Genomic DNA, 54,809 nt, shown 5'->3' with positions numbered 1-54,809 from the left:
GGTGAGCCGCAGCGCGAGCCGCTCGGCGGTCTCGGCATCGGATGCCACGACCGCCAGGCACATGTCGGGTCCGAGGAACTTGGACACGGAGCGGATGCGCGCCCATCGCTGCTGGGTGGCCCCGATGATCGACCGCAGGGGGACCCGGGACAGCAGCGAGAAGTGATCGTCCTCGATGACCAGGACGTACGGGTGATCGGCGAGCACCTCCCGGAGCTGCGCCGCGCGTCCCGCGGTCAAGCTGGCGCCGGTGGGGTTGTGCGCGCGCGGCGTGCAGATGACGGCGCGCACCCCGTCAGCGAGTGCGGCGCGGAGCCCGTCGACCGTCATCCCCTCGGCATCCACGGCCACCGGCACCGCGCGGTAGCCGCCCTGGCGCACGGTGTGCAGCGCGGAGAGGAAGCAGGGGTCCTCGAGGGCGACGGCGTCGTCGCGCTGCAGGGTCTGCGCGAGGAGTCGCTCGATCGCGTCGCTGGCGCCGCTCGTGACGGTGATCCGCGGCTGGTCGTCGGGGAGCCCCTCCGCCATCCACTCGCGCGCCCAGGTCTCCAGGCCCGGATCGACGACGGGCTCGCCGTACAACACGGGTCGTCCGGACCGCGCGAGCGCAGCGGCCGGATCGGGAATGAGCCCGGGGTCGGGATTGCCGGTGCCGACGTCGCGCAGCACGGTGCCCGGCGCGTACCCCTCCTGCGCCACGGGCGCCTGCTCGGCGACGCGGGTACCGCCGCGCCCGCGCGCGACGACGAGCCCGGCCTGCGCCAGCTGCCGGTACGCCGCGACGACCGTGTTGCGGTTGACTCCGAGTTCGGTCGCGAGAGTACGCACCGGCGGGAGTGCGTCGCCCGGGGGGAGGTGTCCGCGCTCGATCCGTTCGCGCAGTCCGGCTGCGATCTCGGATGCCGAGCGCCCGGTGATGTCGACCGACATTCGTCCCCTTTCGCCTCGGCCAGCCTATGTCCTGCGTCGTGCTACGGTTTGGCCTAAGCCAAAGCAGAGCGCACCCGAAAGCGCGAAGGGAATCGACAATGACCGACACCGGAACCTCCCGCGTCAAGCGCGGACTCGCCGAAATGCTCAAGGGCGGCGTCATCATGGACGTCGTCACCGCCGAGCAGGCTCGCATCGCCGAAGATGCCGGCGCCGTCGCGGTCATGGCCCTCGAGCGCGTTCCCGCCGACATCCGCGCCCAGGGAGGAGTCGCGCGCATGAGCGATCCCGACCTGATCGACGACATCGTGGCATCCGTCTCGATCCCGGTCATGGCGAAGGCCCGCATCGGGCACTTCGTCGAGGCGCAGATCCTGCAGGAGCTCGGCGTCGACTACATCGACGAGTCCGAGGTGCTCTCGCCCGCCGACTACGTGAACCACATCGACAAGTGGAACTTCACCGTGCCGTTCGTGTGCGGCGCGACGAACCTCGGCGAGGCGCTGCGCCGGATCACCGAGGGCGCGGCGATGATCCGCTCGAAGGGCGAGGCCGGCACCGGAGACGTGTCCGAGGCGACCAAGCACATCCGCACGATCCGCTCCGAGATCAATGCCCTCCGCGCCAAGACGAAGGACGAGCTCTACGTCGCGGCCAAGGAGCTCCAGGCCCCGTACGAGCTCGTCGCCGAGATCGCGGAGACCGGGAAGCTCCCCGTGGTGCTCTTCACCGCCGGTGGCGTGGCCACCCCGGCCGACGCCGCGATGATGATGCAGCTCGGGGCCGACGGCGTCTTCGTCGGATCGGGCATCTTCAAGTCGGGCAACCCCGCGCAGCGCGCCGCCGCCATCGTCAAGGCCACGACGTTCCACGACGACCCCAAGATCGTGGCCGAGGCCTCGCGCGGACTCGGTGAAGCCATGGTCGGCATCAACGTCGCCGACCTGCCCGCTCCGCACCGCCTGGCCGAGCGTGGGTGGTAACACCCCGCGCGTCGGCGTCCTCGCCCTGCAGGGCGACGTCCGCGAGCATCTGCGCGCGCTCGCGGACCTGGGCGCCGACGCCCGGCCCGTCCGGCGCGCGTCGGAGCTCGCCGACGTCGACGGGCTGGTCCTCCCCGGCGGCGAGTCCAGCGTCATCGACAAGCTCGCGCGCGCGTTCGATCTCTTCGATCCGGTCCGCGCGGCGATCGCCGAGGGGCTCCCCGTGCTCGGCACGTGCGCGGGCCTCATCCTGCTCGCCGACCGGATCGACGGCGCGATCGCGGGCCAGCGCACCTTCGGCGGACTCGACGTCCGGGTGCAGCGCAACGCCTTCGGCTCTCAGACGCAGTCGTTCGAGACCGACCTGGCGGTTCCGGCCCTGGGGGATCCGCCGGTGCACGCCGTGTTCATCCGCGCGCCCGTGGTGACCGAGACGGGCCCGGATGCCATCCCGCTGGCGACCCTGCCCGACGGGCGCGTCGTGGCGGTGGAGCAGGGCAACCTTCTCGGCCTGTCGTTCCATCCCGAATCCACCGGCGAGACGCGCTTCCACGCGCGGTTCCTCGACCGCGTGCACAGCCGCACCGGCGGACACGCGCCCGCGTTCTAGACTGGAACGCATGTCCGGACACTCCAAATGGGCCACGACCAAGCACAAGAAGGCGGTCGTCGACGCCCGCCGCGCCAAGTCGTGGGCCAAGCTCATCAAGAACATCGAGGTCGCCGCCAAGCTCGGTGGGGCGGACCTCCAGGGCAACCCGACGCTCTTCGACGCGGTACTCAAGGCCAAGAAGACCTCGGTCCCCAAAGACAACATCGATCGCGCGATCAAGCGCGGCGCCGGCATCGGCGGCGAGGCCGTCGAGTACGCCTCGATCATGTACGAGGGCTACGGCCCGAACGGCGTGGCGTTCCTCATCGAGTGTCTGACCGACAACAAGAACCGCGCCGCGGCCGAGGTCCGTACCGCGCTCAGCCGTAACGGTGGCACGCTCGCCGACCCCGGCAGCGTCGCCTACAACTTCAGCCGCAAGGGCGTCATCGTCGTCCCCTCCGAGGGGACGACCGAAGACGATGTCATGCTCGCGGTCCTCGAGGCCGGTGCGGAAGAGGTCGAGCCGCACGGCGACGGCTTCGGCGTCATCACCGAGGCGAGCGACCTGGTGACGGTTCGCTCGGCCCTGCAGGAGGCCGGGATCGACTACGACTCCGCCGACGTCGAGTTCGTCCCCTCGCTCAAGGTCGAGGTCGACGCCGACACCGCGCGCAAAGTGTTCCGCCTCATCGACGCGCTCGAAGACAGCGACGACGTGCAGAACGTCTACACGAACTTCGACATGAGCCCCGAGGTGCTGGCCGAGCTCGAGAACGACGAGTAAGGGCGCGCCCTGCTCGAGACCACGACCCCTGCGCCTAGCGTGGGGGTCGTGTCTCATTCCCTGCGCGTCCTCGGCGTCGACCCCGGGCTGACACGCTGCGGAATCGGCGTCGTCGACGTCTCACCCGACCGCACGGCATCCCTCGTCCATGTCGGCGTGGTGCGCTCGGCGGTCACCGATCCGATCGAGAAGCGCCTCGCCACGATCGCGGCCGGCATCCGCTCGGTCCTCGCCGCCCACGACCCTCACGTCGTCGCCGTCGAGCGCGTCTTCGCGCAGAACAACCGCCACTCCGTGATGGGCACCGCGCAGGCGAGCGGCATCGCGCTGCTGCTGGCCGCGGAGCACGGCATCCCGGCGGCCACCCACACGCCGAGCGAGGTGAAGGCCGCGATCACCGGCTACGGCTCGGCCGACAAGCTCCAGGTGCAGACGATGGTCGCCCGGGTACTCCGCCTCGATGCGCTGCCCCAACCCGCCGACGCGGCTGATGCGCTCGCGCTCGCCCTGTGCCACGCCTGGCGCGGGGGAGCGGCGACGGCCCCGACCGGCGGCGCCCTCACTCCCGCGCAGAAGGCATGGCGCGATGCCGAGAAGCGGCAGACGTCCGCGGGGGCGCGTGTCGATCGAACAAAGGTCCGAACCGGCGCGTAGGCTCGTCGCATGATCTCTTCGTTGCAGGGTGTCGCCGCGCACGTCGGTGACGACGCACTCGTCGTGGTCGTCGGGGGAGTGGGGCTCTCCGTGGCCGTGACCCCGCAGGTCGCGCGCAGCACCCACGTCGGCGACGAGGTTCACGTCCACACGCACCTCGTCGTCCGCGAAGACGCCCTGTCGCTCTTCGGTTTCGAGACGCGCGAGGAGCTCACGGTCTTCACCCAACTCATCGGTGTCACCGGAGTCGGGCCGAAATCGGCGATGGGCGTGCTGTCGTCCCTGACGGTCCCTCAGATCGCGCAGGCGGTCACCGACGACGACGACGCTCCGTTCAAGCGCGTCTCCGGCATCGGTCCGAAGACCGCCAAACTCATCGTCGTGCAGCTCGCGGGCAAGCTCGCCGTCCCCGCGGCCCAGGCTCCGGCCGCCGTGGCCCCGCATGGGCAGGTGCCCCTGCAGGTGACGCAGGCGCTGATCGGGCTCGGGTGGAGCGAGCGCATCGCGGCCGAGGCCGTGGCATCCGTCGCAGAGAACGCCGCCGAGGCCGACCGCGCCTCGGTGCAGTCGCTGCTGCGGCTCACGCTCGCGCTCCTCGGTCCCGCGCGGAAGGAGCCGGTCGGTGGATGACGTCGTCCGCGACGCCGGCACCCCCGACGACGAGACCGAACTCGCGATCGAGGGGGCGCTCCGCCCGACGTCGCTCAGCGAATTCGTCGGGCAGCAGAAGGTGCGCGGGCAGCTGCAGCTCCTGCTCGATGCGGCGAGGATCCAGCAGCGCTCGCCAGATCACATCCTCCTGTCCGGCCCTCCCGGCCTGGGCAAGACGACGCTCGCGATGATCGTGGCCCACGAGAGCGGGCGCCCGTTGCGCCTGTCGAGCGGACCCGCGATCCAGCACGCCGGCGATCTCGCCGCGCTGCTGTCGTCGCTGACTCCCGGCGAGGTCCTGTTCATCGACGAGATCCACCGCATGGCACGCTCCGCCGAAGAGATGCTGTACCTCGCGATGGAGGACTTCCGGATCGACATCATGGTCGGCAAGGGCGCCGGTGCCACCAGTATCCCCCTCGACCTCGCCCCGTTCACGCTGGTGGGGGCGACGACGCGCGCGGGGCTCCTGCCGAACCCGCTCCGGGACCGCTTCGGATTCACCGCGCACCTGGAGTACTACGAGCCCGAAGAGCTGGAGCGCGTCGTCTCGCGTTCGGCATCCATGCTCGACGTCGGCCTCCCCGGCGCCGCGCGCTCCGAGATCGCCCGCCGCTCCCGTGGCACGCCCCGCATCGCGAATCGACTCCTGCGTCGCGTCCGCGACTACCTCGTCGTCTACGGCCCCTCGAGCGGGACGGATGCCGGCGACGCCGACGTCCGCACCGTCGACGCCGCCCTCGACCTCTACGACGTGGATGCCATCGGCCTCGACCGCCTCGACCGGGCGGTGCTCGACGCCCTCGTGCGCCGCTTCCGCGGGGGGCCCGTGGGCCTCAGCACCCTCGCCGTCGCCGTGGGCGAAGAACCGGAGACGATCGAGTCGGTCGTCGAGCCGTATCTCGTGCGGATCGGCTTCATGGGGCGCACACCGCGCGGCCGCGTCGCGACGCCCGAGGCGTACGACCACCTCGGCGCTCCCCACCCCGACGGGCTGCTCCGATTCAGTCAAGGGGGATGACCTATACTCGGCGAGGGATTCCCCGACCCCCTTAGGCAGAGCCGCACGGCGCGCCTAACTCGAAAGGTGCACCGCCTCCATGGATTTCGCGAACTTCTTCGCCAATTACGGCCTGATCATTCTCCTGATCGGCCTGCTGATCTTCATGTTCTACAGCTCGCGTCGCCGCATGCAGAAGCAGAAGCTCGAGCAGGAGGAGAAGGCGCGCCAGACCGTTCCGGGTTCCGAGGTGCTGCTGCAGGGCGGCCTGTACGGCACGATCGTCGAGTACGACGGTGAAGACCTCGACAAGCCCGCCCATGTCGAGATCGCTCCGGGCGTCGTGATCAGGGTCCACAGCCAGGCCGTCCTCCGCGTGGTCAACCCCGCCGAGGGATACGTCACCGAAGACGAGTTCATTGAAGCCGAGGAGTCCGAGGCCGAGTACATCGCGGGCGTCGCCGACGGCGACATCACCTCGATCAGCGACGACCACCGCGCGGCCCGCCAGGCCGAGGTCGAGCGCGACGACAAGGACCGCCCTCAGGCCTGACCGCTTCTCGCCCGACCGTTCACCGCCGCATAGAAAGCCGACTCCGTGGCGCCCTCGACTCCCGTCCGCCACGCCTGGCGCGTACTGACCGGACTGCTCGCCATCACCGGCGTGCTGTTCGGGATCAACGCACTGGGTGTGTACGCCTTCCAGCAAAGCTCCTGGACCCCCGACCTCGCGCTCGACCTGCAGGGTGGAACCCAGATCATCCTGGCCGCCCAGACCACCGACGGCGCCGCGCCCGACGGTGACCAGCTCCAGCAGGCCGTGTCGATCATCCGGCAGCGAGTAGACGCCTCGGGTGTCGGCGAGGCCGATGTCGCCACCGAGGGCGGCCGCAACATCGTCGTCCAGATCCCGGGCCAGGCCGACGAGGCCACACGCCAGCGGATCCAGAGCTCCGCGCAGCTGCAACTGCGAGCCGTGCTGTTCACCGGCTCGCCCGCGACGTCGTTCGTCGGGGAGGACGGGCAGAACACGCCCTACCCCACACCCGACCCCGCACTGCCCTCGACGCCCACGGCCTCGCCGACGAACGGCAGCGATCTGGCGTGGGTGACGCCGGCCCTGCAGGCGGAGTTCCTCGCCTACGACTGCGCGAACCCCACGAACACCCCCGCGCAGGCACCCGCCGACCAGCCGCTGATCACCTGCAGTGACGACCGCGGCGTGAAGTACATCCTCGGACCGGTCGAGCTCGACGGCACCGACATCAGCAACGCCACGAACGGCCAGGAGCAGAACACCGGTCAGTGGGCGGTCAACCTCGCCTTCAACGACCAGGGCACCCAGAAGTTCGGCGAGATCAGCCAGCGCCTGTACGGCCAGCAGGCCCCGCTCAACCAGTTCGCGTTCGTCCTGGACGGGACGGTGCTCTCGGCGCCGTCGATGAACGGCATCATCCTCGACGGCCGCCCGAGCATCACCGGCAGCTTCACGCAGGAGACCTCGAAGGCCCTCGCCGACCAGCTGCGCTACGGCGCCCTGCCGTTGAGCTTCACGGTCGTCAGCTCCGACACGGTGTCGGCGACGCTGGGCTCGCAGCAGCTGCAGATCGGCTTCATCGCCGGACTCATCGGTCTCGGCCTCGTCGCGATCTACTCGCTGGTGGTCTACCGCGCACTCGGAACCGTGATCATCGCGTCGCTCGGCGTCATGGCGGTGCTGACCTACGTCACGCTCTGCATCCTCGCGTGGCGTATGGGCTTCCGCCTCTCGCTCGCGGGTGTCGCCGGACTCATCGTCACGATCGGCTTCACGGCGGACTCGTTCATCGTCTATTTCGAGCGCATCCGAGACGAACTCCGTGACGGCAAGTCGATCACGGCGGCCGTCGAAGACGGGTGGGCCCGCGCCAAGCGCACCATCTACATCTCGAAGTCGATCAACATCCTCGCCGCCGTCGTGCTATACATCCTCGCGGATGCCACAGTGAAGGGCTTCGCGTTCACGCTCGGCCTGACGACCGCGATCGACATCCTGATCTTCATCCTGTTCACGCACCCGGTGATGCAGCTGCTCGCGCGGACGCGCTTCTTCGGCTCCGGCCACCCGCTCTCGGGTATGGACCCGGAAGCGCTCGGGGCCGTCTACCGCGGACGCGCGCAGTTCCGCGCCCCGGCCGCAGCGGTCTCGGGCCGCGCGAGCCGTTCGCGCGGTGAGGCCCAGCGCCGACAGACGATCGCCGAGCGCAAGCGCGCCGAACTCGCCGCAGCCCAGAGCAATAGCCGCTCCACGAAGGAGGGAGACGACTGATGCGCTCCATGACGCAGCTCGGAAACGACCTCTATTCGGGAAAGACCTCTTTCCCGTTCGTCCAGCGCCGCCGCCTCTGGTTCATCATCGCCGCGGTGTTCGTGATCGCTGCGGCGCTCGTGCCGTTCATCCGCCCGATCCAGTTCTCGATCGAGTTCACCGGCGGGTCGCAGTTCACCGTCTCGAACCCCGCGTCGTTCGACCAGGCGATCGCGACCGAGGCCGTGGCATCCGTCGTGCCGGGCGCGGCGACGCGCGTCACCACGATCAGCGACCAGGCCGTCCGCGTCCAGACGGACCAGCTCGACGATCAGCAGACGCAGGACGTCTCGTCGGCCCTCGCCGACGGGTACGGAGTGCCCGCGACCGAGATCACGAACTCGTTCATCGGTCCGACCTGGGGCGAGGACGTCACGCGCCAGTCCCTCTGGGGCCTGTCGATCTTCCTGGCACTGACGTTCGTCATCCTGGCGCTGTACTTCCGCACCTGGAAGATGTCGGTCGCCGCGATTATCGGCCTGGTCGACGTGCTCGTGATCACCGTCGGCGTCTACGCGGTCTTCGGGTTCGAGATCTCACCCGCCGCCGTGATCGGGTTCCTCACGATCCTGTCGTACTCGCTGTACGACACGACGGTCGTCTTCGACAAAGTGAGAGAGAACACGAGGGAAGACGGCGAGATATCGGGCCGCACGTTCGCGGAATCGGTCAACCTCGCCGCGAACCAGACGCTGATCCGATCGATCAACACCACCGTGGTCGCGATCCTCCCGGTCGGCGCGATCCTGTTCATCGGCGTCCCGCTGGGTGCGCGTACCCTGAGCGACATCTCGCTGTCGATCTTCGTCGGCACGATCGTCGCGGCGTACTCCACTCTCTTCGTGGCCGTCCCGATGTACGCGCTGCTGCGCGAGAACGAGGCGCCCATGAAGGCGCGCGACGGTCGCATCCTCGCCGCTCGCGAGAAGGCCGGTGTCCCCGCCTGACGGCGGGCACCGGTCCCACGCGGCGTAGGATGGGAAGACTGATCGCAGCACCCGGGGGAGGGGATCGATGACCGAGACCACGTCCCCGGCGCCACCGCCCTCGTCACTGAGACGGCTCGTTCCGCGCATCTTCTCGCGCGCCGCCCGCCGCGATGACGTCGACAAGCTCCTGAGAACGGTGCGCACGCACCACCCCAAGGGCGATCTCGGCATCATCGAGCGCGCCTACGCCGTCGCCGACAAGGCGCACGACGGACAGAAGCGACAGAGCGGCGAGCCCTACATCACGCACCCGCTCGCGGTCGCGCAGATCCTGGCCGAGCTCGGGCTCGGGCCCAAGGCCATCGCCGCAGCCCTCCTGCACGACACGGTCGAGGACACCGGGTATCCCCTCGACGAGCTCGCCGCCGACTTCGGCGACGAGGTTGCGATGCTCGTCGACGGCGTGACCAAGCTCGATAAGGTCAAGTACGGCGAAAGCGCGCAGGCCGAGACGGTCCGCAAGATGATCGTGGCCATGTCGCGCGACATCCGCGTCTTGCTGATCAAGCTCGCCGATCGTCTGCACAACGCGCGCACGTGGGGTTTTGTGCCGCCGCACAAGGCCGCGAAGAAGGCCACCGAGACTCTGGAGATCTACGCTCCGCTCGCTCACCGTCTCGGCATTCAGGCGATCAAGAGCGAACTCGAAGACCTTTCGTTCGCGGTCCTCCACCCCAAGCTCTACGCCGAGATCGAGAGCCTCGTGCGTCAGCGCACGCCACAGCGCGAGCAGTACGTCCACACCGTCATCGAGAACATCGACGCCGACCTGCGCGAGTTGCGCGTGCGCGGGCGCGTCATGGGGCGGCCGAAGCAGCTGTACTCCGTGTATCAGAAGATGGTCGTGCGGGGCCGCGAGTTCGACGACATCTACGACCTCATCGGCATCCGGATCCTGGTGGGCACCGTACGCGACTGCTACGCGGTGCTCGGCGCGATCCACGCGCGGTGGACACCTCTTCCCGGGCGCTTCAAGGACTACATCGCCACGCCCAAATTCAACCTCTACCAGTCGCTGCACACGACCGTGATCGGGCCGAGCGGCCGCACGGTCGAGATCCAGATCCGCACGCACGAGATGCACCAGCAGGCGGAGTTCGGCGTCGCCGCGCACTGGAAGTACAAAGAGCGGATGGCGAGCGGGAAGACGGATGCCAAGGCCTCCGACACCGACATGGCCTGGATCGCGCGCATCTCGGACTGGCAGGCCGAGACCGCCGACCCGGGGGAGTTCCTCGATTCGCTGCGCTTCGAGATCGGCGCCAAAGAGGTCTACGTCTTCACGCCGAAGGGCCGTGTGATCGGGCTCCCCAAGGGCGCGACGCCGGTGGACTTCGCGTACGCCGTGCACACCGAGATCGGCCACCGCACGATGGGGGCCAAGGTGAACGGCCGCCTCGTGCCGTTGGAGACCGAGCTGCAGTCCGGTGACGTCGTCGAGGTCTTCACCTCCAAGAATCCCGACGCCGGCCCCAGCCAGGACTGGCTCGGCTTCGTCAAGAGCACCCGTGCGCGCAACAAGATCCGCGGGTGGTTCACGAAGGAACGACGCGAGGAAGCGATCGAGCAGGGCAAGGACTCGATCGCCCGAGCGATGCGCCGGCAGAACCTGCCGCTCCAGCGCCTGATGAACCAGGACTCGTTCACCGAGGTCGCGCGCGGTTTCCACTACGAGGACGTCTCCGCCCTCTACGCCGCGGTGGGCGAGGGGCATGTCTCGACGCAGTCGGTCATCGAGAAGGTCACGGCCCTCGTCAGCGCCGACGACACCTCCACCGGTCCCATCGATCTGCCGCAGGTCGGACGCAGTCGCGCCCCGCGCGGCGGCGACTCGGGGGTTCTGGTACGCGGTGCCCCCGACATCCTGGTCAAGCTCGCCAAGTGCTGCACGCCGGTCCCCGGCGACGAGATCGTCGGCTTCGTCACGCGCGGCAGCGGGGTGTCGGTTCACCGCGGTGACTGCACGAACGTGAAGTCGCTGCGCGAGGATCCCGAGCGCCTCATCGACGTCGAATGGGCCCCGACGACCAAGAGCGTGTTCCTCGTGCAGATCCAGGTCGAAGCACTCGACCGCTCGGGTCTGCTCAGTGATGTCACGCGGGTCCTGAGCGAGCACCACGTCAACATCCTCTCGGCCACGGTGTCGACCACCAACGACCGTCTCGCGCTCAGCAAGTTCGTGTTCGAGATGGGCGACACGGTCCACCTCGACCGCGTGCTCAACGCGGTCCGGCGTATCGACGCGGTCTACGACGTGTACCGCGTCACCTCGTCCTGACGCCCGCCAGGACGTCGTCCGCTCTCCGCCCGTAGGGAAAGCGGGGATGCCGAGCGAGCCAGGCCCGGGCGTCGTCGCGCACGTCGGGTGCGGCCCGCGCCCACCTGAGCGCGTCGGCGAGATCATCGGCATCCAGGGATCTCGCGAGGTCGACGAGCGTGCGCTCAGGCGTCGTGACGCGAATCCCGGCGATCGTGACGACGTCGCCCGGCGGTATTCGCACGTCGTGCACGACCACACCCGCGGCGCGCACGGGCCGCACTCGCACCGCCGACGCGCGTTGGAGGTGATGACGAACCGGCTCGGACGCGATGGCGCCGTGGACCCACGCCGCACTGACGCGGACCACCGCCCACCGATCGCTCGCGAGCGGTGCGAGGCTGCGAGCGCGCATCCAGGCCGTTTCGACGGCATCGGCGGGCATGAACCCCTCGCCGATCGGGGTGAGCAGGCCGTCGAGGCACGCAGCCGTCAACTCGCTCAGCGAGAGCCGTTCTCCGGGGAAGTAGAGGAAAGGGGAGACCATCCCGTCAGTGTGCCGGGATGGTCTCCCCTCGCGCGTCCGGGGGACGCCGATCTGTGGAGAACGCTCAGCCGCCGAGCGCGCGGAGCCACGTGCGCCGCGCCTCGAGGGCCTCGGACGCCTGGGCTGCCGCCCGCTTGTCGCCCTTCGCCTCGGCCGCCGCGAGCTCGGCCTCGAGCTTCTCGATCGCGTCGGTCAGCTGACGCGTCATGTCGTTCGCCCGCGCCTTCTGCTCGGGGTCGTTCTGCTTCCAGTCGGCGTCCTCACGGGCGCGCACGCTCTGCTCGATCTTGCGAAGGTCGTCGTCGAGCGCGCGCTCCTTGTCGCGAGGGAAGATGCGGCCGATCTCGTCCCACTGGCGCTGGATGGCGGTGAGCTTCTGGCGGGCCGTCGCGAGGTTCTTCTCGTCGACGATCGGGGCCGCTTCCACGAGGAGAGCGCGCTTCTGCTCGATCTTCTCCTGGGATGCCTCGGCGTCCGCGGTCTCACGCTCGATACGCGCGCCGTACAGCGCGTCGCCGGCGGCCTTGAAACGAGCCCACAGCGCATCGTCGACCTTGCGGCCCGCACGCCCGGATGCCTTCCACTCGTCGAGCAGATCGCGGTAGGCGGGGATGCCGTCCTCGCCGCGCGGCGCCAGGGCCTCGGCTCGCTCGACCAGGCGGGTCTTGGCGTCGCGCGCGGACTTGTGCGTCTCGTCGAGGGCGGAGAAGAACTCGCGGCGGTGACGATCGACGGTGGCTCGCGCGTCGCGGAAGCGGCGCCAGAGCGTCTGCGCCGTGGACTTCGGCAGCCGCGGACCGTTCTGCTGGTGGGCCTGCCACCGGTCGAAGAGCGCCGCCATGTCGGCCGTCATCTGCTTCCACTGCACCGACTGCGGATCGCGGGCGGCGAGGGCTTCGGCCTCCTCGACGATCTCGGTGCGCTCGCGCACGGCGTCGTCGACGGCCTCCCTTGCCGCGGCGGCCTCGGTCTCGGTGGCCTCGGCGAGCTCGGCCGTCAGGGCGTCGAGGCGCTCGAGGAGGGCGGCGAGATCACCGACGGCGGCGGCGCCGTCGACCTTCGCGCGCACGGTCGCCGCCGTGGAGCGCAGGTCGGAGGCCGAGGCCCCACCGCGACGGTGACGCACCTCGAGAAGGGTCACCTCGCCCGCGAGGTCGGCGAACTTGCGGGTGTAATAGGCCAGGGCTTCGTCTGCCGTGCCGTCGGGATACTGCCCGACGACCCGCCACTGGTCGCCCTCGCGCACCGATACGGTGCCGTCCTCTTCGACGCGACCCCACGGCTCGACCGGTGCCGCAACGCGCGCACCGGGACGCGGACCCGGGCGGGGACCCGGCGCGGGGGCGGCCTTCGGACGCTCGGCGGGCGTCTCCTCGTCGGCGGGCACCGTCTCCGGCGCATCAGCCTCGGGCGCGTCGGCCTGGGGCGCATCGGCCTCGGGCGCGTCGTCGGGCTCCGCGTCAGCCTCGGGCGCGTCGGCCTGGGGCGCGTCGTCGGGCACCGCGTCTGCCTCGGAGGCCGCGTCGACCTGGGTGTCGGTCGAAGCGGCATCCACTTCGGTCGTGGTCTCGTCGCCGGGAGTCACGTCGACCGCCGCGTCGTCGGCGACGGCGGGGGTGGTGTCGGGGGAGTCGGAGGAGGGAAGGGAAGTCACGAGAAGCACCTCATCGCGGCCGGGCCGCCTGGGGGAGAAGGACGGTCCGAGCCTAGTACGACGGATGCCGTGCGCGAGATGCCAGCATGTGTCGCCTCGCGTCCAGGCGAAGCGACGAATCCTGGCGACTCACGCGGTCGGCGCGGAGTCAGGGGGTGGGCTGGGGCGTGGGGGTCGGGTTATCGGTCACGGCCGGCTGGGGCGCGGGGGCACCGGGACCGTCGACGAAGTACAGGGTCTGCACCGCGATCGCGCCGGCGATCACCACGAGGCCGACGACGAGTCCGATGACGTTGTCGCGCGTGCGACGTGCCCCCTGGCGCCGATGCAACTCCTGACGCGCCTGATACACCCGTGCGCGCTCCCGCTGCTCGCGGCTCTGCCGATCCTTGCCACCCGTCGCCACATCGACCTCTCTTCACCACCCGCGGACCGCCCCGATCCTACGCACCGTTGCGAGGAGCCCACAAAGACGCGCGGTCGGGTGTCGGCGGGCGCGATTAGCCTGGATCAGTGACCAGTGCCTCCGCCCTCTTCCAGGGCCAGACCCCGCTCGCGGTGCGCATGCGCCCCACGAGCCTCGACGAGGTCGCCGGGCAGAGTCACCTGCTCCGCCCCGGTTCGCCGCTGGTCACCCTCGCCGGCACCGATTCCTCGGCATCCGTCTCCGCCGTCTCCGTCATCCTGTGGGGGCCGCCGGGGACGGGCAAGACAACCCTGGCGCAGGCGATCGCGCGCTCCTCCGGGCGCCGGTTCGTCGAACTCTCGGCCATCACCGCGGGAGTGAAGGACGTTCGGGAGGTCATGCAAGAGGCCCTCACCCAGCGCGACCTCTACGGGCAGTCGACGATCCTCTTCCTCGACGAGATCCACCGGTTCACCAAGGCACAGCAGGACGCGCTGCTGCCGGGCGTCGAGAACGGGTGGGTGGTGCTGATCGCCGCGACCACCGAGAACCCGTCGTTCTCGGTCATCTCACCGCTGCTTTCACGATCGCTCCTGCTCACCCTGCGACCGCTGGGCGACGACGACCTCGGCGCCCTCGTCGACCGAGCCGTGACCGATCCGCGCGGCCTCGCCGACGCCGTCGTCCTCGGCGACGAGGCGCGCGCCGCTCTCGTTCGCCTGGCCTCGGGCGACGCTCGCCGCGCACTGACCGCCCTCGAGGCTGCCGCCTCCGTCGCCGCCGACGACGCGTCCCGCGAGACGAGCGACGACGACGACACGGATGCCGGCGACCCGCGTCCCGTCATCACCGGGGACCACATCGCGCAGGCCGTCGACCGCGCGCTGCTGCGCTACGACCGGCAGGGCGACGAGCACTACGACGTCATCAGCGCCTTCATCAAGTCGATCCGCGGATCCGACGTGGACGCCGCGATCCACTACCTCGCCCGCATGATCGAGGCCGGCGAAGACCCGCGCTTCATCGCCCGGCGGCTCGTGATCTCGGCGGCCGAAGACATCGGCCTCGCCGACCCCCAGGCTCTGCAGATCGCGGTCGCCGCGGCCGACGCGGTCGCCTTCATCGGCATGCCCGAGGGACGCATTCCGCTGGCGGAGGCCACGGTGTACCTCGCGACCACAGCGAAGTCGAACGCCGCCTACAACGCCATCAACGCCGCGATCGCCGACGTCAGGGCGGGTGGGTTCGGGCGCGTCCCGCTGCACCTGCGCGACGCGCACTACCCGGGAGCCAAACGGCTGGGGCACGGGAAGGGCTACATCTACGCCCACGACAGCGACATCGGCATCGTCGCTCAGCAGTACCTCCCCGACGAACTGCGGGGCACCCAGTACTACCGACCGACCTCGCACGGGGCCGAGCGCGACGTCTCCGCCCGGCTCGAGAAGATCCGCCGCATCCTCGACGGCGGGTGAAAACCGCCGCGATCGCACGAGCGGGCCGGGGCGCGCGTGCGACGCTGTCGCCGTGACCGCCGTCCTCCTTGCCCCCGCCGCCGTCCTCGTGCTGGACCTGTATGCGGTCGTCCTGGTCGTGCTGCGAGCGAAGGTGTACCGGGTGGCGCTCTACCGCCCCATGCTGCTGAACACCGGCCTGTCGACGCTCCCCGTCGTGACGGCGATCGGCGTCATCGTCGGCCTCTTCGCGCTCTTCCCCCTGCTCGAGGGTCTCGTCGCGACCGCCCCGTGGGCGGGTGGCGTCGTGCTCCTTGCCTATCTCACGGTGGCCACGGGGGTGTGGGTGCTCCTGTTCCCCAACTCCGTCTACCTCATCACCGAGCTCAACTTCAGCCACCGGACGCCCGACTCCCCGGTCCCGCTCTGGTACGACATCATCCAGACCCTGGTGCTGACCCTCTCCGGTCTCGGAAACGCCGTCCTGAGTCTCGGCATCCTCCACGCGCTCCTCGTCGTCTACGAGGAGCCGACCGACAGGATGCCGCCGGCCACCAGCTGGGTCTTCGCCGCCGTCGTCATCGTGCTCGGCGCGGTGGGGGTGTACCTCGGCCGGTATCTCCGGGTGAACAGCTGGGATGTCCGGCATCCCGTCGCTCTGCTGCGACGGCTTTCCACCCACCTGCGTCAGCCGGGCACCGCGCTCGAGGCGGGCGCCTTCGTCGCGACCCACGCGATCCTCGTCGCAGTGCTGTATGTGCCGCTGTTCTGGCTCGCCTGGACGTCGTTCCTCGCCACCGCCGTCTGATAGTCTGAGTCGGTTCGAAACACAGTTTTCGGGCATCCCCTCTCTTCTTCACCGACCTTCCGGCATGCCCCGGCGTGCAGTCCGGACAGGGCGAAGAGAGCGTGATACGTCCGTGAGCCGCGAAACGCGCGGCCACGTCATCGGAAGGAGTACTTCGTGGCAACGAAGTCCCAGGACCGCCGCAAGGTCCGTCTCTCGCGCGCCCTCGGCGTCGCGCTCACCCCGAAGGCCGCCCGCTACCTCGAGAAGCGTCCCTACGCTCCCGGTGAGCACGGCCGCACCAAGCGCAAGGCCGACAGCGACTACGCCGTGCGTCTGCGCGAGAAGCAGCGTCTGCGCGAGCAGTACGGCATCCGCGAGAAGCAGCTGCGCATCGCGTTCAACGAGGCCCGTCGCACCGACGGCCTGACCGGTGAGAACCTGGTCGAGCTGCTCGAGATGCGTCTGGACGCCCTCGTCGTTCGTGCCGGCTTCGCCCGCACCACGGCCCAGGCCCGTCAGCTCGTCGTGCACCGCCACATCCTGGTCGACGGCCAGCTCGTGGACCGCCCGTCGTTCCGCGTCAAGCCGGGTCAGCAGATCCACGCCAAGCCCAAGAGCGAGGGTCTCGAGCCCTTCCAGGTCGCCGCCGCCGGCGGGCACGCCGAAGTGCTGCCCCCCGTTCCCGGTTACCTCGAGGTCGACCTCGCCACGCTGCAGGCGAAGCTCGTGCGTCGCCCCAAGCGTGCCGAGGTGCCCGTCACCTGTGACGTGCAGCTCGTCGTCGAGTACTACGCCGCTCGCTGAGTCCCCGACTCACGAGCCGAAGGGCGCCGGGTTCTCCCGGCGCCCTTCGTCGTTCCCGGGCGCGCTCTCGCGCGGCCGGGTGCCGTTTCGGTTGCGCTCTCGCGCGGCCCGGTGCCGTTTCGGTCGCGCTCTCGCGCGGCCCGGTGCTGTCTCGAGCCAGCACAACTCCGGCATCCTGACGCGCCTCAGACCGACGGCAGCCATCGACCACGTTCTTACCGGAGTTCTGCGCGTCGGCTATGGCGACGGATGCCGGGGGGCGTGGCATCCATCCCTCCGGGCGCGCGCTCGCGCGACCCCGTCGCCTACGATGAAGGGATGCCGCACCCGCGGCGCTCGCTCGAGGAAGAAGTGGTGAACGTGAGAAGCCTCGTCTGGTTCGTATTGGGCATCGCCGGAGGCTTCGTCGCCGCGCACCTGGTCAACAAAGACCCGCGCGGGCAGGAGCTGCTCGCACAGGTCGACGCCCGCATCGGCGAGTTCGCCGACCGCATGAGCGAGGCCTACCACGAGCAGGAGACGCGCCTGTCCGACATCCTGGACGACGCGAAGAGCGTTGCGGCCTCCGCCGTCGATGCGACCGCCGACGCCGCGGGCTCCGTCGCCGCCGCGGCGAAGAAGGCCGCCCCCACCGACTGACATCCCGGCATCCCGCCCCGCTGGCCGGGGCGGATCCGCACGCCCACGGAAAGACCCGACATGAAAACCGCCGAGATCGCTCAGCGCTTCCTCGACTACTTCGAGAAGAAGAACCACACCATCGTGCCGTCGGCCTCGCTCGTCACCGACGACCCGGCCCTGCTGTTCACGGTCGCCGGCATGGTGCCGTTCATCCCCTATCTGAGCGGGGTCGTCCCGCCCCCGTACCCCCGCGCAGCCGACGTGCAGAAGTGCATCCGCACCAATGACATCGAAGAGGTCGGCAAGACCCCCCGGCACGGCACGTTCTTCCAGATGCTGGGCAACTGGTCGTTCGGCGACTACTTCAAGGAAGATGCGATCCGCTACGCGTGGGAGCTTCTGACCTCCTCCGAGGCCGACGGCGGCCTGGGCTTCGACCCGAAGGACCTGTGGGTCACCGTGTACGAAGAGGACGACGAAGCCCACGACCTCTGGCGCAGCCTCACCGACCTGCCGGAGGAGCGGATCCAGCGCCTCGGCAAGGACACGAACTACTGGTCGACCGGACTTCCGGGCCCCGCCGGACCCTGCTCGGAGATCTTCTTCGACCGGGGCCCCGCGTACGGCATCGACGGGGGTCCCGCGACCGACGACGACCGCTACGTCGAGATCTGGAACCTCGTGTTCATGCAGTACGAGATCACCAACGTGCGGTCGAAGTACGACTTCGACATCGTCGGCGAACTGCCGGCGAAGAACATCGACACCGGCATGGGTCTGGAGCGCATCGCGTTCATCAAGCAGGGCGTCGACAACATGTACGAGACCGACCAGGTGCGTCCGGTGCTCGACCTGGCGGCGAAGCTCGCGGGGAGGGCCTACGGCGCCGAGTCGCACGAGGACGACGTGCGGCTGCGCATCGTCGCCGACCACGTCCGCTCATCGCTCATGCTGCTCGCCGACGGCGTCACCCCGTCGAACGAGGGCCGCGGCTACATCCTGCGCCGCATCATGCGCCGGGCCATCCGTTCGATGCGCCTGCTCGGCGTCGAGGGTGCGACGTTCCCCGAGCTGTTCGCCGCGTCGCGCGACGCGATGAAGGAGTCGTACCCCGAGGTCGAGGCCGACTACGCCCGACTCTCGGCTTACGCGATCGCCGAGGAGCAGACGTTCCTGCGCACGCTCGCGGCGGGCTCCGCCATCCTCGATCAGTCGGTGGCGGATGCCAAGCAGGGCGGTGCCACGACGCTCTCCGGCTCCGAGGCCTTCTTGCTGCACGACACGTACGGCTTCCCGATCGACCTCACGCTCGAGATCGCCGAGGAGGCGGGACTGAGCGTGGACCGCGGGGCGTTCGACACGCTCATGCAGGAGCAACGGTCGCGCGCGAAGGCCGACGCCCGGTCCCGCAAGGGTGCGATCGCCGACCAGAGCGTGTACCGCGAGTTCCGCGCGCTGGGCGAGACGGTGTTCACCGGGTACACCGACCTCGAGACGGAGTCGAAGGTCCTCGGCATCCTGGTCGACGGGCGCGCCATCGACCGCGCATCGCAGGGCCAGATCGCCGAGGTCGTCCTCGCCGAGACGGCCCTCTACGCCGAGTCGGGCGGCCAGGTCGCCGACAAAGGCGTCATCGTCGGTCCCGGCTACGAGCTCGAGGTCCTCGACGTGCAGCGTCCCGTGCCGGGCCTCATCAGCCACACCGTCGAGGTCACGAGCGGCGAGGTCTCGGTCGATGCCCCCGCGACGACGGTGGTCGACGCCCTCAACCGCCACTCGGCGCAGCAGGCGCACTCCGCGACGCACCTCGTGCACGCGGCGATCCGCGACACCCTCGGCAAGACCGCGACGCAGACCGGTTCGCTCAACCGCGCCGGCTACATGCGCTTCGACTTCAGCTGGGGCACGGCGCTCTCGCCCGAGACCCGCACCGAGATCGAGGACATCGCCAACAACGCCGTCCGCGACAACCTCGAGGTCACCACGCGCGTGATGTCGCTCGACGAAGCCAAGGCCGCGGGCGCGATGGCGTTGTTCGGCGAGAAGTACGGCGACACCGTGCGCATGGTCGACATCGGCGGCCCGTGGTCGCGCGAGCTCTGCGGTGGCACGCACGTCGCGCGCAGCGCCGAGATTGGCCTGGTGAACCTCGTCGGCGAGCAGTCGGTGGGCGCCTCCAACCGCCGCGTCGAAGCGCTCGTGGGCCTGGACGCGTTCCGCGATCTCGCCGCCGAACGCGCGATCGTGTCGCAGCTGACCACCTCGTTGAAGACCCCACGCGAGCAGCTCACGACCCGCATCGCCGAACTCGCTGCGAGCCTCAAGGCCGCCGAGAAGAAGATCGCCGCCTTCGAGGCGCGAGCGCTGTCCGACCGTCTGCCGCAGTTGGCGGAGTCCGCGGTCGTCGTGGGCGCGGTCCGCGTCGTCGCCCAGTCGCTCGGTGAGGGCGCGTCGGCCGACGACGTGCGCTCGCTCGCGCTGCAGGTGCGCGACCGACTCGGCTCCGACCCGGCCGTCGTCGCCCTCGGCAGCATCGCGGGCGGCCGCGCCACGGTCGTCGTCGTGACGAACGACGCCGCGCGCGACCGCGGTCTCGCTGCCGGAGCCCTGGCCAAGGCGGCTGCGGGCGTGCTCGGCGGTGGCGGCGGCGGGCGTCCCGACGTCGCACAGGGTGGCGGAACGGATGCCGCGGCCCTGCCGCAGGCGCTCGAGGGCATCGTCGCGGACGTGCGGGCGACGACCGCGTGACGGAATTCCGCCGCGGTATCCGGCTGGGCATCGACGTGGGACGCGCGCGCGTGGGCGTCGCCCGGTCGGATCCCGACGGCCTGCTCGCGGTGCCCGTCGAGACGGTGCCGCGCAAGGGCGAGGCGGTGCGCCGCATCGCCGCTCTCGCCGCCGAGTACGAGGCGTTCGAGGTTCTCGTGGGTCTACCGCTGAACCTCCGCGGTGAGGACACCGCCTCGACGACCGACGCGCGCCGCTTCGCCGGGGAGCTCGCCGGGGCCTTGACCGTTCCTGTCCGGCTCGTGGACGAGCGCCTCAGCACGGTGTCGGCGCACGGTGTCCTGCGTCAGGCAGGGCGCTCTCAGCGGGAGTCTCGTAGCATTGTGGACCAAGTCGCCGCTGTGGTGCTGCTGCAGCAGGCGCTCGACGTGGAGCGACAGTCCGGCGAGCCGGCCGGACCCGCCGTAGCACCGGGACAGGAGCCCGCCTGATATGCCCGATAAAGACCCCTCCGACCCGCTCGCAGAGCTGTACGGCCGCTTGCCCGACCCCCGCACGGCAGCGAAGGATGCCCCGGGGCGCGACGACGCGACCCCCGCTGCATCCGAGACGGACACCCCGGCGCCGCCGTCGCGCCGTGCCATGCGCGAAGCCCGTCGCGCGGAGACCGGCCCCACGCCCGCGGTCGACCCGACGCCCGCGGTCGACCCGGCCGGGCAGGAGGCCCCCGCTTCGGATCCCGCCCCGTCTCGCGCCGCGGTCGATTCCCGCCTCTTCGAGCAGCGGCGAACGGCACCCGGCCCTCAGCCTTCCGCGCAGCCGCGCCCCGAGCCCGAACCGGTCCGCGACCGCGACCGCGAACCCATGCTGGTAGGCGCCGGCGTCGCGGCGGCGGGCGGCTCGGGCGGCGGGCGACCGCCGGCAGCCGGATCGCTCGAGGACCTCTTCTCGGGGAGGGCGAGCACCGACGAGGTGCACGGGGCCGCACGTCCACCGAAGCGACGCCGCGGTTTCGGCGGATGGATCGCCCTCGCGACCGTTCTGGTGATCCTCGGCGGGCTCGTCGGCGGGGGCTTCGCGCTCTGGAACACCTACGGCGAACGCGTCCAGGCCTTCTTCGGCACGGGCGAGCCCACGGATTTCGAACCGGGCATCGCGACGGGGGAGACGCGCGTGACGATCGTCTCGGGCGACACCGGCGAGTCCGTCTCACCGAAGCTCTTCGAGGCCGGTGTCACCAAGGCATCCACTTCTCTCTACTCGTACATGGTCGACAACGGCATCGTGTTCACGTTCCAGCCGGGCGTGTACAAGCTGCAGCAGCAGATGACCTCGGCCGCTGTTCTCGAGGCACTGCGCGACCCCGCGAACCGCTTGAACAACTCCGTGCAGCTTCGCGAAGGGCTCACCCTGGAGCAATCGCTCGACGTCATGTCGGAGCAGTTGAGCATGCCGCGCGAGGACCTCGCCGCGGCCGTGGCCGATCCGTCGCAGTACGGTGTTCCCGCCACCTCGCTGGAAGGCTGGATCTTCCCCGCCACGTACGACTTCGACGAAGGCGTCACCGCGACCGAGGTGATCCAGCGGATGGTCGATCGGACCGTGCAGTCGCTCGATCAGGCGGGAGTGCCCGAGGCGGACCGCGAGCGGATCCTGATCATCGCGTCGATCATCGAACGCGAGGCGCGCAGCAGCGAAGACTTCTACAAGGTCTCGCGCGTCATCGAAAACCGTCTTCAGCCGACCAACCAGGAGACCTTCGGCAAGCTCGAGATGGACTCGACCGTCCAGTACGGCGCCGACGAACTCGGCAGCGGGACCGTCAGCACGTCGACCGAGGCGCGCAACAGCGACAACCCCTGGAACACGTACATGTACCCGGGTCTGCCGATCGGACCGATCTCCAACCCCGGCGACCTCGCGATCGACGCCGCGATGAAGCCGGTGGACGGCCCGTGGCTCTACTTCGTCACCGTCAACCTCGACACCGGCGAGACGGTGTTCACCTCGACGTACAGCGAACACCAGCAGGCCGTCGCCCAGTGGCAGGCCTGGTGCACGGACAACCCGAATAGCGGATGCTGAGCGGGCGCACGCGCCTCGCCGTCTGGGGCGACCCGATCGACCATTCGCGCTCGCCCGCGCTGCACTCGGCCGCGTACCGGGAACTCAGACTCGACTGGGATTACGGGCGCCGCCGGGTGAGCGAGGGCGAGTTCGCGCGAGCTCTGGACGGCCGGGATGCCACGTGGCGGGGTCTCTCACTCACCATGCCCCTCAAGCACGCCGCGGCGGCGGCATCCGTGTGGCTCGACCCCGACGCCCGGCTCACCGGCGCTGTGAACACGCTGCTCCTCGACGACGGCGCCCCTCGGGGCTTCAACACCGACGTGGGCGGCCTCGTGCGCGCTCTCAGCGAGATCGGCGTCGATGCGCCGGGGCGCGTGCGCGTGCTCGGCGCGGGTGCCACGGCCACGTCGGCGGTCGTCGCCGCGGCGCGCCTCGGCGCGCGGTCGATCGAGGTGCGTGCCCGCCGGCCGGAGGCCGCCGCCCCGCTCGTCGAGCTGGGCCAGGCGCTGTCGGCGCCGGTCGCGGCGGTCCCGCTCGACGCCCCCGCACCCTCGACGGTCGACGTGACGATCGCCACGCTCCCCGGCGGCACGGATCTCGGCCCGGTCGGGGGGGAGCTGGCATCCGTCGGTGGCCCGCTGGTCGACGTCGTGTACGGCGGGTGGCCGACGCCTCTCGCGCGCGCGTGGAAGCACGCGGGCCGCGCCGCGCACGACGGCCTCGGGATGCTGGTGCACCAGGCGCTGCTGCAGGTGCGCGTGTTCGTCGGCGGCGACCCCGCCGTGCCGCTCGACCGCGAGGACGCCGTGCTCGCCGCGATGCGCGGCGCGGTCGTGGGAGGATAGGGGAATGCTTCGCGTGCTCACGGCCGGGGAATCCCACGGCCCCGAACTGGTCGCCCTCATGGAGGGGATGCCGGCCGGTGTCCCGATCTCTCCCGCGCAGATCCGCGCCGACCTCGCCCGCCGCAAGCTCGGCTACGGCCGCGGCTCGCGCATGAAGTTCGAGGAAGACGAACTGACGCTGTCGACGGGAATCGTGCACGGCTTCACGATCGGCAGTCCGATCGCCCTTCGCATCGGCAACACGGAGTGGCCGAAGTGGATCGAGGTCATGAGCCCCGAACCGGTCGAGCTGTCCGACCGCTCCCGCGGCCGCGGTGCCGCCCTCACGCGCCCGCGCCCGGGTCACGCCGACCTCGTCGGGATGCAGAAGTACGGCTTCGACGAGGCCCGGCCGATCCTCGAGCGCGCGTCCGCGCGTGAGACCGCCGCCCGCGTTGCGCTCGGCGCCGTCGCCCGCGCGTTCCTCGGCGAACTCGGCATCCGTCTCGTCAGCCACACGCTGTCGATCGGTCCGGTCCGCGTGCCCGAGAACGCGGCGCTGCCGACGCCCGGCGACGTCGACCTGCTCGACACCGATCCGCTGCGCTGCTTCCACCCCGAGACCTCCGCCGCGATGGTCGCCGAGGTCGACGACGCGAAGAAGGCCGGAGACACGCTCGGCGGCATCGTCGAGGTGCTCGCGTACGGCCTCCCGCCGGGACTCGGATCGCACGTGCAGTGGGACCGTCGACTGGATGCCAAGCTCGCCCAGGCCCTCATGAGCATTCAGGCCATCAAGGGCGTCGAGGTCGGCGACGGCTTCCTCACCACGACCCGCCGCGGGTCGCAGGCGCACGACGAGCTGTTCGCCACCGACGGCGGCATCACCCGCTCGTCCGACCGGGCGGGTGGGACCGAGGGCGGCATGTCGACCGGCACGGTCCTGCGCGTGCGCGCGGGGATGAAGCCCATCGCCACCATCCCGCACGCGCTGCGGACGGTCGACGTCGCCACCGGCGACACGGCGGCGGCCCACCACCAGCGCTCCGACGTCTGCGCGGTGCCCGCGGCCGGCGTCGTCGCCGAAGCGATGGTCGCGATCACCCTCGCCGACGCGGTGCTGGACAAGTTCGGCGGAGACAACGTCGCCGAGACCCGCCGCAACCTCGAGACCTACCTCGCGCACCTGCCCGAGACGCTGCGCACCACCGACGCCTCCGACGCGGCGTTGCTCGCGCATGACCTCGGCTGACGCCAGCGGCGGCGCGCTCGTGCTCATCGGACCGATGGGCGCGGGGAAGACCAGCATCGGCCGGCGCGTGGCGCGCGCACTGGGGCAGTCCTTCAGCGATACCGACAAGATGGTGATCCGAGCCCACGGACCGATCCCCGAGATCTTCGCGACGCACGGCGAGGCGCACTTCCGTGCCCTCGAGCGCGAGGCCGTCGCCGAAGCACTCGCGGGCGGCGGCGTCGTGGCCCTCGGGGGAGGAGCCGTCATGGCCCCGGAGACCCGTGAGCGTCTGTCCGCACATCGCGTGGTGCTGCTGACGGTGTCACCGCAGGTCGTGGCATCCCGGATCCACGGTGACGACCGCCCCCTGCTCACCGGCGAAGATCCGGTGGAGCGCTGGCGACGGATCGCCGAAGAACGCCGACCCCTGTACGAATCCACGGCGGACATCGCCTTCGACACGTCGTCGGGCCCCCTCGCCCGCGTCGTCGACGACATCGTGGCCTGGGCGCGGAGCGTCCCGGCGGAGGAGACCCCATGACCGACACCACCACCATCAGCGTCGCGGGCGACCCCGGCTACGACATCACGATCGGGCGCGGCGTGCTCGCCTCCCTGGGCGACGCGCTCCCCGCGGCGGCGCAGAAAGTGCTCATCGTGCACCCGCCCACGCTCGCGGCGCAGGCCGAGGCCCTGCGCGCCTCACTCGTCGGCGACCGCCAGGTGCTGCTCGCCGAGATCCCCGATGCCGAGGCGGGGAAGCGCGTCGAGGTCGCGGCGTTCTGCTGGCAGGTCATGGGCCAGGCCGACTTCACACGCACGGATGCCGTGATCGGTTTCGGCGGGGGAGCGGTCACCGACCTCGCCGGCTTCGTCGCCGCCACCTGGTTGCGCGGCGTCGCGGTCGTGCAGGTGCCGACGACGGTGCTCGGCATGGTGGATGCCGCCGTGGGCGGCAAGACCGGGATCAACACCGCCGAGGGGAAGAACCTCGTCGGCGCGTTCTGGCCGCCCGTCGCCGTGGTGTGCGACCTCGACCTGCTCGACACGCTGTCGAAGAACGAGGCGACCGCTGGGTTCGCCGAGGTCGTGAAAGCCGGGTTCATCTGGCATCCGGAGATCCTCGATCTCATCGAGGCCGACCCGTCGGGCATCGTCGACCCGCGAGGCGACGCGTTCCGCCGCTGCATCGAACTCGCGATCGACATGAAGGCGCGCGTCGTCGGCGAGGACCTGCGCGAGGCGGGCCTGCGGGAGGTCCTGAACTACGGGCACACGCTGGGGCACGCGATCGAGCACGCCGAGCGCTACCGGTGGCGTCACGGCGCCGCGATCTCGGTCGGCATGGTGTTCGCCGCCGAGCTGTCCCGGCTGGCCGGCCGCCTGTCCGACGACGTCGCCCAGCGGCACCGGACGGTCCTCGAGTCGCTCGGGCTGCCCACGACCTACCGCGCCGGCGCGTTCCAGACGCTGAAGGCCACGATGCAACGCGACAAGAAGAGCCGCGGCGGCATGCTCCGCTTCATCGTGCTCGACGACCTCGCCCGCCCGACCGTGCTGCAGGCGCCCGACGAGTCGCTGCTGTTCGCGGCCTACCAGGAGGTCGGGGCGTGAGCACCCCACCGCGTCTGCTCCTCGTCAACGGCCCGAACCTCAACCTGCTCGGCACGCGCCAGCCCGAGATCTACGGCCACGACACCCTCGCCGACGTCGAGCGGGTGACGGCCGAGGCGGCCTCGCGACACGGCCTCGAGGTGCGGGCGATCCAGAGCAACCACGAGGGCGTGCTCATCGACGCGATCCACGCCGCCCGGCTCGACTGCGCCGGCATCGTGATCAACGCCGGAGGGCTGACGCACACCTCGGTCGCGCTGCGCGACGCGCTGGCATCCGTCGCTCTTCCCGTCGCCGAGGTGCACATCTCGAACATCCGCGAGCGCGAGAGCTTCCGGCACTTCTCGTACATCGAGGACGTCGCCGCGGTGCACGTGATCGGCGAGGGCGTCCCCGGGTACGCGCGCGCCGTCGGCCTCCTTGTCGAGGTCATCAGCGGCCGCGCCGACGGCTGAGCGCCCTATCGCGTAGACTCGACCGCTGGGCGAACGCCGACGCGACGCCCCACCGACTCACGAAACGGAACATCGAAGCTCATGGCATCCACCGCAGACATCAAGAACGGCGTCGTCCTGAACATCGACGGTCAGCTCTGGAGCATCGTGGAGTTCCAGCACGTCAAGCCCGGCAAGGGCGGCGCGTTCGTCCGCACGAAGATGAAGAACGTCATGTCGGGCAAGGTCGTCGACAAGACCTTCAACGCCGGCGCCAAGATCGACATCGAGAACGTCGACCGCCGCGACTTCACGTACCTGTACAACGACGGCGAAGGCTTCGTGTTCATGGACGTCGCCGACTACGACCAGATCACCGTCGGTGCGCCGACCGTGGGTGACGCCGCCAACTTCCTGCTCGAGAACCAGCAGGTGCAGATCGCGCTCAACAACGGCAACCCGCTCTACATCGAGCTCCCGCCGTCCGTCGTGCTCGAGGTCACGTACACCGAGCCGGGCCTGCAGGGCGACCGCTCGTCGGCCGGCACCAAGCCCGCCACCGTCGAGACCGGCTACGAGATGCAGGTTCCGCTGTTCCTCGAGACCGGCACGAAGATCAAGGTCGACACTCGCACCGGCGAGTACCTCGGCCGCATCAGCTGACGTTGAGCGCCCGTACCAAGGCGCGCAAGCGCGCCCTCGACATCCTGTTCCAGGCCGACGTCCGTGGTGAGGAACTGCCCGTGATGCTGGCCGTCGAAGCCAAGCGCGCCGCGTCCGAGCCCGACCGCCAGGCGTCGTGGCTGTACGCCCGCGACATCGTCGACGGCGTCATCGACAACCGCGACGCGATCGACGAGCAGATCACCACGTTCGCGAAGGACTGGTCGCTCAAGCGGATGCCCGCCGTCGACCGCGCCCTGCTGCGCATCGGCGCGTGGGAGATCCTCTACAACGACGACATTCCCACCGCGGTCGCGATCGACGAGGCGGTCGAGCTCGCGAAGGAGTTCTCGACCGACGACTCCGGTTCGTTCGTCCACGGCGTCCTTGCCCGGATCGCCCGCTCGTCCTGACGTGCCGGTGACGCGCGAGTCGCCAGGATTTGTCGCTTCCGCGGTCGCTGAGGCGACAAATCCTGGCGACTCACGCAGGAACGCTCCTGGCAGGATCGCCGCATGAGCGACTGGCGCACCCTGCTCGGCGGGGCCGGCCGCGCCGGCTTCGACGCGCTCGCGCTCGGGATCGAGCTGCGCCAGCGCGAGGCGTACGACCCGTCCCGGTGGGAGGCGCGGTCCGTCGACCCGGTCACGCCCCGTATGCTCGCGCGTCGGCAGGAGGATCTGCAGCTCGTCGCCCGGCCGCTCGTGCGCGGTGCGCGCGAGAGCTGGATCCGGGCGGATGCCACGTGGGACGCGGTCCGCCGGTCCACCGGCCGTTTCGACCCGGCGCACGTCGGCTGGTTCGCCGAGCTGCACGCGCTCGCGCAAGCGATGCGCACGACGGGTCCCTTCGTCGCGGCCAGCGACACCGTCGCCCTCGACACGATCGCCTCACCCCTGCTGTGGCCGCACCTGCGCGCGGCGGCGGGGCTCGGCATCCCGCTCGTCCCGATGCATGCGCAGCAGAGTGTGCGTCTCGCGGGGGAGGCGACGGCGCGCGTCTCGGTCGAGCCCGGCGGCGGCGGCGCGCTGCGCCTCGCGGCGGCGATCGAGATCGAGGGACGAGCCGTGGATGCCGCACACGTCCGGCCGCTCGGCACGGCGGGGATCTTCTCGTTCGAGGTCGACCGCGACCCGATCCCGTTGACCCTGAGCCCCGTTGCACTGCCCGACCCGCTGCCGACGCTGCTCACGGACGGCCCGATGCTCGTGCCGTCCGACGACGCGGGGGAGTTCCTCGCCGAGGCGTACCCGCGGCTGGCGAGGCGGGTGCCGCTCGCCGTGGCGCCGGGCGTCCCCGCCCCGCCACCGCCGCGCCCGACGCTCGAGGTGACCGTGTCGTACCGCGACGACGAGTCCGTCGAGTACGCGCTGGACTGGGTCTATCCGGGCGCCATCCGCACCGCCTGGGGCCTTCCCGCCGATGCGGAGCGCGACGCCCGGGCCGAGGCCGAGATCGCGGGGCGTGTCGAGGCGACCTGGGCCGAGCGGGCCGACCTGCCGGTGCGCGCCCGGGAGGTCCTGCGCGACGCCGACGCCGCCGCCTTCGCGACACGTGTGCTTCCCGCCCTCGACCTCCTCGACGACGTGCGCGTGGTCACGCGGGGAACCGTTCCGGCGTTCCGCGAACTGCGGGGCGACCCGTCGCTGACCATCACCGCGGTGCCATCGCCCGACCGTGACTGGTTCGACCTCGGGATCGTCGTCGTCATCGACGGGCGGACGATCCCGTTCGGGACGCTCTTCACCGCGCTCTCGCGCGGGCGCACGCGCATCAAGCTCTCCGACGGGGCGTGGTTCTCGCTCGCGCACCCCTCGCTGCAGCGCCTCCGGGATCTGCTCGAGGAGGCCGCCGAGCTCGACGAGTGGGAGACCGGACCCCGCATCCCGCGCCGCCACCTCGCGCTGTGGAGCGACTTCGAAGACCTCGCCGACGAGTCGGCCGCCGCCGCGGAGTGGCGCGACCTCGCGCGCGCGCTGCGCGACGTCTCCGAAGTCCCCGCCGTCCAGACGCCGACCGGGTTCCGCGCCGAACTCCGGCCGTACCAGCGGGAGGGTCTGGCGTGGCTCGCGCTGCTGCACGCGCACCGGCTCGGCGGCATCCTGGCCGACGACATGGGTCTCGGCAAGACCGTGCAGATCCTCGCGCTCATCGCGCACGCGCGGGCCGCGGGGGAGCGGCGACCCTGGCTCGTCGTCGCGCCGACGTCCGTGCTGCCGACGTGGGACGCGGAGGCCGCGCGGTTCGCGCCGGACCTCCGCGTCGTGACGGTCGAGGCAACCTCGGTGCGGCGCACGCGGACCGTCGCGCAGCTCGCCGAGGGCACCGATGTCGTCGTCGCGCCGTACGGCGTCGTGCGCACGGACGACGCGGAGTTCGCCGCTCCCGCGTGGGCCGGGGTCGTGCTCGACGAGGCGCAGTTCGTGAAGAACCCCGCGACGCGCATCCACCGCGCGGTCGCCGCGCTCCGCGCCGACTCGGTCTTCGCCGTCACGGGCACCCCGATCGAGAACGGCCTCGACGACCTCTGGGCGCTCCTCGCCCTCACCGCACCGGGCCTGTATCCCTCCGCTCGACGGTTCCGCGAGGAGTACGTCCGCGCTATCGAGCAGCTGCCCTCCGACGCCCCGACCGAGCTGTCGGCGGACGCGGCCGAGGCGCACCGCCGCGGCAGCCTCGCGCGCCTGCGCTCGCGCGTACGGCCGTTCCTGCTGCGCCGGACGAAAGACGTGGTGGCCGCCGACCTGCCCCCGAAGCAGGAGCAGACGATCGCCGTCCCCCTCGCACCCGCGCACCGCGAGCTGTACGACCGCGTGCTGCAGCGCGAGAGGCAGAAGGTGCTGGGCCTGCTCGACGACCTCGACCGGCAGCGCTTCATCGTGTTCCGCTCGATCACGCTCCTGCGGATGCTCGCGCTCGCCCCCGGCCTCGTCGACGAGCGCGACGCCCACCTCGGCTCGGCGAAGCTCGACATCCTGCTCGAACGTCTGGTGGAGGTGGCATCCGAGGGCCATCGCGCGCTGGTCTTCAGTCAGTTCACGTCGTTCCTCGACCTCGCGGCGGAACGCCTGGATGCCGCCGGCCTCGCCTACGCGCACCTCGACGGCTCGACCTCCCGGCGCGGCGAGGTCGTGGAGGGGTTCCGCGGGGGAGACGCCCCGGTGTTCCTCATCAGCCTCAAGGCCGGCGGCTTCGGCCTGACGCTCGTCGAGGCCGAGTACGTGTTCCTGCTTGACCCGTGGTGGAACCCCGCCGCCGAGACGCAGGCCATCGACCGCACCCACCGCATCGGGCAGACGAACAGCGTATTCGTGTATCGCCTGATCGCCGCGGGCACCGTGGAGGAGAAGGTGCTCGAACTGCAGCAGCGGAAGGCGGCGCTGTCTCGTGCCGTGCTCGACGACGGCGAGGCGTTCGCGAACGCGCTGGATGCCGACGACATTCGGGGCATCTTCGGCGGGTGACGGCGCCGGCTGACGCGCCGCGCGCGGTGCGGGACCTTGTACCCACCGCCCGTCCAGCCGTCGCCACGTAGACTCGATGGGTTCTCACGGACAGGAGCGACATGAAGATCACCGGCCTCGGCCACGCGGGAATGTTCATCGAGACCGCGGGCGGCAGCATCCTCTGCGACCCCGTGATCGGTCCGAGCTTCTTCGGCTCGTGGTTCCCGTTCCCCGACAACCGCGCGCTCGACTGGGAGCGATTCGGCAGGGCCGACTTCCTCTACATCTCGCACCGGCACCGCGACCACTTCGACCCGGCGATGCTCGAGCGCTACGTCTCGAAGGAGATCCGGGTCCTGCTTCCGGAGTACCCGACCGACGACCTCGAGCAAGACCTCCTCGCCCTCGGCTACACGAACCTCGTGCGCACCGAAGCCGGTGTTCCACTGCAGTTCGGCGACCTGAAGCTCATGGTCACCCCGCTCCGCGCGCCCTCAGACGGCCCGATCGGCGACTCGTCGCTGTCGGTCGATGACGGCACGGCATCCATCCTGAATCAGAACGACTCCCACCCGCTCGACCTCGAGAAGCTCTTCGACTTCGGCAAGCCCGACGCCTACTTCACCCAGGTCTCCGGCGCGATCTGGTGGCCGATGGTCTACGACCTGCCCGAGGACGCCAAGCAGAACTTCGCGCAGCTCAAGCGCGACGCGCAGAACAAGCGCGCGATGTACTACATCGAGAAGGTGGATGCCGCCCACGTCTTCCCCATGGCCGGACCCCCGATGTTCCTCCGCGAGGCGCTCTTCCGCTACAACGGCACGGGCCTCGAGAACGACTCGATCTTCACCGACCAGCGCGAATTCCTCGCGCACATGAAAGAACTCCGCCCCGACCAGAACGGGTACCTGTTCCTTCCCGGGACCGAGGTCGAGGTGCACGGGTCCGACGTCACCGTCACGCAGACCCTCTTCACTGATGCCGAGATCGACCGGATCTTCGGCGACAAGTGGGACTACCTCGCCGAGCAGCGCGACAGCCGCCAGCCCGAGATCCAGGCGGAAGAGGCATCCCGTGCCGAGATCATCCCGCCTGCCGAGATGCTCGCGGCGCTGAAGGAGTGGTGGGAGCCGCTGCTGCGCCGCGCCCGCACGATCCGCAACGGCGTGGGCGGACTGGTGCGCTTCCGCATCGGCGAGCTCGACATGGTCGTGGACTTCCCGAAGGCGAAGGTGCGCGAGTACGCGGGCGAGGAGTGCATCTACTGGTACACGATCCCCGCCGACCTGGTGTCGACGAACATCCGCGACCACGAGATCGACTGGTCGAACTCGATCTTCCTGTCGATGCAGTTCGAGGTGGGCCGCTCGGGCAAGTTCAACGAGTTCCTCACGACGTTCCTGAAGTGCCTGTCGCGCGACCGCATCGAGTACGTCGAGAACTGGTACGCCGAGCAGTCCGACCAGACCGAGGATGCCGAGATCGACGGCTGGACCGTGCAGCGCCGCTGCCCGCACCTCCGCGCCGACCTGACCAAGACCGGCAAGATCGAGGACGGTGTGCTGACGTGCTCGCTGCATGACTGGAAGTGGGACCTTGCCACGGGCCGCTGCCTGACGACCACGGGTCACCCGATCCGCTCGACGCCGAGCGGGGAGCGCGCCGCCGCCGAGCGCGCCGCCGCGGAGGTCGCCGCGGGCTGACGCCCCGCGGGAGCGGAGGAGATTCCTCCGGGGGAGGACCGCATCCGCGGCATCCGTCCTCCGACCGCCGAATCTCCTCCCGCCGCGCCGGCTGCCCCGGCCCGAGCAGCGCATGCCCGAGAAGAAGCGCGGGAGTTGTCAAGGCCGTACGCGGCTCCCGGCGAGCGATGCGAGCGTGCATGCCTCATCGCCGGAAGGGGCATCCATGTCGCACATCTCCGTGAAGGCCGGGGTCGCCGCCGTCGTCGGCGTGCTCGTCGCCTTGGTTCCCGTGATCCTGGGTGCGCCCGAGCTCGCGCCGCTGATCGGGTGGGCCGTCGCGGCCGCCGTCTTCCTCACCTGGGCGTGGGCCGGCGCGTGGCGCGCCGATCCGCAGCGGACGCGCGACCTGGCCCGGCACGAGCAACGCTCACGCCGCCTGGTCGATTCACTGATCATCGGCGCGACGTTGCTCAGCCTCGTCGGCGTCGTCCTCGCCCTCATCCGCAGCCAGCAGAGGGACACGATCGGCGCGGCCTGCGCGATCCTCGCGGTCGTCGGCGTCGTCGCCGCCTGGGCCGTCATGAACACCGTCTATGCGTTCAAGTACGCCCGGATGTACTACCTCGACGACCGACACCGCTTCGACTTCAACCAGGAGGAGGAGCCGTCCTACAGCGATTTCGCGTATGCCGCGTTCAACATCGGCATGTCGTACAGCTCGAGCAGCATCACCCGATCCTCGACCCCGTCTCGACGGATCGCTTTCGCGCACGGCCTCCTCTCGTACTTCTACGGGACCTTCGTCTTGGCCGTGGCGATCAACCTGATCACCAGCCTGACGCAGTCGGGGTAGTCCTCGCGCCGCTCCGGCGCAGCCCCTCCTGCACAGCCCGGCGCGCCCGGCATCCGTCCTCCACACCCGCTAGACTCGATCCAGAACCACGGCAACCTTTAACCCCGTCCCGTGAGGCGGAGAAGGGAGCAGCGGATGAGTACGCGCACCGTCATGCACGATGCCGACATCGCCCGCGCTTTGACGCGCATCTCGCACGAGATCCTGGAGTCCAACAAAGGACCGGAAGGACTCGTCCTTCTCGGGATCCCGACCCGCGGTGTCACCCTCGCCGATCGCATCGGCCCGCTGATCAGCGAGTTCGGGGGCGCGTCCGTCCCGGTCGGTGCCCTCGACGTGACGATGTATCGCGACGATCTGCACCGCAACCCCACACGCGCCCCGCACACGACGCGCATTCCGGCGGGCGGTATCGACGGGAAGGTCGTCGTCCTGATCGACGACGTGCTGTTCTCGGGCCGCAGCATCCGGGCAGCGCTCGACGCGCTGCAGGACATCGGGCGCCCGGCCGCCGTGCGGTTGGCGACCCTCATCGACCGGGGTCACCGCGAACTGCCGATCCGTCCCGACTTCGTCGGCAAGAACCTCCCGTCCGCCCGCGAGGAGCGCGTGAACGTGCGCCTCGCCGAGGTCGACGGCATCGAGGAGGTGACGATCGAGTCATGAGGCACCTGCTCGACACCCGCGACCTCACCCGCGCCGAGGCGCTAGAGATCCTCGACGTCGCCGAGGACATGGCCGACACGCAGCGCCGTGAGGTGAAAAAGCTCCCGACCCTCCGCGGCAAGACCGTGGTGAACCTGTTCTTCGAGGACTCCACCCGGACGCGCATCTCGTTCGAGGCGGCGGCGAAGCGGCTGAGCGCCGACGTCATCAACTTCTCCGCGAAGGGCTCGAGCGTCAGCAAGGGCGAATCGCTGCAGGACACCGCGCAGACCCTCCAGGCGATGGGGGCGGATGCCGTCGTCATCCGCCACGGAGCCTCCGGCGCTCCGCGCACCCTCGCCACGAGCGGGTGGATCAGCGCCGGCGTCGTCAACGCGGGAGACGGCACCCACGCGCACCCCACGCAGGCCCTGCTGGACGCGTTCACCATCCGCAAGCGTCTGTTCGGCGACGACAGCCGCGGCCGCGGGCTCGACGGCATCCGGGTCACAATCGTCGGCGACGTGCTGCACTCGCGCGTCGCGCGCTCGAACGTGTGGCTCCTGCACACGCTCGGTGCGCACGTCACGCTCGTCGCGCCGCCGACACTCGTGCCGCAGGACGTCAGCGGCTGGCCGGTCGATATCGAGTACGACCTGGACCGCGCGATCGCGGCGGGGCCGGACGCGCTCATGATGCTCCGCATCCAGCTCGAGCGGATGAGCGCCGCGTATTTCCCGACTGAACGGGAGTATTCCCGCCGCTACGGACTCGACGCGCGGCGCCTGGACGCCCTGCCGGACGGTAGCATCGTTCTACACCCGGGCCCGATGAACCGCGGCCTGGAGATCTCCGCCGAAGCCGCCGACTCGCCGCGCTCGACGGTTCTCGAGCAGGTGGCGAACGGCGTCTCCGTGCGTATGGCCGTGCTGTACCTGCTGCTGGCGGGTGCGCGGACCGACTCCGAGAAAGAGGACCTTCGATGAGCCACGCCACCCCCCACACCCTGCTGGTGCGCGGCGCGCGCATCGAGGGCCAGGATGCCACCGACCTGCTCGTGCGCGACGGCATCATCGCCGAGACGGGGACGGGCCTCTCGCACCCCGGTGCCACGATCGTGGATGCCGACGGCCTCATCGCCCTTCCCGGCCTCGTCGACCTGCACGTGCACCTCCGCGAGCCCGGGTACGAGGCGTCCGAGACGGTCGCCACCGGGTCTCGGGCCGCGGCCGCCGGCGGCTTCACCACCGTCTTCGCGATGCCGAACACCTCGCCCGTGGCCGACACGGCCGGCGTCGTCGAGCAGGAACTCGCCCTCGGCGAGGCCGCGGGCTACGTCCACGTGCAGCCCATCGGCGCCGTCACTGTCGGCCAGAAGGGCGAGCGGCTCGCCGAACTCGGCGCGATGGCCGACTCGCGCGCCCGCGTCCGCGTGTTCAGCGACGACGGCTTCTGCGTCTTCGACCCGCTGATCATGCGGCGAGCGCTGGAGTACGTCAAAGCGTTCGACGGGGTGATCGCGCAGCACGCGCAGGACCCGCGACTCACCGAGGGCGCTCAGATGAACGAGGGCGCGGTCTCGGCGGAGCTCGGGCTCACCGGGTGGCCGGCGGTGGCCGAGGAGTCGATTATCGCCCGTGACGTCCTGCTCGCCGAGCACGTGGGCTCCCGCCTGCACGTGTGCCACCTGTCGACGGCGGGGTCGGTGGACATCATCCGCTGGGCCAAGAAGCGCGGCGTGAACGTCACCGCAGAGGTGACGCCGCACCACCTGCTGCTGACCGACGAGCTGGTCCGCGACTACGACGCGCGGTTCAAGGTCAACCCGCCGCTCCGCCGCGAGGAGGACGTCCTCGCCGTCCGCGAGGGGCTGGCCGACGGCACGATCGACATCGTCGCGACCGACCACGCGCCGCACCCCGCCGAGGCGAAGTCGTGCGAGTGGGCCGCCGCCGCGAACGGCATGGTCGGGCTGGAGAGCGCTCTGCGCGTCGTCCACCGAGCCATGGTCGAGACCGGGTTGCTCGAGTGGAGCGACGTCGCGCGCGTGATGTCGCGCACGCCCGCGCAGATCGGCCGCCTCGACGGCCACGGCACTCCGCTGCACGCGGGCCAGCCCGCGAGCTTCACCCTGTACGACCCCCGTCCCGCGCGCACGTTCGGGCTCGGCGACCTCCGTGGACGGAGCAAGAACTCGCCGTACCTCGGCCGCGAGCTGCCGGGCGAGATCCGCTGGACGGTCCGCACCGGCATCCCCACCGTCGTCGACGGTGCGGTGCTCGAGACTCCGGGGGTGCTCGCGTGACGCGCGAGGGCGCCCTGCTCGTCATGGCGGGGGTGGCGGCCGTCGCGCTCGCGCTCCTGGCCTGGGCGTGGGTCCGACGAACGCGGCGCGATGCGCGCTACTCCGCCCCGGTGGGGGAGCTTCCCGACGGCGCCGTGGAGACGGGTGTGTTCCCGGGCCTGTACGTCGCGACCACGCGTCACGGCGAGCCCCTCGAACGCCTCGCGATCCGCGGGCTCGGCTTCCGCTCCCGCGTGGACGTCACGGTCACCTCGGCCGGGATCGCCCTCGACCTGCCGGGTCAGCCCCGCATCGCGCTCACCCGCGACCGTCTCGTCGACGCGGCTCAGGCGACGGTCGCCATCGACCGGGTCGTCGAGCGCGACGGCCTGACGCGCGTCAGTTGGCGCATCGACGACGACACCGTCGTCGACACCTATCTCCGACCCCAGGAGGCCTCGGCTCGATCGCTCGCCGAGGCCATCCGTCCCCTCATCACGACAGGAAGCGACGAATGACCGCCCTGATCTCCCCTCCGCGCCTCTCGCGCGAACCCGCCGTCCTCGTGCTGGAAGACGGCACCCGGTACCCCGGCCGCGCCTACGGCGCCCGCGGCGAGACCTTCGGCGAGGTCGTCTTCGCCACCGGCATGACCGGTTACCAGGAGACCCTCACCGACCCCTCGTACGCCGGCCAGATCGTGCTGCAGACCGCCCCGCACATCGGGAACACGGGTGTGAACGACGAAGACCCCGAGTCCCGTCGCATCTGGGTCGCGGGGTACGTCGTGCGCGACCCCTCGCGGGTCGTGTCGAACTGGCGTGCCGATCGCTCCCTCGACGATGCGCTCGTCGAGGACGGCATCGTCGGCATCTCCGGCATCGACACGCGGGCCGTGACGCGTCGCATCCGCTCCTCGGGCAGCATGCGCGGGGGAGTGTTCTCCGGCGACGCGGTGAACCTCGCCGCGGACGAGCAGCTGCGGCGCGTGCTCGCCGCCCCCGGCATGGCGGGCCGCAACCTGTCGGCCGAGGTGTCGGTCACCGCGGTCGAGGTGACGCGCGCCACGGGCGAGCGGATCGGCAACCTGGCCGTACTCGACCTGGGCGTGAAGCAGTCGACGATCGTCAACCTCGCCGCGCGCGGCTTCGACGTGCACGTGTTCCCGCAGTCGGCATCCATCGATGAGATCCGCGCGATCGAGCCGGTCGCGGCGTTCTACTCCAACGGCCCCGGTGACCCCGCGGCATCCGACCAGCACGTCGAACTGCTGCGCGCGGTGCTCGACGAGGGCCTGCCCTTCTTCGGCATCTGCTTCGGCAACCAGCTGCTGGGTCGCGCCCTGGGCTTCGGCACGTACAAGCTGCCGTTCGGCCATCGTGGCATCAACCAGCCGGTGCTCGACAAGACCACCGGTCGCGTCGAGATCACGTCGCAGAACCACGGTTTCGCCGTGGAGGCGCCGCTGGATGCGGTCATCGACAGCCCCCACGGCTACGGCCGCGTCGAGGTGAGCCACATCGGCCTCAACGACAACGTGGTCGAGGGCCTGCGCGCCCTCGACATCCCGGCGTTCAGCGTGCAGTACCACCCCGAGGCCGCCGCGGGACCGCACGACGCCAACTACCTGTTCGACCGCTTCCGCGACATGGTGCTCGCGACTCAGGAGACGAAGAAGAATGCCTAAGCGCGACGACATCCGCTCCGTCCTCGTCATCGGCTCGGGCCCGATCGTCATCGGTCAGGCCTGCGAGTTCGACTACTCCGGCACCCAGGCGTGCCGCGTCCTCCGCGAGGAGGGCGTGCGCGTCATCCTCGTCAACTCCAACCCGGCGACGATCATGACCGACCCCGACTTCGCCGACGCGACCTACATCGAGCCGATCACCCCCGAGGTGATCGAGACGATCATCGCGAAGGAAAAGCCGGATGCCATCCTCCCCACGCTCGGCGGCCAGACCGCGCTGAACGCGGCGATCCAGCTGCACAAGCGCGGCATCCTCGAGAAGTACGACGTCGAGCTCATCGGCGCCGATTTCGAGGCGATCAACAAGGGCGAGGACCGCCAGATCTTCAAGGAGCTCGTCCTGGAGGCGGGCGCCGACGTCGCGGCATCCGTGATCTGCCACTCGATGGACGAGCTCATCGCCGGCGCCGAGAAGCTCGGCTACCCGCTCGTCGTGCGTCCCTCGTTCACGATGGGCGGGCTCGGCTCGGGCTTCGCGTACGACGAGGCCGACCTCCGTCGCATCGGCGGCGCGGGCCTGCACGACTCGCCGACGAGCGAGGTCCTGCTCGAGGAGTCGATCCTCGGGTGGAAGGAGTACGAGCTCGAGCTCATGCGCGACACCGCCGACAACACGGTCGTCGTCTGTTCGATCGAGAACGTCGACCCGGTGGGTGTCCACACCGGCGACTCGATCACCGTGGCCCCCGCGCTGACACTCACCGACCGCGAGTACCAGAAGCTGCGCGACATCGGCATCGACATCATCCGCGCCGTGGGCGTGGACACCGGCGGCTGCAACATCCAGTTCGCCGTAGACCCGAAGTCCGGGCGCATCATCGTCATCGAGATGAACCCGCGCGTCTCGCGCTCGTCGGCTCTTGCGTCGAAAGCGACGGGCTTCCCGATCGCCAAGATCGCCGCGAAGCTCGCGATCGGCTACCGACTCGACGAGATCCCGAACGACATCACCAAGGTCACCCCGGCGAGCTTCGAGCCCACGCTCGACTACGTCGTGGTGAAGGTGCCCCGCTTCAACTTCGAGAAGTTCCCCGCCGCCGACACGACGCTGACGACCACCATGAAGTCGGTCGGCGAGGCCATGGCGATCGGCCGCAACTACAGCACGGCCCTGCAGAAGGCGCTGCGCTCGCTCGAGAAGCGCGGGTCGAGCTTCCACTGGGGCGACGAGTCGCGCTCGGTCGAGGAGCTCCTGGAGATCTCGAAGACCCCGACCGACGGCCGGATCGTCGTGCTGCAGCAGGCGCTGCGCCGGGGCGCCACGCCCGAGCAGGCGTTCGACGCCACCGCGATCGACCCGTGGTTCATCGACCAGATCGTCCTCATCAACGAGGTCGCCGAGATGATCCGCACCGCCGGCGAGCTGGATGCCGACACCCTGCGCCTCGCGAAGGAGCACGGCTTCAGCGATGTGCAGATCGCGCAGCTGCGGGGCCTCGACGAGGCCGAGGTGCGTGGCATCCGTCACTCTCTCGACGTGCGTCCGGTCTACAAGACGGTCGACACGTGCGCGGGGGAGTTCCCGGCGCTCACGCCGTACCACTACTCCAGCTACGACTGGGAGACCGAGGTCACGCCGTCCGACCGCACCAAGGTCGTCATCATCGGCTCGGGCCCCAACCGCATCGGTCAGGGTGTCGAGTTCGACTACTCGTGCGTGCACGCGTCGTTCGCGCTGTCGGACGCCGGGTACGAGACGATCATGGTCAACTGCAACCCCGAGACCGTCTCGACCGACTACGACACCAGCGACCGCCTGTACTTCGAGCCGCTGACCCTCGAGGACGTCCTCGAGGTGCTGCACGCGGAGAGCCAGTCGGGCACGATCCTCGGTGTCGTCTGCCAGCTCGGTGGCCAGACGCCGCTGGGCCTGGCCAAGGGGATCGAGGCCGCGGGCTACACGATCCTCGGCACCAGCCCCGAGGCGATCGACCTCGCCGAGGAGCGCGAGCTGTTCTCGCGCCTGCTCGACGACGCCGGTCTCGTGGCTCCTCGCAACGGCACCGCGATCGACGTCGAGGGGGCCGTGCGGGTCGCCGAGGAGATCGGCTACCCGGTGCTCGTGCGCCCCAGCTTCGTGCTCGGCGGCCGCGGCATGGAGATCGTGTACTCCACCGAGGCCTTGCGGGACTACTTCGTGCGCGTCGCCGACCAGGCCATCATCGGCCCCGGGCTGCCGCTGCTCGTCGACCGCTTCCTCGACGACGCGATCGAGCTCGACGTGGACGCGCTGTACGACGGGACCGACCTGTACATCGGCGGCGTCATGGAGCACCTCGAAGAGGCCGGCATCCACTCCGGCGACTCGTCGTGCACCCTGCCGCCGGTGAGCCTGGGCCGTACCGAGGTCGACCGTGTCCGCGAGGCGACCCTGGCGATCGCGAAGGGCGTCGGCGTCCGCGGGCTCCTGAACGTGCAGTTCGCGATCTCGGCCGGCGTGCTGTACGTGATCGAGGCGAACCCGCGCGCGAGCCGCACCGTGCCGTTCGTGTCGAAGGCGCTCGGCATCCCGCTCGCCAAGGCCGCCAGCCGCATCATGGCCGGCGCCACCGTCGCCGAGCTCATCGCCGAGGGCCTGCTGCCCGAGAGCGACGGCTCGCGGGTGCCTCTCGACGCCCCCGTCGCCGTCAAGGAGGCCGTGCTGCCGTTCAAGCGCTTCCGTACCGCCGACGGCCACACGGTCGATTCGGTCCTCGGCCCGGAGATGCGCTCGACCGGCGAGGTCATGGGCATCGACCGCGACTTCCCGACAGCGTTCGCGAAGTCGCAGGAGGCCGCGTACGGCGGGATGCCGACCTCGGGCACCGTGTTCATCTCGGTCGCCGACGCCGACAAGCGTGCGGTGATCCTCCCCGCCCACCGGCTGCAGGAGCTCGGCTTCGAGCTCATGGCCACGGAGGGGACGGCCGAGATCCTTGCCCGCAACGGCATCCGGGTCCAGGTCGTCGAGAAGTACTCCGAAACGCAGGGCTCCGACCAGCAGAACGTGGTCGACCTGATCAACGCGGGGCGCATCGACATGGTGGTGAACACGCCCAGCGGGGGCACTGCGCGAGCGGACGGGTACGAGATCCGCGCCGCCGCCGTGGCCGCCGACAAGGCACTGTTCACGACGATGGCGGTGCTCGGCGCGGCCGTCAGCGCCCTCGGCGCCATGAAGGACGGGTTCGCCGTGCGCAGCCTCCAGGAATACGCGGTCGACCGCGCGGGTCGCCTGTGAGCGAGACGTTCGGTCAGCGGCTGGCCGCTGCCCTCGAGGCCCGAGGCCCCCTGTGCGTCGGCATCGACCCCCACGCCGCGCTCCTGTCGGCGTGGGGGCTGAATGCCACGCCGGAGGGCGCGCGCGAGTTCGGTCTGCGCGTGGTCGAGGCGGCCGCGGGCCGTGTCGGGATCGTGAAGCCGCAGGTCGCGTTCTACGAGCGCTACGGCTCTCGCGGATTCGCGGCGCTCGAGGACGTGATGGCCGCCGCGCGTGCGGCCGGGCTGATCGTCATCGCCGACGCCAAACGCGGTGACATCGGCACGACCATGGAGGGCTACGCCACGGCCTGGCTCGAGCCGGGTTCGCCCCTGGAGGCGGATGCCGTGACCCTCACGCCGTACCTCGGCGCCGACTCGCTGCGCGAGACGCTGTCGTTCGCCGTGCACCGCGGCAAGGGAGCGTTCGTGCTGACGGCGACGAGCAACCCCGAGGCTCGAGCGGTGCAGAGCGCGATCGTCGATGATGCCCAGGCCGTGGGCGACCATGAGCACGTCGCCGCCCGGGTGGCCCACGACGTGAACCAGGCGAACATCGGTGCGCCCGGGGCCCTCGGCCCGGTGGGTGTCGTCGTCGGCGCGACCGTCGACCGCACGGCCTTCGGCCTCGGCGACATCGCGTTGGCCGGCATGCCGATCCTCGCCCCCGGCTTCGGGGCGCAGGGCGCCGACCCCGCCGACCTCGGCCGGTTGTTCGGGTACGTCGCGAAGTCCGTGGTGGCGAACGAGAGCCGTAGCGTCCTGGCCGTCGGTCCGGCGCGCCTCGCCGACCGAATCGACGCCCGCGCCGAGCTCTACCGGGAGGCCCTGAATGGCTGATTCCCGTCGCCCGCCCGAGGTCGACCGCGCCGCGGCCTCGCGCCGCGCCGTCGCCGCACGCCGGGAGCGCGCCGCCCTGAAGCGCGACGTCTCCACGCGCGTCATCACGCCGCAGGAGCTGCTGCGCCGCGGCCTCGCCGACCCGCTCTCGGCCGCCGGCGCCATGCGCGTGACCGAGTTCCTCACCGCCATCCCCGCCGTGGGCGAGAGCAAGCGCGACCGCATCCTGGCCACGCTCGGCATCTCGCCGGTGAAGCGCCTCGGGGGTCTCGGTTCGCGTCAGCGCGATGCGCTCCGCGCCTACCTCGACGCACGGTGGCCCGAGCCCGGTCCGCGCGAGGGGCGCAGCCGTCTGGTCGTGCTGGCAGGTCCCACGGCCGTCGGCAAGGGCACGGTCGCGGCCCACATCAAGGAGCACTTCCCCGAGATCCACCTGTCGGTCTCGGCGACGACGCGCGCCCCCCGTCCGGGCGAGGTCGACGGCGAGCACTACTACTTCGTCGACGACGTCGAGTTCGACCGACTGATCGCCGCGGGGGAGCTGTTGGAGTGGGCCACGGTCCACAACACGCACCGGTACGGCACGCCGCGCGAGCCCATCGACCGCGTCCTCGCGGACGGGGGCACGGCTCTGCTCGAGATCGACCTCCAGGGCGCCCGCCAGGTGCGTGCGGCCGATCCGTCGGCGACACTGGTGTTCCTCCTGCCGCCGAGCTGGGACGAGCTCGTCCAGCGTCTCGTCGGGCGAGGGACCGAGGATGCCGAGGAGCGCGCGCGGCGCCTGCGCACCGCGCGCACCGAACTCCCCGCACAGAACGAGTTCGACTACCGGGTCGTCAACGACGAGGTCGCGCGCGCCGCGGCCGAGGTCGTGGCCCTCGCCGCACGTCGCCCCGACGTCGGATAGAATACGAGGATGCTTCGGCGCCGACGGGCGCCGCATCCACCCCATCCCGCCGAACCAGGAGGTTCCCCATGGCCGGACGTGACAAGGGCATCATCGACCCGCCCATCGACGCGCTGCTCGACAAGGTCGACTCCAAGTACCAGCTCGTGATCTACGCGTCCAAGCGTGCGCGCCAGATCAACGACTACTACTCCGATCTGCACGAGGGCAACCTCTTCGACAACGTGGGCCCGCTCGTCGACTCCACCGTCGAGGACAAGCCGCTCACCATCGCTCTGCACGAGATCCACGAGGACAAGCTGCGCCTTCGCGCCGCCGAGTAATACACAGGTGTGATTCGTTCACAGATGTGACGATGCCCCGGGCGGCTGTCCGCCGTCCGGGGCATACTTGTGCCTATCCCCAGACCGAAACCGACCGGGAGTCGCCTTGACCGACCTGCGCCTGTTCACGTCCGAGTCCGTCACCGAAGGACACCCCGACAAGATCTGCGACCAGATCTCCGACAGCGTCCTGGATGCCATCCTCACCGAGGACCCGTCCGGACGTGTCGCCGTCGAGACCCTCGTGACCACCGGCCTGGTGCATGTCGCGGGCGAAGTGTCCACGAGCGCATACGTCGAGATCCCCGCCATCGTGCGCGATGTCGTGAACCGCATCGGGTACACCTCGAGCGACACCGGCTTCGACGGTGAGTCGTGCGGGGTGAGCGTGTCCATCGGCGCGCAGTCCTCCGACATCGCCGCCGGCGTCAACAAGGCGTTCGAGCAGCGCGAGCGCGGCTCCGTCGACCCGCGCGACCTCCAGGGGGCCGGCGACCAGGGCATCATGTTCGGCTTCGCGACGAACGAGACGCCGCAGCTCATGCCGATGGCGGCCTGGACCGCGCACCGCATCGCCGAGCGCCTGGCATCCGTCCGCAAAGACGGCACGCTGCCGTTCCTGCGCCCCGACGGCAAGACGCAGGTGACGCTCGGCTACGAGGGGCACACGCCCCGCACCGTCGATTCCGTCGTGCTGTCGACGCAGCACCACCCCGACATCTCGCAGAAGGAACTGCGCGCGCTCGTCCAGGCCGAGGTCATCGACCCGGTCCTGCGCGACACCGGTCTCGACCTCCCCGCCGTGCAGTACTACATCAACCCCGCGGGCCCCTTCGTGATCGGCGGCCCCAAGGGCGATGCGGGACTCACGGGCCGGAAGATCATCATCGACACGTACGGCGGCGCGTCGCGTCACGGCGGTGGTGCCTTCAGCGGCAAAGACCCGTCCAAGGTCGACCGGTCGGCGGCCTACGCGATGCGCTGGGTCGCGAAGAACGCGGTTGCGGCGGGCCTCGCCGACCGCCTCGAGGTGCAGGTCGCCTACGCGATCGGCAAGGCGAACCCGGTCGGTCTGTACGTCGAGTCGTTCGGAACCGCCCACGTCGCCGACGAGACGATCGTGAACGCCATCCGCGAGGTGTTCGACCTCCGCCCCAAGGCGATCATCGACCAGCTCGACCTCTTGCGCCCCATCTACGCTCAGACCGCGGCGTACGGTCACTTCGGCCGGGAGCTGCCCGATTTCACGTGGGAGCGCACCGACCGCGTCGACGCGCTGCGCACGGCCGCCGGTCTCTGACGTGGGAGCGCCCGCGCCGGGCGCGCACTGCGTCGCCGCAGCCCTGGCATCCCTCGCTCCGACCCGCCGCACACGGCGGAGCTCGGACAGGACCGCCGCATGAGCGCCCGCCGGGTCGCGCGGGTGCAGCTCGACTCGCCGGTTCCGCAGCTCGACCGCCTATTCGACTACGCGATCCCGCATCCCCTGGTGGCGGACATCGTCTCGGGTGTTCGGGTGAAGGTGCCGCTGCGGTCGGCGGGCCGGATGATGGATGCCTTCGTCATCGAGGTCGTGGGCGATGACGGCAGCGAGCGCCCGCTGTCGTCGGTGGAGAGCGTCGTGTCGACGATGCCGGTGCTGCCGCCGAACCTGTTCGCGCTCGCGCGCAAGGTCGCCGACCGCGCCGCCGGATCGGTGAGCGACGTCCTGCGGCTGGCGGTGCCCAAGCGCATGGTCCGCGCGGAGAAGGCGTGGCTCGCCGCCGACGCCCCGCCGGTCCCGCAGGTCGCGGCCGACGCGCTCACCCGGGCCGACGCTCTGCTGACGCCGTACGTCGGACTCACCGACGCGCTGGACGGCGGCGAGCGCGTCGCTCTCGACGCGCCGCCGCATCCGACCGGCGATCTTCCCCGCGGAGCCTGGGCCGATCTTCTCGCCGCCGCGGCGGCGCGCACGCTCGCGCGGGGGAGGAGCGCGGTGCTCGTCGTTCCCGACTACCGCGATCAGGCGCAGCTCATGGCGGCGCTGGCCGAGCTCGTGCCGGCGGAGGCCATCGTGCGTGACGACGCCGACCAGTCGGGTCCGGTGCGCTACGCGCAGTACCTGCGCACGCTGGCACCCGTCCCGGTGATCGTGGTGGGGCGTCGCTCCGCGGTGTACGCGCCGGCCCACGATACGGGCCTCGTCGCGCTGTGGGACGACGGCGATTCCCTCCTCGCCGAGCCGTTGGCCCCGGGCGTGCACGCGCGCGACGCGGCGCTGGTGCGGCAAGAGCTGGAGGGCTCGGCGCTGGTCTTCGCGGGGCACACGCGCTCCACCGATGTGCAGCGGCTGGTCGAGGTGGGGTACCTGCGAGAATCGGCGCCGGCGCGGCGGTGGAGTCCGCGGGTCGTGCTGAGTGCCACGCGCGAGGGCGAGTCCCGCACCGCTCGCGTGCCGTCGTCCGCGTTCGCCGCGGCGCGGGAGGCGCTGGCGCAGGGCCCCGTTCTGGTGCAGGTCGCCCGCCCCGGTTACGCTCCGTCCCTCGTGTGCGCCGACTGCCGCCGCCCCGCCCGCTGTGCGCACTGCGCGGGGCCGCTGCGCGCCGCACGGCCGGGCGCGGTGCCCGTGTGCGCGTGGTGCGGGCGCAGTGCCCACGCGTGGACGTGTGGACACTGCGGGTCGGCGAAGCTCCGCATGTCGTCCTCGGGTAGCGAACGCACCGCCGACGAACTCGGGCGCGCGTTCCCGAACACGCGCGTGATCATCGCCGACGGCGCGCACCCCGTGGCGGAGGTGGATGCCGCCCCGGCGCTGGTCATCGCCACGCGCGGGGCCGAACCGATGGCGCGCGGCGGGTACCGCGCGGTGATCCTGCTCGACGGCGACCGCATGCTGCAGAACGAGGCGTTGCGCGTCGGCGAGCACTGCCTGCGCTGGTGGTCGAACGCGGCGGCTCTGGCCGCGCCGGGCGCGCCGGTGCACCTCGTGGGTGTCGCGGGTCCCGTGGCACGGGCGCTCGCGACGTGGACGCAACCCGCCTACGCCCGCGCCGAGCTCGTCGACCGCGCACCGCTGCGGATGCCGCCCGCCGTCCGCGTCGCAAGCGTCGAGGGACACTCCCGGAGCGTCGACACGCTCCTCGCCGAGCTGCGCGACGCCGTCCCCGACCTCGACGCCCTCGCCGTCCTGGGCCCGGTCGACACCTCCGCGGCCCCCGACGCCCCGACGTCGCGCGCGCTGGTGCGCTTCGACTACGCCCACGGGCGCGCGGTCGCCGAGGCCCTGCGCGCCGGCGTGATCGCCGAGGCCCTGCGCGCGCGCAAATCGACCAAGGAGAAGGGGCCGAGGCCGCGGAATACACTCAGAGTGCGGCTCGACCTCCCCGAGCCCGATCTCTGAGCGCCGCCGCCCGGTCCCACCCACCCGCATCCGAAGCGTGAGGAGAACCATGCGCCTCGTCTTCGCCGGCACCCCCGCCGTCGCCGTCCCCTCCCTCCGCGTGCTGGCGGAAGGTCCCCACGACATCGCCGCCGTGGTGACGCGTTCGGACGCCCCGCTCGGCCGCAGACGCGTCCTGACGCCGTCTCCGGTCGCTCAGGCGGCGGACGAGCTCGGCATCCCGACGATCAAGACCGACCGCCTGGATGCCGAAGCCACCGCCCGCGTCACGGCGCTCGAGCCCGACCTCGGCGTGATCGTGGCGTACGGCGGACTGGTGCGCGAACCGCTGCTGTCGGCGCCCGCGCACGGCTGGATCAACCTGCACTTCTCGCTGCTTCCGCGCTGGCGCGGCGCCGCCCCCGTGCAGCGGGCGCTCATCGCGGGCGACCGCGAGACCGGCGCGAGCGTCTTCCAGCTCGTCGCCGAGTTGGATGCCGGTGACGTCTTCGCCGAGGAGCGTTACCCCGTGCCGTGGAACGCCACCGCGGGCGAGGTCCTCGACGACCTCGCCGAGGTCGGGGCACCGCTGCTCGCCCGCGTCGTGGACGGCATCGCCGACGGCACGGCGGTCGCGACGCCCCAGCACGGCGAGCCGACCCTGGCCCCCAAGCTGTCCCTCGCCGACGGGGCCCTCGACTTCTCGCTGGATGCCGAGAACCTCCGCGCGCGGATCGCCGGTGTGACCCCCGAACCCGGCGCCCACACGACGTACGACGGCGCGCGTCTCAAGGTGCTGCGGGCGGCGGCGAGCGCGGCGGATCCGATCCCGCCGGGCCGGGTCGTGGCATCCGGTCGCGAGATCCTCGTCGGAACCGCGAGCTCGCCGCTGCGTCTGGAGACCGTGCAGCCGGCGGGGAAGGGCGCGATGCCGGCCGGTGACTGGTTCCGCGGGCTCCGCGCCGAGAACCCGGTGCTGGGCTCGTGAGCGTGCAGGGAGCGCGCGCCGTCGCGTACGACGTGCTGCGGGCGGTCTCCGCCGACGAGGCGTACGCGAACCTGTCGCTGCCGCACGCGATCGAGCGGGCGAAGCTGGATGCCAAGGACGCCGGCCTCGCGACCGAGCTGACCTACGGCACGCTGCGCCGACGCGGCACGTACGACGCGATCATCGCCGCCGCGGCCGATCGCACGGTGGACCGCATCGATCCGCCCGTGCTGGACGCCCTCCGTCTCGGCGTGCACCAGCTGCTGTCGACGCGCGTCGCCTCGCACGCCGCGGTCAACGAATCGGTCGAACTCGCCCGCCGACACGGCGGCGGACGCGGGGCGGCGGGATTCGCGAACGCCGTTCTGCGACGGGTCTCGCGCGAAACCCCCGGGCACTGGATGGAGCGCATCACCGCCTCCGCCCGCAGCGACGACGAGCGGCTCGGGCTCACGACGTCCCACCCGGTGTGGATCGTGCGGGCCCTCCGACGCGCGCTGGCGGCCGAGCGCCGTGCCGACGAGCTCGACGAGCTGCTCGCCGCCGACAACGACGCCCCGCGCGTGGCGATGATCGCCCTCCCCGGGCTCGCCGAGATTCCCGAGGACGCCCGTCCCGCCCGCTACGCGCCGACGGCGTTCACGACCCGCGGGGGCGATCCCGAAGCGCTCATCCGCGCGTCGGACGGTCGCCTGCGCGTGCAAGACGAAGGCTCGCAGCTCGCCGCTCTCGCCCTGAGCCGTTTCCGACCCATCGAGCCGGGGGAGCGGTGGCTCGACCTGTGCGCCGGTCCGGGCGGCAAGACCGCGCTGTTGGCCGCCGAGGCTCTGGACGGTGGAGCTCATCTCGACGCCAACGAGATCTCGCCGCACCGGGCAGCGCTCGTGCGCCGGGCCGTGGCATCCGTCCCGCTCGAGGTCGAGGTGACCGAGGAGGACGGACGCGACCGCACGGCTCGCGCGGCGGGGGAGTACGACCGCATCCTCGTCGACGCGCCGTGCACGGGGATCGGGGCTCTCCGCCGCCGGCCGGAAGCGCGCTGGCGAAAGGCCCCCGCGGATGTGCCCGACCTCACGGCGCTGCAGCTCGAGCTCGTGCGTGCGGGGCTCGGCGCGCTGAAGCCCGGCGGCGTGCTGGCGTACGTGACGTGCTCGCCGCACCTGGCCGAGACCTCCGGCGTGCTCGCGGAGGTGCGTCGCGAGTTCGGCGACAACGTCGAGGAACTCGACGCCCGCTCGGTCGTGCGTGACATCGCCGGGTCGGAGATCGACCTGCCCGCTCAGTCGGACGGCTCGCTCCGCGCCCAGCTCTGGCCCCACCGCCACGGCACCGACGCGATGTCGATCGCCCTGCTCCGGCGCGTGTCCTGACGCGTGGGGGGTCAAGAACTGTCGCCTGCGCGCGAGCCGAGCGACAGTTTCTGACCCCTCGCGCGAAGACGTAGCAATGGCGGCGCCGATAATGGGACCGTGCCCCGCATCAATCCGAGCATCCTCGCCGCCGACTTCGTGAACATGCAGGCGGAGCTCGCCCGTATCGCGGGCGCGGACTTCGTGCACGTGGACGTCATGGACAACCACTTCGTGCCGAACCTCACGTTCGGCCCCCAGATGGTCGGTCGCATCCAGGAGACGAGCCCCGTTCCATTGGACGTGCATTTGATGATCGACGACCCCGACCGCTGGGCTCCGGAGTACGCCGAGCTGGGCGCGGCATCCGTCACCTTCCATCTCGAGGCCGCGGCCTCACCGGTCGCGCTCGCCCGGACCCTCCGCTCGATGGGCGCCCGTGCGGGGGTGGCCGTGAAGCCGGCGACCCCGGTGGAGAACCTGTTCGAGGTGCTGAACGAGTTCGACCAGATCCTCGTGATGACCGTGGAGCCGGGCTTCGGCGGCCAGTCGTTCATGCCCGAGACCATGCCGAAGCTCCGCAGCCTCGCCGACGAGGCCCGCCGCCGCGGGTCGAGCGTGTGGCTGCAGGTCGACGGTGGAATCGGCGAGTCCACGATCGCCCAGGCCGCCGAGGCCGGGGCCGACACGTTCGTCGCCGGTTCGGCCGTGTTCGGCGCCGACGACCCCGACCGCGCGATCCAGTCCCTCCGCTCGGCCGCCGCCCGCCACGCGCACTGAGCACGCCCGTCCCCGCCCGGAGCCACACCTCACCGGCATCCGGATGCCAGGACCTCGGCGCTGGGGACCGCGGACAGCCCCACCATCGCCGAGCCGATACCCTAGACAGGTGAAGACCTTCGACGACCTGTTCGCCGAGCTCAGTGCCAAGGCCGTCGAACGCCCCGCCGGCTCCGGTACCGTGGCCCAGCTCGACGCCGGGGTCCACACCATCGGCAAGAAGATCGTCGAGGAAGCCGCCGAAGTGTGGATGGCCGCCGAGTACGAGTCCGACGAGGCCGCGGCCGAAGAGATCTCGCAGCTGCTGTACCACCTCCAGACGCTCATGCTTGCGAAGGGGCTGACGCTCGCAGACGTCTACCGACATCTCTGAGCCGCGCTCGCCCACCTCTCGCTCACGAACCACGAAAGCCCCCGTCATGCTGCGAATCGCCGTGCCGAACAAGGGGTCGCTCGCCGAGACCGCCGCCGAGATGCTCTCGGAGGCCGGGTACACCGGACGTCGCGACTCGAAAGACCTGTACACCGTCGACCCCGTCAACGAGGTCGAGTTCTTCTACCTCCGCCCCCGTGACATCGCGACCTACGTCGGCTCCGGAGCCCTCGACGTCGGCATCACCGGCCGCGACCTGCTGCTGGACGCCCGCATGCCCGGCGCCCGCGAGGTCGAGTCGCTCGGTTTTGCGGGTTCGACGTTCCGATTCGCCGGGCGCCCCGGCCGTTTCACCGACGTCGAAGACCTGCAGGGCCTTCGCGTCGCCACCGCTTACCCGGGCCTCGTGGACGCGTTCCTCGACGAGCGGGGTGTGGCCGTCGACATCGTGCCGCTGGACGGCGCCGTCGAGTCCGCGGTGCAGTTGGGGGTGGCGGATGCCGTGGCCGACGTCGTCTCGACCGGCACGACGCTGCGCCAGGCCGGCCTGGAGATCTTCGGTCCCGTCCTCCTGGAGTCGGATGCCGTGCTGATCGCCGGTCCGAACGAGGTCGAGGGCACCGAGACGCTCCTGCGGCGCCTTCGCGGCGTCCTGGCCGCGCGCAAATACGTCCTCGTCGACTACGACCTACCGACCGCCCTCATCGAGCAGGCGATCGCGGTGGCACCGGGTCTGGAGTCGCCCACGATCTCGCCGCTGCGCGACCCCGAGTGGGTGGCCGTGCGGGTCATGAGCCCGCGCCGCGACGTGAACCGCGTGATGGACGAGCTGTACGCGATCGGTGCCCGGGCGATCCTCGTGACCGAGATCCTCGCCGCGAGGCTCTGATGACGCTCGCCCGCCGCATCATCCCGTGCCTCGACGTGGCCGCCGGCCGCGTCGTGAAGGGCGTGAACTTCCTCGACCTGCGCGACATGGGCGACCCGGTCGAGCTCGCGAAGCTCTACTTCGACCAGGGCGCCGACGAGATCACGTTCCTGGATGTCACCGCCACGGTGGACGAACGCGCCACGACGTACGACGTGGTCCGCCGTACGGCCGAGCAGGTGTTCATCCCGCTCACGGTCGGCGGGGGAGTCCGCTCCACCGACGACGTGGCGCGTCTTCTCTCGGTCGGGGCCGACAAGATCGGCGTGAACTCCGCGGCGATCGCGCGTCCCGCGCTGATCGACGAGATCGCCGACCGCTTCGGCGCGCAAGTGATCGTGCTCTCGCTCGACGTGAAGCGCGCGGCATCCACCCCCTCCGGTTTCGTCGTGACCACGCACGGCGGCCGCACCGAGACCACCCTCGACGCCCTCGACTGGGCGCGCGAAGCCGTCGAGCGCGGCGCGGGCGAGTTGCTCGTCAACTCGATCGACGCGGACGGCACGAAGCAGGGCTTCGACCTCGAGCTCGTCCGTCTCATGCGTCAGGTGGCCGCGGTGCCCGTGATCGCTTCGGGCGGCGCCGGCGAGCTGGAGCACTTCGCTCCGGCCGTCGAGGCGGGCGCCGACGCGGTGCTCGCGGCATCCGTGTTCCACTCCGGCCACCTCACGGTCGGCCAGGTGAAGGACGCGATGGCGGCCGAGGGGATCGAGGTCCGCCGATGAACGTCGATGCGTTCGAGCGGGTGACGTACGACGCGCAGGGCCTCGTGACGGCGGTCGTCCAGCAGTACGACTCGCGCGAGGTGCTCATGGTCGGGTGGATGGATGCCGAGGCCCTCCGCCGCACGCTCACGACCGGCCGCGTGACGTTCTGGTCGCGCTCGCGTCAGGAGTACTGGCGCAAGGGCGACACGTCGGGCCACATCCAGATCGTGAAGGGTGCGCGCCTGGACTGCGACGGCGACACCCTCCTCATCGAGGTCGACCAGGTCGGGGCCGCATGCCACACCGGCGACCACACGTGCTTCGACTCCACCGATCTCGAGCCCGTCGTGGGGCAGGGCTGATGCGCCGAGCCCGCTCGCTCTCGGTCCTCGGGATGCTGCTCGCCGGCGCGATCGGCGTGATCTCGTCGACCCAGACGTGGATCGACGTGACCCTCGCCGACGGCGCGCAGCAGACTCTCGCGGTTCCCGGATCCGACGCCGTGCCTGTGCTGACGCCGCTCAGCCTCGCCGCCCTCGCCCTCGGCGCCGCGCTCTCGATCGTCGGACCGGTGCTGCGCTACGTGCTGGGCGCTCTGGCCCTCGCGATCGCGGGCGTCGTCGGCGTCGCCTCCGCACAGGTCCTGCTGACGATGCCGGTCTCCGCGACGGCGGCGACAGTGACCGAGGCGACCGGGATCTCCGGAGTGGATGCCGTCGCCGACCTCGTCACGTCGATGTCGCTGACGCCGTGGCCCGCGGTGACGCTGCTCGCCGCGCTGCTCCTGGCCGCCGCGTCGGTCTACACGCTCGTCACCGCCCGCCGCTGGCGGGGGAGTGCCGGCCGGAAGTACCGCACGTCGGACGACGCCGCCGCGGACACTTCGCGCCCGCACGACGCGATCGACTCGTGGGACGATCTCTCCCGCGGCGACGACCCCACCGCCTGACGGACACCAACCCGGAACTGGGTCCGAAATCCGTGCTTGTTGTGAGCGAGCTGGACACGATAACTTTCGCTGACGGGCAGGTTCGTTGCGTCACGCGTCCTGCTCGCAGTGCGAGGCCGCTGCCCGAGCGTGCCCCACGGTCTCCTGGGGGAGGGACAACATGCGCGCGCGCCCGCACGGCCAACGTCACTATCGCACCGAGCATTTTACCCGCGTCTTCCGGGCCGCCACAGCGGCCGTGCTCGTCGGCGTCCTGAGCGTCAGCGGCATCTCGCCGGCTTCGGCGGCCACGCCTTCGCCTACCCCCTCCCCAACGGTCGCCAATGCTGCATTCACGTCGGCACCGACGCCGACGTTCACGGGGTCGATGGGGACCGGATCGAAGCTGACGGCCTCGACCGGTACGTGGACGCCGACCCCGGACGCCTTCACCTATCAGTGGCGCCGCAACGGGATAGCGATCGCCGGCGCCACCGCGAAATCGTTCACTCTGACGCCGGACGAATTCGGGAAGGCCATCACCGTCACGGTGACCGCGACCAAGAGCGGCTACGTCAAGACCACGAAGACCAGCGCGAGGAAGACTGCCGTCGCGGGCGCATTCACGTCGGCCCCTTCGCCGACGATCGGCGGGAACCTTGCGATCGGATCGACTCTGACGGCGAGGGTGAGCACCTGGTCACCAACACCTGGTGCGCTGACCTATCAGTGGAAACGCGACGGCTTCGCAATCCCCGGGGCCACGGCCTCGACATACCGCCTGGCCGTCGGGGATGGCGGAGCAGCAATTGCGGTGACCGTGACAGCCGCCACGCGGGGCTACGTCTCGACGACTCGCACCAGTGCTCCCGCCAGCATTCCGGCGTCCTCTTTCACGACAGCACCCACGCCGACCTTCAGCGGCTCGCTGAGCGTCGGTTCGACGCTCACCGCGTCGGCAGGCACGTGGGCTCCCGTCCCCGGCGCGCTGACGTTCGCCTGGAGTCGGAATGGGAAAGCGATCCCCGGTGCGACCGGGAAGACCTATGTGCTCGTACCGGACGACAACGGCGCGAAGATCTCGGTCAGCGTCACTGCCACCAAAGCCGGTCACACGACGACAACCAAGACCAGCGCCGCACGCACGGCGACTCCAGGACCGTTCATCACCGCTCCCGTACCGACCATCGTGGGCACGGGAGCGCTCGGCGCAACCGTGACGGCCGCGCCCGGAGCATGGGCACCCGTTCCGGCGCTGCTCGAGTACCAATGGAATCGCAGCGGCACAGCGATCGCCGGAGCGACTGCATCCACATATCGAGTGAGCACGGCGGATGCGGGGAGCCTTCTGACCGTCACCGTCACCGCCTCGGCACCCGGGTACGTCACGACGGCGCGGGTGAGCGCTGGAAAGAGCGTGCCGACCCGCCCCTTCGCGACGACCCCGATGCCGACGTTCAGCGGTACCGCCCGGGTGGGCTCCACGCTCACGGCATCGCCGGGCGCGTGGTCACCGGTGCCCGATTCATTGACCTATCAGTGGAATCGGGGCGGCGCAGCCATCTCCGGTGCCACCGGTTCGACGTATACCGTCGCCGCCGCAGACGTCGGCAGGGCCATCACCGTGAGCGTGACGGCCGTCAAGGCCGGATACACCCGGACGTCCACGACGAGCACCGCGACCACGGCGACCGCAGCCACGTTCTCGACAGCGCCGACGCCCACCGTCACAGGACTCGCCCGCGTAGGCGGGACCCTCTTCGGGGTAGCCGGCGCCTGGGATCCGCAGCCGAGCGCGCTGACCTACCAGTGGACCCGCAACGGGACCGCGATCGCCGGCGCCACGTCTGCGACATACCTCGTGACCACCGCTGATCGCGGCGCACAACTGCGATTCACCGTCACCGCAGCCAGAGCCGGCTACACCGGCCTCACCCGCGTGAGCGCGGCGCAGGCCGTTCCCGGCGTGTTCTCATCGTCCCCCACGCCGCGTATCTCCGGCGCTCTGGAACCCGGCTCCACGGTGTCTGCGGTGGTCGGAAGCTGGACGCCAAAGCCGGATTCGTTCCGCTTCCAGTGGCGGCGCAACGGTAACCCCATCGCTGGCGCAACGTCGAAGAGCTACACGCTGACCCAGGCGGATGCCGGAGCGAAGCTCTCTGTCACGGTCACCGCTGTGAAAGCGAATTACTCCTCGACGAGCAAGACGAGTGCGCCAGCTCAGGTTGCTTCGACAGCGATCGTCCGTGTGACCAGCGACATCGCGGCAGACACGACGTGGGCGCCCTCGATGCCGACGGTGTATGTGCTGGAGCGCGATATTCAGGTCGCGTCGGGCGTGACACTGACCATCGGTGCTGGCACGGTGGTGAAGTTCGGGCAACAAGCCTCGCTCA

General features: G+C 70.7%; 50 protein-coding genes and 1 pseudogene. 47 read left to right on the top strand and 4 right to left on the bottom strand.

Annotated features, from left to right (window positions below):
* Window positions 1-930: aminotransferase class I/II-fold pyridoxal phosphate-dependent enzyme (locus D8Y23_RS07465; protein ID WP_128217530.1), on the bottom strand; the 930-nt coding region annotated here is incomplete at its 3' end.
* 98 nt (window positions 931-1,028) lie between these two features.
* On the opposite strand from D8Y23_RS07465, the gene pdxS reads away from it, so the two are divergent.
* The 10 genes from pdxS to D8Y23_RS07415 all read left to right on the top strand — a co-directional run bounded on the left by pdxS (window position 1,029) and on the right by D8Y23_RS07415 (window position 11,211).
* The gene (gene pdxS / locus D8Y23_RS07460; protein ID WP_128217529.1) at window positions 1,029-1,913 is read left to right on the top strand and encodes a pyridoxal 5'-phosphate synthase lyase subunit PdxS; all 885 of its coding nucleotides are present in this window, start codon (window positions 1,029-1,031) and stop codon (window positions 1,911-1,913) included.
* Window positions 1,903-2,523: a pyridoxal 5'-phosphate synthase glutaminase subunit PdxT gene (gene pdxT / locus D8Y23_RS07455; RefSeq protein WP_128217528.1), complete on the top strand. Its 621-nt coding sequence runs from the start codon at window positions 1,903-1,905 to the stop codon at window positions 2,521-2,523. The genes pdxS and pdxT overlap by 11 nt, the downstream gene beginning before the upstream one ends.
* 10 nt (window positions 2,524-2,533) lie before the next feature.
* Window positions 2,534-3,292, top strand: a complete 759-nt coding sequence (locus D8Y23_RS07450) for a YebC/PmpR family DNA-binding transcriptional regulator (protein WP_128217527.1) — start codon at window positions 2,534-2,536, stop codon at window positions 3,290-3,292.
* A gap of 48 nt (window positions 3,293-3,340) precedes the next feature.
* The gene (gene ruvC, locus D8Y23_RS07445; protein ID WP_128217526.1) at window positions 3,341-3,946 is read left to right on the top strand and encodes a crossover junction endodeoxyribonuclease RuvC; all 606 of its coding nucleotides are present in this window, start codon (window positions 3,341-3,343) and stop codon (window positions 3,944-3,946) included.
* A gap of 9 nt (window positions 3,947-3,955) precedes the next feature.
* The gene (gene ruvA, locus D8Y23_RS07440) at window positions 3,956-4,576 is read left to right on the top strand and encodes a Holliday junction branch migration protein RuvA (protein WP_128217525.1); all 621 of its coding nucleotides are present in this window, start codon (window positions 3,956-3,958) and stop codon (window positions 4,574-4,576) included.
* A complete protein-coding gene (gene ruvB / locus D8Y23_RS07435) occupies window positions 4,569-5,618 on the top strand; it encodes a Holliday junction branch migration DNA helicase RuvB (RefSeq protein ID WP_128217524.1) in 1,050 nt (349 codons plus the stop codon). The genes ruvA and ruvB overlap by 8 nt, the downstream gene beginning before the upstream one ends.
* 79 nt (window positions 5,619-5,697) lie before the next feature.
* The gene (locus D8Y23_RS07430; RefSeq protein WP_128217523.1) at window positions 5,698-6,150 is read left to right on the top strand and encodes a preprotein translocase subunit YajC; all 453 of its coding nucleotides are present in this window, start codon (window positions 5,698-5,700) and stop codon (window positions 6,148-6,150) included.
* Between the two features lie 45 nt (window positions 6,151-6,195).
* On the top strand, window positions 6,196-7,905 hold the full coding sequence (gene secD / locus D8Y23_RS07425; protein ID WP_128217522.1) for a protein translocase subunit SecD: 1,710 nt from the start codon (window positions 6,196-6,198) through the stop codon (window positions 7,903-7,905).
* On the top strand, window positions 7,905-8,891 hold the full coding sequence (gene secF / locus D8Y23_RS07420; RefSeq protein ID WP_128217521.1) for a protein translocase subunit SecF: 987 nt from the start codon (window positions 7,905-7,907) through the stop codon (window positions 8,889-8,891). The genes secD and secF overlap by 1 nt, the downstream gene beginning before the upstream one ends.
* 67 nt (window positions 8,892-8,958) lie before the next feature.
* Entirely contained in the window at window positions 8,959-11,211 is a 2,253-nt protein-coding gene (locus tag D8Y23_RS07415; protein ID WP_128217520.1) for a RelA/SpoT family protein, read from the top strand.
* Here D8Y23_RS07415 and D8Y23_RS07410 read toward each other — a convergent pair.
* The 3 genes from D8Y23_RS07410 to D8Y23_RS07400 all read right to left on the bottom strand — a co-directional run bounded on the left by D8Y23_RS07410 (window position 11,198) and on the right by D8Y23_RS07400 (window position 13,797).
* A complete protein-coding gene (locus D8Y23_RS07410) occupies window positions 11,198-11,737 on the bottom strand; it encodes a type IV toxin-antitoxin system AbiEi family antitoxin (protein WP_128217519.1) in 540 nt (179 codons plus the stop codon). The two genes, D8Y23_RS07415 and D8Y23_RS07410, sit on opposite strands and share 14 nt — an antisense overlap.
* Window positions 11,738-11,801: 64 nt before the next feature.
* Complete coding sequence (locus tag D8Y23_RS07405; protein ID WP_428844473.1) at window positions 11,802-13,391, bottom strand: DUF349 domain-containing protein; 1,590 nt, start codon at window positions 13,389-13,391, stop codon at window positions 11,802-11,804.
* A gap of 148 nt (window positions 13,392-13,539) precedes the next feature.
* On the bottom strand, window positions 13,540-13,797 hold the full coding sequence (locus D8Y23_RS07400) for a dioxygenase (protein WP_128217518.1): 258 nt from the start codon (window positions 13,795-13,797) through the stop codon (window positions 13,540-13,542).
* Window positions 13,798-13,904: 107 nt separating this feature from the next.
* On the opposite strand from D8Y23_RS07400, the gene D8Y23_RS07395 reads away from it, so the two are divergent.
* The 37 genes and pseudogenes from D8Y23_RS07395 to D8Y23_RS16740 all read left to right on the top strand — a co-directional run.
* Window positions 13,905-15,272: a replication-associated recombination protein A gene (locus D8Y23_RS07395; RefSeq protein ID WP_128217517.1), complete on the top strand. Its 1,368-nt coding sequence runs from the start codon at window positions 13,905-13,907 to the stop codon at window positions 15,270-15,272.
* Between the two features lie 52 nt (window positions 15,273-15,324).
* Window positions 15,325-16,059, top strand: coding sequence for a DUF1361 domain-containing protein (locus D8Y23_RS07390; RefSeq protein ID WP_128217516.1), 735 nt, complete (start codon window positions 15,325-15,327; stop codon window positions 16,057-16,059).
* A gap of 156 nt (window positions 16,060-16,215) precedes the next feature.
* Window positions 16,216-16,845 carry a 30S ribosomal protein S4 gene (rpsD, locus tag D8Y23_RS07385; RefSeq protein WP_128217515.1) on the top strand — a complete coding sequence of 210 codons (630 nt, stop codon included), beginning with the start codon at window positions 16,216-16,218 and terminating at the stop codon, window positions 16,843-16,845.
* Window positions 16,846-17,106: 261 nt separating this feature from the next.
* Entirely contained in the window at window positions 17,107-17,484 is a 378-nt protein-coding gene (locus tag D8Y23_RS07380; protein ID WP_240663825.1) for an ATPase, read from the top strand.
* Between the two features lie 60 nt (window positions 17,485-17,544).
* Window positions 17,545-20,214: an alanine--tRNA ligase gene (gene alaS, locus D8Y23_RS07375; RefSeq protein WP_128217514.1), complete on the top strand. Its 2,670-nt coding sequence runs from the start codon at window positions 17,545-17,547 to the stop codon at window positions 20,212-20,214.
* Window positions 20,211-20,684, top strand: a complete 474-nt coding sequence (gene ruvX, locus D8Y23_RS07370; RefSeq protein ID WP_128217513.1) for a Holliday junction resolvase RuvX — start codon at window positions 20,211-20,213, stop codon at window positions 20,682-20,684. The genes alaS and ruvX overlap by 4 nt, the downstream gene beginning before the upstream one ends.
* Window position 20,685: 1 nt before the next feature.
* Window positions 20,686-22,278 (top strand): endolytic transglycosylase MltG, encoded by a 1,593-nt coding sequence (gene mltG, locus D8Y23_RS07365; protein ID WP_128217512.1) that lies wholly within the window; start codon window positions 20,686-20,688, stop codon window positions 22,276-22,278.
* On the top strand, window positions 22,272-23,108 hold the full coding sequence (locus D8Y23_RS07360) for a shikimate dehydrogenase family protein (protein WP_128217511.1): 837 nt from the start codon (window positions 22,272-22,274) through the stop codon (window positions 23,106-23,108). Before mltG ends, D8Y23_RS07360 begins: the two co-directional genes overlap by 7 nt.
* Window positions 23,109-23,112: 4 nt before the next feature.
* Window positions 23,113-24,339: a chorismate synthase gene (gene aroC / locus D8Y23_RS07355; RefSeq protein WP_128217510.1), complete on the top strand. Its 1,227-nt coding sequence runs from the start codon at window positions 23,113-23,115 to the stop codon at window positions 24,337-24,339.
* Window positions 24,326-24,862 carry a shikimate kinase gene (locus tag D8Y23_RS07350; protein WP_128217509.1) on the top strand — a complete coding sequence of 179 codons (537 nt, stop codon included), beginning with the start codon at window positions 24,326-24,328 and terminating at the stop codon, window positions 24,860-24,862. The genes aroC and D8Y23_RS07350 overlap by 14 nt, the downstream gene beginning before the upstream one ends.
* Window positions 24,859-25,935, top strand: coding sequence for a 3-dehydroquinate synthase (gene aroB / locus D8Y23_RS07345; protein ID WP_128217508.1), 1,077 nt, complete (start codon window positions 24,859-24,861; stop codon window positions 25,933-25,935). The genes D8Y23_RS07350 and aroB overlap by 4 nt, the downstream gene beginning before the upstream one ends.
* Window positions 25,932-26,390, top strand: a complete 459-nt coding sequence (locus D8Y23_RS07340; RefSeq protein WP_128217507.1) for a type II 3-dehydroquinate dehydratase — start codon at window positions 25,932-25,934, stop codon at window positions 26,388-26,390. Before aroB ends, D8Y23_RS07340 begins: the two co-directional genes overlap by 4 nt.
* 81 nt (window positions 26,391-26,471) lie before the next feature.
* On the top strand, window positions 26,472-27,032 hold the full coding sequence (efp, locus tag D8Y23_RS07335) for an elongation factor P (protein ID WP_128217506.1): 561 nt from the start codon (window positions 26,472-26,474) through the stop codon (window positions 27,030-27,032).
* A gap of 2 nt (window positions 27,033-27,034) precedes the next feature.
* Window positions 27,035-27,445 carry a transcription antitermination factor NusB gene (gene nusB / locus D8Y23_RS07330; protein WP_128217505.1) on the top strand — a complete coding sequence of 137 codons (411 nt, stop codon included), beginning with the start codon at window positions 27,035-27,037 and terminating at the stop codon, window positions 27,443-27,445.
* A gap of 102 nt (window positions 27,446-27,547) precedes the next feature.
* Window positions 27,548-30,496: a DEAD/DEAH box helicase gene (locus D8Y23_RS07325; protein WP_128217504.1), complete on the top strand. Its 2,949-nt coding sequence runs from the start codon at window positions 27,548-27,550 to the stop codon at window positions 30,494-30,496.
* 101 nt (window positions 30,497-30,597) lie between these two features.
* On the top strand, window positions 30,598-32,181 hold the full coding sequence (locus tag D8Y23_RS07320) for a Rieske 2Fe-2S domain-containing protein (RefSeq protein WP_128217503.1): 1,584 nt from the start codon (window positions 30,598-30,600) through the stop codon (window positions 32,179-32,181).
* A 205-nt stretch (window positions 32,182-32,386) separates the two neighbouring features.
* Entirely contained in the window at window positions 32,387-33,016 is a 630-nt protein-coding gene (locus D8Y23_RS07315; protein ID WP_164878160.1) for a DUF1345 domain-containing protein, read from the top strand.
* Between the two features lie 135 nt (window positions 33,017-33,151).
* Window positions 33,152-33,682 (top strand): bifunctional pyr operon transcriptional regulator/uracil phosphoribosyltransferase PyrR, encoded by a 531-nt coding sequence (gene pyrR, locus D8Y23_RS07310; RefSeq protein ID WP_128217501.1) that lies wholly within the window; start codon window positions 33,152-33,154, stop codon window positions 33,680-33,682.
* Window positions 33,679-34,647 (top strand): aspartate carbamoyltransferase catalytic subunit, encoded by a 969-nt coding sequence (locus D8Y23_RS07305; protein WP_128217500.1) that lies wholly within the window; start codon window positions 33,679-33,681, stop codon window positions 34,645-34,647. Before pyrR ends, D8Y23_RS07305 begins: the two co-directional genes overlap by 4 nt.
* Window positions 34,644-35,966: a dihydroorotase gene (locus D8Y23_RS07300; RefSeq protein ID WP_128217499.1), complete on the top strand. Its 1,323-nt coding sequence runs from the start codon at window positions 34,644-34,646 to the stop codon at window positions 35,964-35,966. The genes D8Y23_RS07305 and D8Y23_RS07300 overlap by 4 nt, the downstream gene beginning before the upstream one ends.
* Complete coding sequence (locus D8Y23_RS07295; RefSeq protein WP_128217498.1) at window positions 35,963-36,463, top strand: hypothetical protein; 501 nt, start codon at window positions 35,963-35,965, stop codon at window positions 36,461-36,463. Before D8Y23_RS07300 ends, D8Y23_RS07295 begins: the two co-directional genes overlap by 4 nt.
* Window positions 36,460-37,632 carry a glutamine-hydrolyzing carbamoyl-phosphate synthase small subunit gene (gene carA, locus D8Y23_RS07290; RefSeq protein WP_128217497.1) on the top strand — a complete coding sequence of 391 codons (1,173 nt, stop codon included), beginning with the start codon at window positions 36,460-36,462 and terminating at the stop codon, window positions 37,630-37,632. Before D8Y23_RS07295 ends, carA begins: the two co-directional genes overlap by 4 nt.
* Window positions 37,625-40,912 (top strand): carbamoyl-phosphate synthase large subunit, encoded by a 3,288-nt coding sequence (carB, locus tag D8Y23_RS07285; protein WP_128217496.1) that lies wholly within the window; start codon window positions 37,625-37,627, stop codon window positions 40,910-40,912. Before carA ends, carB begins: the two co-directional genes overlap by 8 nt.
* Window positions 40,909-41,769 carry an orotidine-5'-phosphate decarboxylase gene (gene pyrF / locus D8Y23_RS07280; RefSeq protein WP_128217495.1) on the top strand — a complete coding sequence of 287 codons (861 nt, stop codon included), beginning with the start codon at window positions 40,909-40,911 and terminating at the stop codon, window positions 41,767-41,769. Before carB ends, pyrF begins: the two co-directional genes overlap by 4 nt.
* Window positions 41,762-42,676, top strand: a complete 915-nt coding sequence (gene gmk / locus D8Y23_RS07275; RefSeq protein WP_128217494.1) for a guanylate kinase — start codon at window positions 41,762-41,764, stop codon at window positions 42,674-42,676. The genes pyrF and gmk overlap by 8 nt, the downstream gene beginning before the upstream one ends.
* Window positions 42,677-42,744: 68 nt before the next feature.
* The gene (gene rpoZ / locus D8Y23_RS07270) at window positions 42,745-42,999 is read left to right on the top strand and encodes a DNA-directed RNA polymerase subunit omega (RefSeq protein WP_055837405.1); all 255 of its coding nucleotides are present in this window, start codon (window positions 42,745-42,747) and stop codon (window positions 42,997-42,999) included.
* A gap of 106 nt (window positions 43,000-43,105) precedes the next feature.
* Entirely contained in the window at window positions 43,106-44,299 is a 1,194-nt protein-coding gene (metK, locus tag D8Y23_RS07265) for a methionine adenosyltransferase (RefSeq protein ID WP_128217493.1), read from the top strand.
* 99 nt (window positions 44,300-44,398) lie between these two features.
* Window positions 44,399-46,381 carry a primosomal protein N' gene (locus tag D8Y23_RS07260; RefSeq protein WP_128217492.1) on the top strand — a complete coding sequence of 661 codons (1,983 nt, stop codon included), beginning with the start codon at window positions 44,399-44,401 and terminating at the stop codon, window positions 46,379-46,381.
* 49 nt (window positions 46,382-46,430) lie between these two features.
* Window positions 46,431-47,348 carry a methionyl-tRNA formyltransferase gene (fmt, locus tag D8Y23_RS07255; protein ID WP_128217491.1) on the top strand — a complete coding sequence of 306 codons (918 nt, stop codon included), beginning with the start codon at window positions 46,431-46,433 and terminating at the stop codon, window positions 47,346-47,348.
* Window positions 47,349-47,350: 2 nt separating this feature from the next.
* Window positions 47,351-48,718 (top strand): RsmB/NOP family class I SAM-dependent RNA methyltransferase, encoded by a 1,368-nt coding sequence (locus tag D8Y23_RS07250; protein WP_128217531.1) that lies wholly within the window; start codon window positions 47,351-47,353, stop codon window positions 48,716-48,718.
* A 99-nt stretch (window positions 48,719-48,817) separates the two neighbouring features.
* Window positions 48,818-49,477, top strand: coding sequence for a ribulose-phosphate 3-epimerase (gene rpe, locus D8Y23_RS07245; protein ID WP_128217490.1), 660 nt, complete (start codon window positions 48,818-48,820; stop codon window positions 49,475-49,477).
* Between the two features lie 109 nt (window positions 49,478-49,586).
* Window positions 49,587-49,850, top strand: coding sequence for a phosphoribosyl-ATP diphosphatase (locus tag D8Y23_RS07240; protein ID WP_128217489.1), 264 nt, complete (start codon window positions 49,587-49,589; stop codon window positions 49,848-49,850).
* Window positions 49,851-49,896: 46 nt separating this feature from the next.
* Window positions 49,897-50,739 (top strand): ATP phosphoribosyltransferase, encoded by an 843-nt coding sequence (hisG, locus tag D8Y23_RS07235; RefSeq protein ID WP_128217488.1) that lies wholly within the window; start codon window positions 49,897-49,899, stop codon window positions 50,737-50,739.
* On the top strand, window positions 50,739-51,503 hold the full coding sequence (gene hisF / locus D8Y23_RS07230; RefSeq protein WP_128217487.1) for an imidazole glycerol phosphate synthase subunit HisF: 765 nt from the start codon (window positions 50,739-50,741) through the stop codon (window positions 51,501-51,503). The genes hisG and hisF overlap by 1 nt, the downstream gene beginning before the upstream one ends.
* Window positions 51,500-51,847 carry a phosphoribosyl-AMP cyclohydrolase gene (gene hisI / locus D8Y23_RS07225; protein ID WP_128217486.1) on the top strand — a complete coding sequence of 116 codons (348 nt, stop codon included), beginning with the start codon at window positions 51,500-51,502 and terminating at the stop codon, window positions 51,845-51,847. The genes hisF and hisI overlap by 4 nt, the downstream gene beginning before the upstream one ends.
* On the top strand, window positions 51,847-52,434 hold the full coding sequence (locus D8Y23_RS07220) for a Trp biosynthesis-associated membrane protein (protein WP_128217485.1): 588 nt from the start codon (window positions 51,847-51,849) through the stop codon (window positions 52,432-52,434). Before hisI ends, D8Y23_RS07220 begins: the two co-directional genes overlap by 1 nt.
* A 160-nt stretch (window positions 52,435-52,594) precedes the next feature.
* Window positions 52,595-54,809, top strand: a pseudogene (locus D8Y23_RS16740) (hypothetical protein); the annotation flags it as partial.

This window comes from Microbacterium enclense (genome assembly GCF_004022425.1).
GTDB lineage: Bacteria > Actinomycetota > Actinomycetes > Actinomycetales > Microbacteriaceae > Microbacterium > Microbacterium enclense_A.
The sequence above is the reverse complement of the archived record's forward strand: the minus strand, read 5'-3'. Positions and strand labels throughout refer to the sequence as shown.

Excerpts from the sequence above, each read along its gene's own strand:
- hisI (WP_128217486.1), top strand. The coding sequence starts at position 51,500 with ATGAACGTCGATGCGTTCGAGCGGGTGACGTACGACGCGCAGGGCCTC.
- D8Y23_RS07410 (WP_128217519.1), bottom strand. The coding sequence starts at position 11,737 with ATGGTCTCCCCTTTCCTCTACTTCCCCGGAGAACGGCTCTCGCTGAGC.
- D8Y23_RS07360 (WP_128217511.1), top strand. The coding sequence starts at position 22,272 with ATGCTGAGCGGGCGCACGCGCCTCGCCGTCTGGGGCGACCCGATCGAC.
- ruvA (WP_128217525.1), top strand. The coding sequence starts at position 3,956 with ATGATCTCTTCGTTGCAGGGTGTCGCCGCGCACGTCGGTGACGACGCA.
- D8Y23_RS07315 (WP_164878160.1), top strand. The coding sequence starts at position 32,387 with ATGTCGCACATCTCCGTGAAGGCCGGGGTCGCCGCCGTCGTCGGCGTG.
- carA (WP_128217497.1), top strand. The coding sequence starts at position 36,460 with ATGACCGCCCTGATCTCCCCTCCGCGCCTCTCGCGCGAACCCGCCGTC.
- pdxS (WP_128217529.1), top strand. The coding sequence starts at position 1,029 with ATGACCGACACCGGAACCTCCCGCGTCAAGCGCGGACTCGCCGAAATG.
- D8Y23_RS07320 (WP_128217503.1), top strand. The coding sequence starts at position 30,598 with ATGAAGATCACCGGCCTCGGCCACGCGGGAATGTTCATCGAGACCGCG.
- D8Y23_RS07415 (WP_128217520.1), top strand. The coding sequence starts at position 8,959 with ATGACCGAGACCACGTCCCCGGCGCCACCGCCCTCGTCACTGAGACGG.
- D8Y23_RS07260 (WP_128217492.1), top strand. The coding sequence starts at position 44,399 with ATGAGCGCCCGCCGGGTCGCGCGGGTGCAGCTCGACTCGCCGGTTCCG.
- mltG (WP_128217512.1), top strand. The coding sequence starts at position 20,686 with ATGCCCGATAAAGACCCCTCCGACCCGCTCGCAGAGCTGTACGGCCGC.
- pyrR (WP_128217501.1), top strand. The coding sequence starts at position 33,152 with ATGAGTACGCGCACCGTCATGCACGATGCCGACATCGCCCGCGCTTTG.
- hisF (WP_128217487.1), top strand. The coding sequence starts at position 50,739 with ATGACGCTCGCCCGCCGCATCATCCCGTGCCTCGACGTGGCCGCCGGC.
- D8Y23_RS07430 (WP_128217523.1), top strand. The coding sequence starts at position 5,698 with ATGGATTTCGCGAACTTCTTCGCCAATTACGGCCTGATCATTCTCCTG.
- D8Y23_RS07350 (WP_128217509.1), top strand. The coding sequence starts at position 24,326 with ATGACCTCGGCTGACGCCAGCGGCGGCGCGCTCGTGCTCATCGGACCG.
- alaS (WP_128217514.1), top strand. The coding sequence starts at position 17,545 with ATGAAAACCGCCGAGATCGCTCAGCGCTTCCTCGACTACTTCGAGAAG.
- gmk (WP_128217494.1), top strand. The coding sequence starts at position 41,762 with ATGGCTGATTCCCGTCGCCCGCCCGAGGTCGACCGCGCCGCGGCCTCG.
- D8Y23_RS07450 (WP_128217527.1), top strand. The coding sequence starts at position 2,534 with ATGTCCGGACACTCCAAATGGGCCACGACCAAGCACAAGAAGGCGGTC.
- D8Y23_RS07325 (WP_128217504.1), top strand. The coding sequence starts at position 27,548 with ATGAGCGACTGGCGCACCCTGCTCGGCGGGGCCGGCCGCGCCGGCTTC.
- hisG (WP_128217488.1), top strand. The coding sequence starts at position 49,897 with ATGCTGCGAATCGCCGTGCCGAACAAGGGGTCGCTCGCCGAGACCGCC.
- aroB (WP_128217508.1), top strand. The coding sequence starts at position 24,859 with ATGACCGACACCACCACCATCAGCGTCGCGGGCGACCCCGGCTACGAC.
- secF (WP_128217521.1), top strand. The coding sequence starts at position 7,905 with ATGCGCTCCATGACGCAGCTCGGAAACGACCTCTATTCGGGAAAGACC.
- D8Y23_RS07300 (WP_128217499.1), top strand. The coding sequence starts at position 34,644 with ATGAGCCACGCCACCCCCCACACCCTGCTGGTGCGCGGCGCGCGCATC.
- D8Y23_RS07305 (WP_128217500.1), top strand. The coding sequence starts at position 33,679 with ATGAGGCACCTGCTCGACACCCGCGACCTCACCCGCGCCGAGGCGCTA.
- carB (WP_128217496.1), top strand. The coding sequence starts at position 37,625 with ATGCCTAAGCGCGACGACATCCGCTCCGTCCTCGTCATCGGCTCGGGC.
- fmt (WP_128217491.1), top strand. The coding sequence starts at position 46,431 with ATGCGCCTCGTCTTCGCCGGCACCCCCGCCGTCGCCGTCCCCTCCCTC.
- D8Y23_RS07220 (WP_128217485.1), top strand. The coding sequence starts at position 51,847 with ATGCGCCGAGCCCGCTCGCTCTCGGTCCTCGGGATGCTGCTCGCCGGC.
- aroC (WP_128217510.1), top strand. The coding sequence starts at position 23,113 with ATGCTTCGCGTGCTCACGGCCGGGGAATCCCACGGCCCCGAACTGGTC.
- rpoZ (WP_055837405.1), top strand. The coding sequence starts at position 42,745 with ATGGCCGGACGTGACAAGGGCATCATCGACCCGCCCATCGACGCGCTG.
- efp (WP_128217506.1), top strand. The coding sequence starts at position 26,472 with ATGGCATCCACCGCAGACATCAAGAACGGCGTCGTCCTGAACATCGAC.